This window comes from Thalassospira xianhensis MCCC 1A02616 (assembly GCF_003326475.1).
Classification (GTDB): domain Bacteria; phylum Pseudomonadota; class Alphaproteobacteria; order Rhodospirillales; family Thalassospiraceae; genus Thalassospira; species Thalassospira xianhensis.
On record NZ_JPWA01000012.1, the window covers coordinates 1 to 57671 of the forward strand.

The 57671-nt window shown below is 51.8% G+C and carries 57 protein-coding genes and 2 tRNA genes (1 of these 59 running past the window's edge); 40 read left to right on the forward strand and 19 right to left on the reverse strand.

Annotated elements, in window-relative coordinates:
- On the reverse strand, nt 1-251 hold a 251-nt coding region (locus TH5_RS11205), incomplete at its 3' end, for a MucR family transcriptional regulator (protein ID WP_167443530.1).
- Nucleotides 252-714: 463 nt separating this feature from the next.
- On the opposite strand from TH5_RS11205, the gene rpiB reads away from it, so the two are divergent.
- From rpiB to thiL, 9 genes are all read left to right on the forward strand, one after another.
- Nucleotides 715-1161, forward strand: a complete 447-nt coding sequence (rpiB, locus tag TH5_RS11210) for a ribose 5-phosphate isomerase B (RefSeq protein WP_114121944.1) — start codon at nt 715-717, stop codon at nt 1159-1161.
- 86 nt (nt 1162-1247) lie between these two features.
- Nucleotides 1248-2522 (forward strand): serine hydroxymethyltransferase, encoded by a 1275-nt coding sequence (gene glyA, locus TH5_RS11215; RefSeq protein ID WP_062958496.1) that lies wholly within the window; start codon nt 1248-1250, stop codon nt 2520-2522.
- Between the two features lie 24 nt (nt 2523-2546).
- Nucleotides 2547-3020, forward strand: a complete 474-nt coding sequence (nrdR, locus tag TH5_RS11220) for a transcriptional regulator NrdR (RefSeq protein WP_114121945.1) — start codon at nt 2547-2549, stop codon at nt 3018-3020.
- The gene (ribD, locus tag TH5_RS11225) at nt 3020-4144 is read left to right on the forward strand and encodes a bifunctional diaminohydroxyphosphoribosylaminopyrimidine deaminase/5-amino-6-(5-phosphoribosylamino)uracil reductase RibD (protein WP_114121946.1); all 1125 of its coding nucleotides are present in this window, start codon (nt 3020-3022) and stop codon (nt 4142-4144) included. The genes nrdR and ribD overlap by 1 nt, the downstream gene beginning before the upstream one ends.
- The gene (locus TH5_RS11230; protein ID WP_114121947.1) at nt 4145-4732 is read left to right on the forward strand and encodes a riboflavin synthase; all 588 of its coding nucleotides are present in this window, start codon (nt 4145-4147) and stop codon (nt 4730-4732) included.
- 6 nt (nt 4733-4738) lie between these two features.
- Entirely contained in the window at nt 4739-5893 is a 1155-nt protein-coding gene (gene ribB / locus TH5_RS11235; RefSeq protein WP_114121948.1) for a 3,4-dihydroxy-2-butanone-4-phosphate synthase, read from the forward strand.
- A gap of 4 nt (nt 5894-5897) precedes the next feature.
- Nucleotides 5898-6362, forward strand: coding sequence for a 6,7-dimethyl-8-ribityllumazine synthase (gene ribH, locus TH5_RS11240; protein WP_114121949.1), 465 nt, complete (start codon nt 5898-5900; stop codon nt 6360-6362).
- Nucleotides 6362-6859 carry a transcription antitermination factor NusB gene (nusB, locus tag TH5_RS11245; RefSeq protein WP_114121950.1) on the forward strand — a complete coding sequence of 166 codons (498 nt, stop codon included), beginning with the start codon at nt 6362-6364 and terminating at the stop codon, nt 6857-6859. Before ribH ends, nusB begins: the two co-directional genes overlap by 1 nt.
- 1 nt (nt 6860) lies before the next feature.
- Entirely contained in the window at nt 6861-7838 is a 978-nt protein-coding gene (gene thiL / locus TH5_RS11250) for a thiamine-phosphate kinase (protein WP_114121951.1), read from the forward strand.
- Between the two features lie 6 nt (nt 7839-7844).
- On the opposite strand, the gene TH5_RS11255 is transcribed toward thiL, so the two are convergent.
- Nucleotides 7845-8243, reverse strand: coding sequence for an outer membrane protein assembly factor BamE (locus TH5_RS11255; RefSeq protein ID WP_244204889.1), 399 nt, complete (start codon nt 8241-8243; stop codon nt 7845-7847).
- A 214-nt stretch (nt 8244-8457) separates the two neighbouring features.
- Between TH5_RS11255 and TH5_RS11260 the strand changes: the two genes are divergently transcribed.
- From TH5_RS11260 to TH5_RS11295, 7 genes are all read left to right on the forward strand, one after another.
- A complete protein-coding gene (locus tag TH5_RS11260) occupies nt 8458-9009 on the forward strand; it encodes a ubiquinol-cytochrome C chaperone family protein (RefSeq protein ID WP_114122044.1) in 552 nt (183 codons plus the stop codon).
- A gap of 12 nt (nt 9010-9021) precedes the next feature.
- A complete protein-coding gene (locus TH5_RS11265) occupies nt 9022-9597 on the forward strand; it encodes a YceD family protein (protein WP_062948793.1) in 576 nt (191 codons plus the stop codon).
- A 262-nt stretch (nt 9598-9859) separates the two neighbouring features.
- The gene (plsX, locus tag TH5_RS11275) at nt 9860-10936 is read left to right on the forward strand and encodes a phosphate acyltransferase PlsX (RefSeq protein WP_097050228.1); all 1077 of its coding nucleotides are present in this window, start codon (nt 9860-9862) and stop codon (nt 10934-10936) included.
- 44 nt (nt 10937-10980) lie between these two features.
- Complete coding sequence (locus TH5_RS11280) at nt 10981-11952, forward strand: beta-ketoacyl-ACP synthase III (protein WP_114121953.1); 972 nt, start codon at nt 10981-10983, stop codon at nt 11950-11952.
- A gap of 154 nt (nt 11953-12106) precedes the next feature.
- Entirely contained in the window at nt 12107-12397 is a 291-nt protein-coding gene (locus TH5_RS11285) for an integration host factor subunit alpha (protein ID WP_007089542.1), read from the forward strand.
- 11 nt (nt 12398-12408) lie between these two features.
- Nucleotides 12409-12888 carry a MerR family transcriptional regulator gene (locus TH5_RS11290; protein WP_114121954.1) on the forward strand — a complete coding sequence of 160 codons (480 nt, stop codon included), beginning with the start codon at nt 12409-12411 and terminating at the stop codon, nt 12886-12888.
- 66 nt (nt 12889-12954) lie between these two features.
- Nucleotides 12955-13031: transfer RNA gene (locus TH5_RS11295), tRNA-Pro, on the forward strand.
- 48 nt (nt 13032-13079) lie between these two features.
- Here the strand turns inward: TH5_RS11295 and TH5_RS11300 are convergent.
- Both TH5_RS11300 and TH5_RS11305 read right to left on the reverse strand, forming a co-directional pair.
- Complete coding sequence (locus tag TH5_RS11300; protein WP_114122045.1) at nt 13080-13526, reverse strand: histidine phosphatase family protein; 447 nt, start codon at nt 13524-13526, stop codon at nt 13080-13082.
- Between the two features lie 223 nt (nt 13527-13749).
- Complete coding sequence (locus tag TH5_RS11305) at nt 13750-13989, reverse strand: hypothetical protein (RefSeq protein WP_097050232.1); 240 nt, start codon at nt 13987-13989, stop codon at nt 13750-13752.
- 115 nt (nt 13990-14104) lie between these two features.
- Here TH5_RS11305 and cutA point away from each other — a divergent pair, with 115 nt between their 5' ends.
- A complete protein-coding gene (cutA, locus tag TH5_RS11310; RefSeq protein ID WP_231858137.1) occupies nt 14105-14464 on the forward strand; it encodes a divalent-cation tolerance protein CutA in 360 nt (119 codons plus the stop codon).
- Nucleotides 14465-14524: 60 nt separating this feature from the next.
- Nucleotides 14525-15088, forward strand: a complete 564-nt coding sequence (locus tag TH5_RS11315) for a septation protein A (protein ID WP_062948808.1) — start codon at nt 14525-14527, stop codon at nt 15086-15088.
- Nucleotides 15089-15159: 71 nt separating this feature from the next.
- On the opposite strand, the gene TH5_RS11320 is transcribed toward TH5_RS11315, so the two are convergent.
- The gene (locus tag TH5_RS11320) at nt 15160-16356 is read right to left on the reverse strand and encodes a bifunctional 2-C-methyl-D-erythritol 4-phosphate cytidylyltransferase/2-C-methyl-D-erythritol 2,4-cyclodiphosphate synthase (protein ID WP_114121955.1); all 1197 of its coding nucleotides are present in this window, start codon (nt 16354-16356) and stop codon (nt 15160-15162) included.
- 117 nt (nt 16357-16473) lie between these two features.
- Between TH5_RS11320 and TH5_RS11325 the strand changes: the two genes are divergently transcribed.
- From TH5_RS11325 to TH5_RS11375, 11 genes are all read left to right on the forward strand, one after another.
- Nucleotides 16474-17280: a cytochrome C assembly family protein gene (locus tag TH5_RS11325; protein WP_062948812.1), complete on the forward strand. Its 807-nt coding sequence runs from the start codon at nt 16474-16476 to the stop codon at nt 17278-17280.
- A 95-nt stretch (nt 17281-17375) separates the two neighbouring features.
- Entirely contained in the window at nt 17376-18380 is a 1005-nt protein-coding gene (gene dusB / locus TH5_RS11330) for a tRNA dihydrouridine synthase DusB (protein ID WP_114121956.1), read from the forward strand.
- 43 nt (nt 18381-18423) lie between these two features.
- Complete coding sequence (locus TH5_RS11335) at nt 18424-19569, forward strand: two-component system sensor histidine kinase NtrB (protein ID WP_062948816.1); 1146 nt, start codon at nt 18424-18426, stop codon at nt 19567-19569.
- The gene (ntrC, locus tag TH5_RS11340; protein ID WP_114121957.1) at nt 19566-21014 is read left to right on the forward strand and encodes a nitrogen regulation protein NR(I); all 1449 of its coding nucleotides are present in this window, start codon (nt 19566-19568) and stop codon (nt 21012-21014) included. Before TH5_RS11335 ends, ntrC begins: the two co-directional genes overlap by 4 nt.
- Nucleotides 21011-23284 (forward strand): sensor histidine kinase NtrY-like, encoded by a 2274-nt coding sequence (locus tag TH5_RS11345; RefSeq protein WP_208638440.1) that lies wholly within the window; start codon nt 21011-21013, stop codon nt 23282-23284. Before ntrC ends, TH5_RS11345 begins: the two co-directional genes overlap by 4 nt.
- Nucleotides 23285-23335: 51 nt before the next feature.
- Nucleotides 23336-24718 carry a nitrogen assimilation response regulator NtrX gene (gene ntrX, locus TH5_RS11350; RefSeq protein WP_062948820.1) on the forward strand — a complete coding sequence of 461 codons (1383 nt, stop codon included), beginning with the start codon at nt 23336-23338 and terminating at the stop codon, nt 24716-24718.
- Nucleotides 24719-24760: 42 nt separating this feature from the next.
- Nucleotides 24761-26140 carry a Trk system potassium transporter TrkA gene (gene trkA / locus TH5_RS11355; RefSeq protein ID WP_007089555.1) on the forward strand — a complete coding sequence of 460 codons (1380 nt, stop codon included), beginning with the start codon at nt 24761-24763 and terminating at the stop codon, nt 26138-26140.
- A 62-nt stretch (nt 26141-26202) separates the two neighbouring features.
- Complete coding sequence (locus tag TH5_RS11360; protein WP_114121958.1) at nt 26203-26889, forward strand: HAD family hydrolase; 687 nt, start codon at nt 26203-26205, stop codon at nt 26887-26889.
- 120 nt (nt 26890-27009) lie between these two features.
- The gene (gene hfq / locus TH5_RS11365) at nt 27010-27264 is read left to right on the forward strand and encodes an RNA chaperone Hfq (protein ID WP_062948826.1); all 255 of its coding nucleotides are present in this window, start codon (nt 27010-27012) and stop codon (nt 27262-27264) included.
- Nucleotides 27227-28603 (forward strand): GTPase HflX, encoded by a 1377-nt coding sequence (hflX, locus tag TH5_RS11370; protein WP_114121959.1) that lies wholly within the window; start codon nt 27227-27229, stop codon nt 28601-28603. The genes hfq and hflX overlap by 38 nt, the downstream gene beginning before the upstream one ends.
- A 41-nt stretch (nt 28604-28644) precedes the next feature.
- Nucleotides 28645-29466, forward strand: a complete 822-nt coding sequence (locus tag TH5_RS11375; RefSeq protein ID WP_244204890.1) for an inositol monophosphatase family protein — start codon at nt 28645-28647, stop codon at nt 29464-29466.
- 17 nt (nt 29467-29483) lie between these two features.
- On the opposite strand, the gene mazG is transcribed toward TH5_RS11375, so the two are convergent.
- The 5 genes from mazG to ectA all read right to left on the reverse strand — a co-directional run bounded on the left by mazG (nt 29484) and on the right by ectA (nt 34456).
- On the reverse strand, nt 29484-30308 hold the full coding sequence (mazG, locus tag TH5_RS11380; protein ID WP_114121960.1) for a nucleoside triphosphate pyrophosphohydrolase: 825 nt from the start codon (nt 30306-30308) through the stop codon (nt 29484-29486).
- Between the two features lie 147 nt (nt 30309-30455).
- Nucleotides 30456-31955 carry an aspartate kinase gene (locus TH5_RS11385; RefSeq protein ID WP_114121961.1) on the reverse strand — a complete coding sequence of 500 codons (1500 nt, stop codon included), beginning with the start codon at nt 31953-31955 and terminating at the stop codon, nt 30456-30458.
- An 86-nt stretch (nt 31956-32041) separates the two neighbouring features.
- Nucleotides 32042-32443, reverse strand: coding sequence for an ectoine synthase (locus tag TH5_RS11390; RefSeq protein WP_062948834.1), 402 nt, complete (start codon nt 32441-32443; stop codon nt 32042-32044).
- Between the two features lie 66 nt (nt 32444-32509).
- Nucleotides 32510-33793 (reverse strand): diaminobutyrate--2-oxoglutarate transaminase, encoded by a 1284-nt coding sequence (ectB, locus tag TH5_RS11395; protein WP_114121962.1) that lies wholly within the window; start codon nt 33791-33793, stop codon nt 32510-32512.
- A gap of 114 nt (nt 33794-33907) precedes the next feature.
- Complete coding sequence (ectA, locus tag TH5_RS11400) at nt 33908-34456, reverse strand: diaminobutyrate acetyltransferase (RefSeq protein ID WP_114121963.1); 549 nt, start codon at nt 34454-34456, stop codon at nt 33908-33910.
- 317 nt (nt 34457-34773) lie between these two features.
- Between ectA and TH5_RS11405 the strand changes: the two genes are divergently transcribed.
- Entirely contained in the window at nt 34774-35268 is a 495-nt protein-coding gene (locus TH5_RS11405; RefSeq protein ID WP_114121964.1) for a MarR family winged helix-turn-helix transcriptional regulator, read from the forward strand.
- Between the two features lie 728 nt (nt 35269-35996).
- Here the strand turns inward: TH5_RS11405 and TH5_RS11420 are convergent.
- From TH5_RS11420 to TH5_RS11455, 8 genes are all read right to left on the reverse strand, one after another.
- Nucleotides 35997-36770 (reverse strand): MBL fold metallo-hydrolase, encoded by a 774-nt coding sequence (locus TH5_RS11420; protein ID WP_114121967.1) that lies wholly within the window; start codon nt 36768-36770, stop codon nt 35997-35999.
- Entirely contained in the window at nt 36770-37585 is an 816-nt protein-coding gene (locus tag TH5_RS11425) for a TatD family hydrolase (RefSeq protein WP_114121968.1), read from the reverse strand. Before TH5_RS11425 ends, TH5_RS11420 begins: the two co-directional genes overlap by 1 nt.
- Nucleotides 37582-39147: a methionine--tRNA ligase gene (gene metG, locus TH5_RS11430; protein ID WP_114122048.1), complete on the reverse strand. Its 1566-nt coding sequence runs from the start codon at nt 39145-39147 to the stop codon at nt 37582-37584. Before metG ends, TH5_RS11425 begins: the two co-directional genes overlap by 4 nt.
- A gap of 86 nt (nt 39148-39233) precedes the next feature.
- On the reverse strand, nt 39234-40337 hold the full coding sequence (locus TH5_RS11435) for a DNA polymerase III subunit delta' (RefSeq protein ID WP_114121969.1): 1104 nt from the start codon (nt 40335-40337) through the stop codon (nt 39234-39236).
- A 4-nt stretch (nt 40338-40341) separates the two neighbouring features.
- A complete protein-coding gene (tmk, locus tag TH5_RS11440; RefSeq protein ID WP_114121970.1) occupies nt 40342-40998 on the reverse strand; it encodes a dTMP kinase in 657 nt (218 codons plus the stop codon).
- Nucleotides 40995-42167, reverse strand: coding sequence for a D-alanyl-D-alanine carboxypeptidase family protein (locus TH5_RS11445; RefSeq protein ID WP_114121971.1), 1173 nt, complete (start codon nt 42165-42167; stop codon nt 40995-40997). Before TH5_RS11445 ends, tmk begins: the two co-directional genes overlap by 4 nt.
- Before the next feature lie 147 nt (nt 42168-42314).
- On the reverse strand, nt 42315-43382 hold the full coding sequence (locus TH5_RS11450) for a septal ring lytic transglycosylase RlpA family protein (RefSeq protein ID WP_114121972.1): 1068 nt from the start codon (nt 43380-43382) through the stop codon (nt 42315-42317).
- A gap of 49 nt (nt 43383-43431) precedes the next feature.
- The gene (locus TH5_RS11455) at nt 43432-44439 is read right to left on the reverse strand and encodes a lytic murein transglycosylase (protein ID WP_244204891.1); all 1008 of its coding nucleotides are present in this window, start codon (nt 44437-44439) and stop codon (nt 43432-43434) included.
- Nucleotides 44440-44699: 260 nt separating this feature from the next.
- On the opposite strand from TH5_RS11455, the gene TH5_RS11460 reads away from it, so the two are divergent.
- The 10 genes from TH5_RS11460 to TH5_RS11505 all read left to right on the forward strand — a co-directional run bounded on the left by TH5_RS11460 (nt 44700) and on the right by TH5_RS11505 (nt 54666).
- A tRNA-Ser gene (locus TH5_RS11460) sits at nt 44700-44789 on the forward strand.
- 219 nt (nt 44790-45008) lie between these two features.
- On the forward strand, nt 45009-46952 hold the full coding sequence (locus tag TH5_RS11465) for a methyl-accepting chemotaxis protein (protein ID WP_114121974.1): 1944 nt from the start codon (nt 45009-45011) through the stop codon (nt 46950-46952).
- A gap of 366 nt (nt 46953-47318) precedes the next feature.
- Nucleotides 47319-48092, forward strand: coding sequence for an ABC transporter ATP-binding protein (locus TH5_RS11470; RefSeq protein WP_114121975.1), 774 nt, complete (start codon nt 47319-47321; stop codon nt 48090-48092).
- 84 nt (nt 48093-48176) lie between these two features.
- Nucleotides 48177-48974, forward strand: a complete 798-nt coding sequence (locus TH5_RS11475) for a transporter substrate-binding domain-containing protein (protein ID WP_114121976.1) — start codon at nt 48177-48179, stop codon at nt 48972-48974.
- 87 nt (nt 48975-49061) lie between these two features.
- Nucleotides 49062-49754, forward strand: a complete 693-nt coding sequence (locus tag TH5_RS11480; RefSeq protein ID WP_071240032.1) for an ABC transporter permease — start codon at nt 49062-49064, stop codon at nt 49752-49754.
- 3 nt (nt 49755-49757) lie between these two features.
- Complete coding sequence (locus TH5_RS11485) at nt 49758-50504, forward strand: ABC transporter permease (protein ID WP_208638441.1); 747 nt, start codon at nt 49758-49760, stop codon at nt 50502-50504.
- Nucleotides 50505-50633: 129 nt separating this feature from the next.
- A complete protein-coding gene (locus tag TH5_RS11490; protein ID WP_114121977.1) occupies nt 50634-51773 on the forward strand; it encodes a succinylglutamate desuccinylase/aspartoacylase family protein in 1140 nt (379 codons plus the stop codon).
- A gap of 88 nt (nt 51774-51861) precedes the next feature.
- The gene (deoC, locus tag TH5_RS11495; RefSeq protein WP_114121978.1) at nt 51862-52695 is read left to right on the forward strand and encodes a deoxyribose-phosphate aldolase; all 834 of its coding nucleotides are present in this window, start codon (nt 51862-51864) and stop codon (nt 52693-52695) included.
- A 57-nt stretch (nt 52696-52752) separates the two neighbouring features.
- Nucleotides 52753-53976, forward strand: coding sequence for a phosphopentomutase (locus tag TH5_RS11500; RefSeq protein WP_114121979.1), 1224 nt, complete (start codon nt 52753-52755; stop codon nt 53974-53976).
- Nucleotides 53977-53979: 3 nt separating this feature from the next.
- Entirely contained in the window at nt 53980-54666 is a 687-nt protein-coding gene (locus TH5_RS11505) for a DsbA family oxidoreductase (protein ID WP_114121980.1), read from the forward strand.
- Between the two features lie 58 nt (nt 54667-54724).
- Here the strand turns inward: TH5_RS11505 and mfd are convergent, their stop codons facing one another.
- A protein-coding gene (gene mfd, locus TH5_RS11510) for a transcription-repair coupling factor (protein ID WP_114121981.1) crosses the window boundary here: on the reverse strand, nt 54725-57671 show its 3' portion. It continues 551 nt past the right edge of the window; 2947 of the gene's 3498 nt are visible here — the last part of the coding sequence; its start codon lies off the right edge, out of view; the stop codon is at nt 54725-54727.

Below are 57671 nucleotides of genomic sequence, written 5' to 3' on the forward strand. Positions count from 1 at the left end.
TTGCCGTCTTCAAGGCAAATGATGTAATCATCGCCAATCGATTTGCGGATCGGAACAGCTGGTTTCAGCGGCTCTTCTTCTTCAACGGTTTCGACTTCACGTAAAACGTCAAGTGAATTGAAAATTGTCGAAATCAATTCGGGAATCTGTGCAGATGCAATTGCATTGTTGCTGACATAAGCAGAAACGATATCAACAGTCATCTGTAGCAATTCGTCGCGGTCCAGAACGCTGTTTTCAGCATCGGTCATCTTGAAATATTTCCTTCGTCATTACGAATAGACAATGCTTTTTGCATTATTTCGCAGATATAGTCAAACAAGACTGTTATTCAATATACCAATTCTACTTAAATTTTATGAGCCGGATAAAACTAGGGTGGATGGTAAAGAAGTCACATATGAGATCGAAAAATAGACAATTCGGTTTGATTTGCACGAAGAATGCATGCTTTGTTACATCGATTTAGTTCTGGAGAGTGTGGGGGATTATATATCAAAGTATATATATCATTATTTTTCTTTAATTGACGTATTCCTAACGTAACCGGTGAGAAAATCTCCCTTTAAGTGTAGTAGCCTTATTGAGTGAACACTCAAAAGTTGTCCATCTAAAACTTTAACCACAAAGGCCGCTGTCCGTTGGCAGTTACGAAGCTATGTGCTAAAAGGCGCTCCAAATTACCTGTTGCGCGTATTTATCAAGGGCTCGCATATGACAGCCAAGACCATTGCCATCGCTGCCGATCACGGTGGTGTTGAACTTAAATCCCAAATCATCAAATCGCTTGCCGATAATGGCTGGGAAGTGATTGATCTCGGTACTGACGGATCGGCATCGGTCGATTACCCAGATTACGCGCAGGCCGTTGCCAAATCGATTATCGATGGTAAGGCCGCGAGTGGTATTCTTGTTTGTGGCTCTGGGATTGGCATGAGCATTGCCGCCAACCGTTATCCGCAAATCCGTGCCGCTTTGGTGCATGACCGGCTGTCAGCCGAACTGTGTCGTCAACATAACAACGCCAACGTTTTGTGTCTTGGCGCTCGCCTGCTTGGTGATGCGACGGCACTTGATTGCGTCAATGCATTCGTAACGACTGAATTTGAAGGCGGTCGACACGAACGTCGTGTCGAAAAACTGTCGTCACTTCCTGATTGATTTCTTTCGCCACCTGGCAATAACCCGGTACGGGTTTCGAACTTTGCAGCGTTCGTTCCCGCCACATTGTATCGAGAGGCCCCATAATGTCGTTTAAAGGCTTTTTCTCTACCAGCTTGTCAGAAGCAGATCCGGCCCTGTTCAAATCGGTAACTGACGAACTGGATCGTCAGCAGAACCAGATCGAAATGATCGCCTCCGAGAACATTGTTTCTAAGGCCGTGATCGAGGCACAGGGTACTGTGCTGACCAACAAATATGCCGAAGGTTACCCTTCACGCCGTTACTATGGTGGCTGTGAGTTTGTTGACGTTGCCGAGGAACTCGCAATCAATCGAGCCAAAGAACTGTTTGGTTGCGAGTTTGTCAACGTCCAGCCACATTCGGGCGCACAGGCAAACGGTGCTGTCATGCTGGCGCTTTGCAAACCGGGTGATACCATTCTCGGCATGTCACTTGATGCAGGTGGCCATCTGACCCATGGCGCACGTCCTGCGCTTTCGGGGAAATGGTTCAATGCCATTCAGTATGGCGTACGTGAAGACGACCTGACCCTTGATTATGATCAGGTTGAAGCCCTTGCAGTCGAACATAAACCGACCCTGATCATCGCTGGTGGCTCGGCTATTCCGCGCCAAATTGATTTCAAGCGTTTCCGCGAAATTGCGGACAAGGTTGGTGCGCTTCTGATGGTTGATATGGCGCATTTTGCTGGCCTGGTTGCCGGTGGCGTTCATCCGAGCCCGCTTCCTTATGCAGACGTTGTCACCACCACCACGCATAAAACCCTTCGCGGTCCGCGCGGCGGCATGATCCTGTCGAACAATGTTGAAATCGGCAAAAAGATCAATTCGGCGGTCTTCCCCGGCCTGCAGGGTGGCCCGTTGATGCATGTCATCGCGGCCAAGGCAGTTGCTTTTGGCGAAGCATTGCGTCCGGAATTCAAGGAATATGCGCAGCAGGTTGTCGACAATGCCAAGGCCTTGGCCGAAGTTCTGGTAAAGCGCGGTTTCGATATCGTAACCGGCGGCACCGATACGCACCTGATGCTGGTCGACCTGCGTCCCAAGGGGCTTAAGGGCAACAACGCCGAAGTCGCACTTGAGCGTGCAGGGATCACCTGCAACAAGAACGGCATTCCGTTTGACACTGAAAAGCCGACCATTACCTCAGGCGTTCGTTTGGGTACGCCGGCCGGCACCACGCGTGGCTTTGGTGTAGAGGAATTCAAGCAGATCGGTGAATTGATCGGTGATGTGCTTGACGCTCTTGTCGATAATCCTGATGGCAATGCCCAGGTCGAGAATGCTGTTCGCACCAAGGTCGAAGACCTTTGCAAACGCTTCCCGATCTATGCCTGATCCTTTCAGGAGCGAGTAAAAACAATGCGTTGCCCGTTCTGTGGCCATACAGACACCCAGGTCAAGGACTCCCGTCCGACCGAGGAACATCACGCCATTCGCCGGCGCCGGTTTTGCCCAGCCTGTGGATCGCGTTTCACGACGTTTGAACGCGTTCAGCTCCGTGAATTGATGGTGGTGAAAAAGGACGGGCAACGCGAATTGTTTGATCGTGACAAGCTTGCGCGATCAATCTTTCTTGCCTGCCGCAAACGCCCAATTGAGGATGAACGCGTCGAAAAGGCGCTTAATGGTATTCAACGTCGCCTCGAAAGCAGCGGTGAAAGCGACATTTCAACCGACACAATCGGTGAAATGGTGATGGGGGCGTTGATCGCACTCGATCAGGTTGCTTATGTCCGTTATGCTTCGGTGTATAAAAACTTCCGTGAAGCCCGCGACTTCGAACAGTTCGTGGAAAATATGCATGATGGGGAAGAAGAGGCGGACGCAGAGTAATGACAATCCCCGCGTTTTCGGATGATGACCGGCATTTCATGCGGGTCGCTCTAAGCCTGTCAAAACGCGGTCTGGGAAATGTCTGGCCCAACCCGTCTGTCGGGTGTGTTCTGGTTTCACCCCAGGGAACGATTGTCGGGCGCGGTTTCACCAAGCCGGGTGGAAGGCCCCATGCCGAACGTGTTGCATTGGATGAGGCTGCAGAAATGGCCCGCAATGCGACGGCCTATGTCACACTTGAACCCTGCAGCCATTTCGGCGTATCGCCCCCCTGTGCCGCAGGCCTGATTGAGGCCGGTGTTAAACGCGTTGTCAGTGCGCTTGAAGACCCGGATGATCGTGTATCCGGGCGAGGCCACGATATGTTGCGGGATGCGGGCATTATTGTCGATGTCGGGCTTTGTAGCGACGAAGCGCGTCATATTAATTCCGGTTTTCTGTCGCGCATTCTGTCCGGGCGTCCAACGGTGACGCTGAAACTTGCATCGACGATGGATGGTCGATCGGCAACAAAATCTGGCGAAAGCAAATGGATAACCGGTAGTGCGGCGCGCGAGCAGGGGCATCTTTTGCGTGCTAATCATGACGCAATCCTTGTCGGTGCGAATACCGTATTGACGGATAACCCGACCCTGACATGCCGTATCGCCGGACGCTACGAACAATCACCTGTTCGCATCATCCTGGATCGCAAAGGCGAGGTGCCACTGTCGACTGACATGGTGACAAGTGCCCATAATGTTCCGACCTGGGTCGTGACAACGGATGCACTTTTGCGCGAAGTTTCTGAAAAATTTACAGAAACCGATGTGAAAGTACTTTCTGCCAGATGCGATAATGATCATTTCGACCTAAATGACGTGATGAAACGTTTGGGCGAACAGGGGCTGACCCGCGTGCTGGTCGAAAGTGGCGGTATTCTTGCTGCCGGTCTGGTGCGGGATAATCTCGTTGATTGCATTGTCCATTTCAGCGCACCGTCCATTATAGGGGCGGATGGAAAAGCAATGATCGCGGATCTTGGTTTTGATCGCCTGTCAGATATATCGCGGTTCCGACGCGTTTCTGTTCGAGCAGTTGGCGAGGATATCGTGACAACATACGAGAAAATAACGGATAGTTGAATGTTCACAGGCATCATCACAGATATCGGTACCGTTCGAAAAATTGAAAAGCGCGGCGATACACGTTTCGAATTCACGACAGGTTTCGATACTTCCAAAATCGTTCTGGGGGCGTCGATTTCCTGCAATGGCGCCTGTATGACCGTGATTGAAACCGGGGCAGACTGGTTTGCCATCGAAGCATCTGCCGAAAGTCTGAGCAAAACTACCATGGGTGACCTTGGCGTCGGATCACGGGTCAATCTGGAACAGGCAACCCGGGTTGGGGACGAGTTGGGCGGCCACATTGTTTCGGGTCATGTCGACGGCGTTGCAGTCCTTACGAAACGCCTTCCGGAAGGTGATTCCCTGCGTCTGACATTCGAAGTTTCCGAGGTTTTTGCGAAATATATTGCGTCAAAGGGCTCCGTAACGCTTGAAGGTGTTTCTTTGACGGTCAATGAGGTTGACGGAAACACTTTTGGTATCAATCTGATACCCCATACCCAGACACATACAACGCTGGGATCGAAGCAACCGGGAGACCGGATCAATTTCGAGATAGACATGCTGGCGCGTTATGTCGCGCGCATGCTGGGGAAGGATTGAATAGCCATGCCACATCGCCACCTTTCGCCGATTGAAGATGTTATTGAAGAAGCCCGTAACGGCCGGATGTTCATCCTTGTCGACGACGAGGATCGCGAGAACGAGGGCGATCTGGTTATTCCCGCGCAAATGGCGACACCCGATGCCGTGAACTTCATGGCAACGCATGGCCGTGGGCTTATTTGTCTGACGCTTGAATCCGAACGGTGCGATCATCTTGGCCTGCCTTTGATGAGCGCGCGAAACGGTACACGACATGAAACGGCATTCACCGTTTCGATAGAGGCGGCAACCGGCGTCACAACAGGGATATCCGCCCCGGACAGAGCCAGAACAATTTCTGTAGCGATCGATCCAAAATCAACGGCGGATGATATCGTTACCCCCGGGCACATCTTTCCGCTTCGTGCGCGTCCGGGCGGGGTTCTGGTCCGTGCCGGGCATACCGAGGCATCGGTTGATATTTCCCGGCTGGCGGGGCTTAATCCGTCTGGCGTTATTTGCGAGATCATGAGCGAAAGCGGCGAAATGGCGCGTTTGCCAGAACTCGTTGAATTTGCCCAAAAGCATAATTTGAAAATTGCGCAGATTGCCGATTTGATCCGCTATCGCCGGAAGCACGAAAAAGTCGTTCAGCGCAAGGCGACAACCAAAATCAATTCGCTGCATGGTGGCGAGTTTGAGCTTAATCTTTATGTAAACAATATCACCTACGCGGAACATATCGCGCTTGTTAAAGGCGATATTTCTGATGGTGCACCAGTCCTTACACGCGTCCATGCCCTGAATGTTCTTGAAGATGTACTTGGCGACCGTCAGGGAAGCCACGGCGGTGAATTGCAGGCCGCAATGCGCCAGATCGGTGAGGAGGGACGCGGTGTGATCGTTCTGATCCGTGAACCGCGACCCAATACGCTTTCGTCATCGATTGCAAAACTGATCGAACGGTACGGTGGCGACGGCGAGGCACTTCGTCAGGAAATCGCGAAAACCGCTGGCGAATCTGATTTGCGCGATTATGGTGTGGGGGCGCAAATCTTGCTGGATTTGGGCATTCACGACATGATTTTGCTTTCAAACACCAAAAGACACATCGTAGGACTTGACGGGTTCGGTCTAAATCTGGTTGATCAGCGTCCGCTTGTCGTATCGGAGGAATAAAAACATGAGTAACGGTCCGCACATCCTGATCGTTGATGCGCCTTATTACACCCATATCGTCGAAGATCTGGTCAAAGGGGCTGCGTCGACTCTGGAAGCTGGTGGTGCAACCTGGGACCGGCTTTCTGTTTCCGGTGCCTTCGAAGTTCCGATAGCAATCCGATATGCCGTACAGTCAATGGCTGACCTTGCAACGGGCCCTCGGTATGATGGCTACCTTGCTCTCGGCTGTGTTATCCGCGGCGAAACCACGCATTACGATCACATCTGCGAAGAAGCCAACCGTGCCTTGATGCAGCTTTGCCTTGATTATCGTCTGGCGATCGGCAATGGCATCCTGACTGTTGAAAATGAAGCCCAGGCACTTGCACGTGCCAAGGCCGATCAGAAGAATAAAGGGGGCGAGGCCGCCCGCGCCGTTTTTCGTATGATCGAAGTTCAAAACCACTTTGGAATACATCACAAGTAATGACCGATAAACCCAAGGCATCAGCCGCTCAACGACGCAGTGCCGCGCGTTTTGCTGCCATTCAGGCGCTTTACCAGGCCGAACTTTCGCAGCTTTCGGCAGGTGATGTTGTGCGTGAATACTCCGACTTCCGCCTTGACGGCGAAGGTATTCGCGACCTTGAAGAACCCAACGACAACCTGATTGATCCTGATCGCGGTTTTTTCGCCGATCTGGTTCAGGGCGTCACCGCACGTACCGTCGACCTTGACGGATTGATCGATTCAGCGTTGGAAAAGGGCTGGACGACCAAGCGTCTTGAAACCGTTTTGCGCAGTATTCTGCGCGCGGGCACCTACGAATTGATGATGCGTGAAGATGTTCCGATGCGTGTCGTCATCACCGAATACGTGGATGCGGCCCATTCGTTCTTTGACGAAACCGAGCCGAAGCTGGTGAATGCTGTTCTTGACCGGATCGGCAAAACGCTTCGTGCAGGTGAAACCGGGCAGAAATAATATGGCAGGGCGGTCAGGAGAGTTTGATCTGATCGCGCGCCATTTTGCGCCAATCGCGCAAAAGTCAAAAGCCGCGTTGTCTCTCTTGGACGATGCGGCTCTTTTGTCTGTGCCCGATGGACAGGAACTGGTGATAACGGTCGATGCTCTTGTCGCAGATGTCCATTTCCGAAGTCAGGATGACCCGGCCAATATTGCGCGCAAGGTAATGCGCGTTAATCTGTCGGACCTTGCTGCAATGGGGGCATCCCCGCTGGGTGTCGTATTGACGGCAGGATATAACCGAGATTTGTCCGAGGACTGGATCGCGGAATTTGCGAAAGGTTTGGGACAGGATTGTGATGCCTTCGACACGCCGCTTCTGGGAGGGGATACCGTTGGTACACCCGGTCCTACATTCTTCAGTCTAACAGCATTTGGCGCAGTCCCGCCGGGCAGAGCGCTCCGCCGTGATGCGGCCAAGCCAGGTGATCTGATTGCGGTCACTGGGACCCTGGGGGATGGCGCGCTTGGCTTGAAGGTTCTGCAGGGTGATTTAAACAGCCTTGATCACGAAGATACCGCGTTTTTGGCATCGCGATACTGGGTGCCTCAACCACGTTTGGAAATCGGTCAAAAATGTGTAGCTGCCATTCGCCGGTATGCTGCGATGGATATTTCAGACGGACTGGCGGGGGATTGCCGAAAAATTTGCGAGGCATCCAATGTCGGTATGATCTTTGATCAAGAACGAATTCCTCTTTCAAAGGCCGCCCGGCATGCGGTGCAGAATGATCCTGCATTTTGGAATTCTGTACTTGCTGGCGGTGATGATTACGAACTTTTGATTTGTGCTGGTCCCAATGAAATCAAAGCTCTGGGTAGTGATATTACGATTATTGGTGAGGTAACAGATCGAAGCGGGCAGGTTGATCTGATTGGTATTGATAAAAAAATGGCCGAACTCGCAAAGGGCGGGTTCGACCATTTTGGATCCTAAGCGGACTTATTTCGTTTCGCTGAAGCGGCCAAGGTTGCCAAACAACTGCTGCAGGATTGTGATTTCTTTGCCTGCTGTTGGCGTGATCCGGTCGGTAGGAATGACCGGCTTTCCGTCTTCCAGGTCATATTCGCTCAGAATATCAACACGATTTGCGGCATCAAAGCTGATCAAAACGACCTTTTGTTCAACGACATCGGGTTCCAGAAAAGCAATTGTTTCAGTTCTACGCGAAATATAAAGCCAGACATTTTCATCGAACGCAGCGATGCTTGAAGGTGATCCCAGTAGATCCGTCACATCACCCTTGGTCGATTCTCCGACGACTATTTGCTCGAGAGCTTCCGGTTCTGGAGCATTACCACGTGTTGCAATACGTGGGCTGCAGGCAGAAACAACTGCCATTGCCAATCCGGCCAGCATCAGAAGGGAAATGCGTCTTGTTCTTTTATGCATGGAACTCACCAGAGCGATCCGCTAGTTAAAATCAGTAAGGAATTGCCTTGAGTTTCAGCGCTGGGCGCATGATATTGCCGGGCAATGGTGGGGCAGTATCGCCCCGGGAAATTTACGGCATTCTGCGTGCCATGGCGGGAATGTCAACGAAGGAGTGTTTCTGTTGTTCGGCTGGTTAAAGAAAAAGGACCGCAAACAAAGTGCTGCCTTTGCGCTTTACACCAGGATGGTCGAGCAGGCGCGAGACCATGCATTCTATACACGTCTTGGTGTTGCCGACACGATGGAAGGCCGCTTTGACTTGATTCTGGTGCATGCTTTCGTTCTGTTTCGCCGTCTGAAAAAAGACAATGAAGGCCGGAAGCTGGCACAGGAAATCTTTGACGTGATGTTTTCCGACCTCGATCAGAACATGCGTGAGATGGGAATTGGTGACGTCGGCATCCTTAAGCGCATCCGGAAAATGTCGGAGTCCTATCATGGCCGCATCGTCGCCTATGAAGAAGGCGTGCAAACTGGCGCCATAGAACTTGCAGCCGCCCTTAACCGCAATCTGTACGCAGATAATGACGCAAGCGACGCACAATTGATGGCCATGGTTGGCTATATCAATGATGCCCTTGCAAATCTTGATCGTCAGAAAACCGAAGAATTACACAACGGCGTCATTCATTTTCCGGCCGTGCCGGAAATCTCCGTTGCACAAACCGAATAGAAAGAGGCCCAAATGCCTGAGCAAATCGCACCTGAGTTTTCCCGTATCGTCAACACTGACGAACAGGTCGGGAAAAAGAACAAGATCGAGATTGAAGCGAACGAAAAAGAGTGTGCTGCACTTGCTGAACGCTTCGAACTGATTGCGATCAACAGTTTGAAGGCGACCCTGACAATCACGACGGCAGGCAACGGCGAAGTCACCCTGCGTGGTCCAATGCATGCCGATATTATTCAGCGTTGTGTCGCAACCCTGGAACCGGTTCCCGAGATTGTAGAAGACGAGGTGGAAGTTCTGTTTTCGCCGCACATTTCCGAAGATGATCTTCCGTCGAATCCCGATGATCTGGATGATCTTTCCGAAGAAGAACTTATGGCTCTTCTTGATCAACCGGAACCATTGGTCGATGGCAAAATTGATGTTGGCGAAGTCGTTTCGCAGTTTCTTGCCGTGGCTATGGACCCTTACCCCCGCAAGGATGGTGCAAAAGTCGCCGACGTGGTCAAATCCGAGGATGACGAAGAAGAGCGTCCGAACCCGTTTGCCAAACTTGCGGGCCTTAAGGAACAGCTCGAGAAGAAAAACTAAATTACCATTCTGGTTGCGTGTTTCGTCATGTAAGATATCGCTGAAATGCCGGTCGTTACCGGCATTTCACGCTTTTGAGCGAAAATACGGACCGAAAGCAGAACGGGACTGGCTTTGGGCTGCATATCGGCTTTACCTTGTATCTGGCTGAGAATTCCGGTAATTACGGGCGTTCCGGCATGCCGAAGACAAGTTTCGCCGATTGGCAAGCCTGCCGGTAGATTCCGGTTCAGATGTTTTAGAACAACCATAAGAGAATACATTGCCTGAACAGGTCTGCATATCACTTGACGCGATGGGAGGAGACCACGCGCCCGAGATGGTCGTGGCGGGTGCGGAAATTGCCCTGAAACGTTTGCCCCATCTTAAATTTTTGATGTTTGGGGATGAAGCGCGGATCAAACCGCTGCTCGCCAAATATCCAGGTCTTGAGGCCGTCAGTGAAGTTCGTCACGCCTCGCAAGAGGTGACAATGGATGACAAGCCGTCAGTTGCCTTGCGGCAACGGCGGGATTCCAGTATGCGGCTCGCCATCAATGCCGTGAAAGAAGGCGATGCGCAGGGCGTCGTATCTGCCGGCAATACCGGTGCACTGATGGCAATGGCAAAATTTGTCCTTAAAACGGTTCGTGGCATCGATCGCCCGGCCATCGCGACCTATATGCCAACCCAGCGTGGCGAAACCGTCATGCTGGATCTTGGGGCCAACATCGAATGCGACGAAAACAACCTGGTGCAGTTCGCACTGATGGGAGAGGTTTTCGCACGTATCCTGTTCGGAATAGAAAAACCGTCGGTTGGCCTGCTAAATGTCGGGATCGAGGAACTCAAGGGTAACGAGTCTGTTAAGAAGGCAGCCGCTATCCTGCGGGAAATTGATCTTCCAATCCGTTTCGAAGGATTTGTGGAAGGTGATGACCTTGCCAAAGGTACGGTCGACGTGATTGTTACGGACGGCTTCACCGGCAACGTCGCACTTAAAACCGCCGAAGGTACAGCACGCCTACTTGTTCATTTTCTGCGCGAGACCTTCAAAAGTTCTTTCTGGGCAAAAGTCGGGTACTTGCTTGCTCGTCGTTCACTGCAGCGTTTTCGTGAACGGATGGACCCGCGTCGTTACAATGGCGCAATGCTGCTGGGCCTGAACGGGATTGCGGTGAAGAGCCACGGTGGCACCGATGCATTGGGTTTCTCGAATGCCATTGGCGTTTGTCACGACCTTATAGCCAACCGACTCAATGAAACGATCAAGGGCGAACTTGCTGCCTTTGAAGAAGCAATCTCCAAAGCGCCCATCGATGAGGAAACCATCGCCCTCGCAGCTGGCCAGGCCGACTGATACTGTCCCCAACTATTCCCACTAAAACTGGCGGTTCTTAAATCATGACTGTTCGTTCTCGCATTATTGGTTGCGGATCATATCTTCCTTCGAATGTTGTAACCAATGATGAGCTGGCAAAGCGCGTCGATACGTCTGATGAGTGGATCGTTGCCAGGACTGGAATACGCCAGCGCCACGTAGCTGCGGAGGGTGAAACCACCAGTGATCTGGCGGTTGCGGCTGCCACGCGCGCTATGGAGCATGCGGGTGTAACTGCAGCCGATATCGACATGATCATTGTTGCGACGGCAACACCCGATAATACTTTCCCGGCCACGGCCACAAAGGTTCAGCATCGTCTTGGTGTTGTCGGTTTTGCGTTTGATGTTCAGGCGGTCTGCTCGGGCTTTGTCTATGCACTGACCACCGCCGATATGTATATTCGCAACGGTCAGGCAAAAACTGTTCTTGTGATCGGGGCCGAGACATTTTCTCGCATTCTTGATTGGGAAGATCGCCGTACATGCGTTTTGTTCGGTGATGGGGCTGGCGCAGTTGTTCTTCAGGCCGTCGAAGGGCAGGGAACGATCAAGGATCAGGGTATTCTTGCAAGTCGGCTGCATTCGGATGGCAGCAAATACGAACTTCTTTATGTTAATGGCGGCCCGTCTTCGACGCAGACCGTGGGGTATCTTCAGATGGAAGGCAAAGAAGTCTTCCGTCATGCTGTGACCAATCTTGCCGGTGTTATTCGTGAAGTTCTTGCTGATACCGGGCTGGAAGCATCGGATATTGACTGGCTGGTCCCGCATCAGGCGAACCGTCGCATTCTGGATAGCACCGCCAAAAAGTTTGGTATTTCCGAAGATAAGGTGGTGATCACAGTTGATCGTCACGCAAACACATCAGCTGCATCGATTCCCCTGGCACTGGCAGAAGCGGTTCATGATGGACGTATTCAGCGCGGTGACATTGTTATTCTGGAAGCAATGGGCGGCGGCTTTACCTGGGGTGCGGCACTCGTACGATGGTAAAGCAGAAATTTCCCGCAATATCAGTGAAAAACAAAGCATTTGCTTAAAAAGCACAACATTCTGCCTTAAAGCAATGTATCCTGTTGATATTGACTGATTTCGCTACCAGATATAGCCTTGTGTATAAAGTCCCGTTTTAAGGAGGCGGCCAGTTATGTCGGAAGCTACGATTACCCGCGCGGATCTCGCCGAAGCCGTTTATCAGGAAGTCGGTTTGTCGCGTAACGAGTCCGCCCAGTTGCTGGAAACGGTACTCGATGAAATTTCTTCTGCACTGATCAAAGACGAAGTCGTCAAGATTTCCTCCTTTGGCAGTTTCTCTGTCCGTCAGAAAGGGCAGCGCATCGGTCGTAACCCCAAAACGGGCGAAGAAGTACCGATCCTGCCACGCAAGGTGCTTGTGTTCCGGCCGTCGCAGGTGCTGAAAGCACGCATTAACGCTTAAGAACCGAACTCATGAAAAATCACTTGGGGGCTGTGGCGGATAACCGCCGCACAGCAAAGTCTGACTCTGCGTTTCGTACAATTAGCGAAGCAGCAAAAGAACTGGGCCTGCAGCAGCATGTCCTGCGTTTTTGGGAATCCAAGTTTCCCCAGATCAAGCCGATGAAACGTGCGGGCGGGCGTCGTTACTACCGCCCGGAAGACTTGGTGTTACTGGCAGATATCCGTTCTTTGCTCCATGATCAGGGATATACGATCAAGGGCGTGCAAAAGCTGCTGGATCAGCACAAAGGCAAGTTGCCTTCCGAAATTGCAGTTGCTTCTTTGACGGAAACAGCTGATCTCGCTTCGGATCAAATACAACCTCCTGTCGCAGTGTCTGGCAACGTAACCGCATCCGATAAAATTGCTCTGACGAACCTTTTGGGTGAATTGGAAGACCTGCAGGGCATCCTTAAGTCGGCCTTGGGGCAGGCGGAAAAAAATACGTAAAAACCATTTGCGTCTTTGGGCTTGCGCGGCTATTTATCGAGCCGCGCCAAACGGCGCATTTACGGTCGGAGCGTGGCGCAGCCTGGTAGCGCACCTGCATGGGGTGCAGGGGGTCGGAGGTTCGAATCCTCTCGCTCCGACCAATTTAATCTCTCGCAAAATTTGATTTGAACCCTGTTGTCCTGTCGAGGCTACAGCGTCAATCGCGCAAGCATGTCCAAGACGTCATTATCACCAAATCGGAACAGAATTATTTCGCCTGAGCTTGGATAAACACCGGTCAATGCGGTAATGTTCACCTGATGGGTGATCAACAGGGCATTGCTGTGTTTGGGAAGTGCGCGAAGTCGGTCAATGATTTGATCTGTCTGTATTTTCTTGGTGCTACCATCGCGGAAAAACGAATTCAAAGCAGGTGTCTCAATCACGTTGCCAAGTCCGAGTAATTTGGCTGTTTCCAAACAGCGACACCACTGACTGCTGAGAACTACGTCCAGCAATATGCCCGCTTCACGCACGCGCGCGCCTATTGCACGCGCTTGATTGCGACCAGCCTCGTCAAGGTTTCGTTGGGTATTGCAATCGCCAATAACAAAGTTCTTGGGATCGCCAGTGCCCGGTGCGATGGCATGGCGCATCAGCGCGTGCACTCCGGGCTGGCGCCATATATCCAACGAATGGGGCACATCTGCTGCCTTGATGCTGTGGGGGACAAACGAGCAGACGAAAGTTAGAGCGACAATCGTATTTCTGATACATGAACGCATGATGCGGCACACTCATTGGCAAAAAGTTATTGAACTTGATACCCGAGAACGTACTGATCAGATCAGTTGAGCGGCAGCTGGGGGCTTGGATCTATTAGGCCCTGTTATCTGTAACGGAGGTAGCGACCCGACGGCCTTCATCTGTCAGTTTGCAGATCAGCCAATCCGGTTTTATCGGGTTATCGAACCATGGTGCAGCCCATCCGTGATCGATGCAGCTTTTGACCGTTTTTTCGCTAATCTGTTTGCCGTTGGTATCAAAAAGCGGCAGCTTTCCGCCAGGCTGGCTTAGGCCGCGGCGCAACCAATCGAGTTGTACCTGTGTCGGTTTCACCTGCTTTTCCCCGTCATAGCGCCTTCGGGCAGGATGTCGCGCCCGGTTGGCGTAATGTAATGACCAAGCTATATATTGCAGTTAAGTGTGACGGATAATCATCCGGGGAGCAATCATGATGACGAACGATCCCTTCGAGCAGAGCGATATGGTGTTTCTTTACGTGACGGTGCCAGATATGGAAGTCGCACGCGTGATCGCAGGTGGTGCCGTCCGAGAGCGATTTGCGGCCTGTGCAAACATTTTACCGCAAATGGTCGCGGTCTATGAATGGGACGACGACATTGAGGAAGAAAATGAAATGATCGTCATTTTGAAAACAAGGTCTTCGGTGGCGAAGGACCTTGCCGGCTGGATCGCCGACCACCATCCATACGAGGTTCCTTGTATCCTTGAGATTCCCCTTGGCAGAGGAAACGCCCCGTACGTGAATTGGTTGCGAAATCAGGTTAATAAAGCAAAAGCCCCGAAGTGATTGCATAGGGGACACTTGGCCCCTAGGATGGCCGAAATTTTACATATTACGAAGTGACCAATGAACCAGCTTGCAAAATTGGCCCTTGAAATGGGGCCGCTCATTCTCTTTTTCGCTGTAAATGCAACAACCAATCTAATGACTGCTACCGCAGTTTTTGTGGCTGCCACTGTTGTGTCGCTGATCACTTCGTTTCTGGTTGCCAGAACGATTCCCGTAATGCCGTTGATTGGCGGGGTTTTTGTGATCGTGTTTGGTGGATTGACCCTTTATCTAGACAACGATCTGTTCATTAAAATCAAACCGACCATCGTCAATTTGCTTTTTGCGGCAATTTTGTTTGGCGGTTTGATGGCAGGAAAATTGTTTTTGAAGCTGGTTCTGGAAAGCGCGTTCAAGGCGACTGACGAAGGTTGGCGCATCCTGACCTGGCGTTGGAGCATATTCTTTATTGTCCTCGCCGTGATCAATGAAATCGTCTGGCGTAATTTCTCGACCGATACCTGGGTTGCCTTCAAAGTCTGGGGCATCATGCCTTTGACGATGGTATTCGGCATGGCACAGGTCCCGATATTGATGAAACATCAGTTGCCGGAAGAAGAGGGCGGCTCACCTGCAGCGTAATCAGCTCAAGCTTAACGAACAAATATACGGCCGTGACACAAGTCCCGGCCTTTCATTTCATTGGTATTCGATTATTCGACTGGCAGAGCGATACTTACGACTGCCTGTGCCGCTATACCTTCCTCGCGACCAGTGAAGCCGAGACGCTCTGTCGTGGTCGCTTTGACATTGACCCGATCAACATCAATCCCCAGTATTTCCGAAACCTTTTCCCGCATGACCTTGGTATGAGGTCCGATCTTTGGGTGTTCGCAAATCAGCGTGATATCCGCGTTGATGATGCGGCCACCTCGTTCGCGGATAAGTTTGACCGCATGATAAACAAACTGGTCGGATGCCGCACCTTTCCATTTCATGTCGGATGGTGGGAAATGCTGACCGATATCACCGGCACCAATCGCCCCAAGCAATGCATCTGTAAGGGTGTGCAATCCGACATCTGCATCGGAATGACCATCAAGACGTGCGGTGTGAGGCACAGATACCCCACACAAAATACAATGATCGCCCGGCGCAAAGCGATGAACATCAAAACCTGTGCCAACCCGAAACTCTTCGCGGATCATTTTCTTATCTTCTTTCTTTAACTTGGAACCAGTGTACAACCGGTCATGCGCACGATCCATATCGTCAGGGCGCGTAACTTTATCGTTTGCAACATCACCCTCGACACAGATTACATCAAGGCCAAGCTGCTCGAGAAGGGCCGCATCGTCGGTGAACTCCAATCCCTCAAATTGCTTGTGCGCTTTAAGAATTGTTGCAAAATGGAAGCCCTGTGGTGTTTGGGCGCGATGAAGTTGTGCGCGCGGAATTGTCTTTTCAATAAAGCCGGAATGACCTGCTTGTTTTATGGTATCCATAACGGGCAGGGTCGGAATTGCACCGGAATGTTCTGACAGCGCATTAACGACACGCAAGATAACGTCGTCGGAAATCCCGGGTCTTGCCGCATCATGTATGAGAACATAGTCCGGGTTTTCATCTTCCAGCGATCGCAATCCGTTCAGAACGGACTGTTGTCTTGTCAGGCCTCCGGCGATCGGTTCCGGCAGTGATAAACCGTTCATGGCGTCATCATAGCGATCCCGATGGTCCGGATTATAAATCACCCGGATCATTTCGAGCGGCACAAGCTTTGCGAAACTCTCGATACAGTGCCGCAACAATGGCTTTCCACCAAGCAAATGATATTGTTTTGGTATCGGGTCGCCAAATCTGCTACCGCTGCCTGCAGCAACGATGACAACTGCGATTTTTTTGGTCATAAACGTTCATGCCGTGACTTGTCTGAATTGCGCCGCAGGCTATCTTTCTGCGACGCCTTTGCCAAGTCGCCATTTGTCCGACCTTATGACGTAAACAGCTTCAGTCCGGATCCGAACATGCTCGCTGCCGTTCTTCACATTTTGTGCCTGTTGCCGTTGACCACGCAAATCATGCGGCGTGATCCTCAACGTGATGTCTGGCTGTTTACCTCGATTTGCATAGCGGCTTTGGGCACCGTTGTGGTTCTTGGATTAACCGGCGAAGAAGTGCAATCGCGCGGCTTTACAGCGGCTTTGCATTGGTCCGAGCTCTCGGTAATCCTGATTTTTGGCGGGCTTGTTATTTGCAAAGGGCCGAAACAGATATGGCGCCTTGCCGGTTATATCGGGGGATATCTTTTACTGTTTGGTGGAATTGCCGGGTTTTTCAATGTGTTCGAGCCGGTTTTCGATCCATCAGTATCAGAGCCGGTTCTTTATTCCGGTTGGCTATGGGTGCATATCGGAACGTCTCTGGTGACCTATGCACTCGTTACTTTGGCGGCAATAGCGGCAATGGCATACATCGTTCAGGAAAATGCCCTGAAGAACAGGCGGCCCAATCGCTGGAGCCGCCGCCTGCCGCCTTTGCGTGACAGTGAATATATGCTGGTTGGTTTTCTTAAATGGTCTGCTTGGGTTCTTGTTGTTGGCATTTTCACCGGTTTTGCACTACGTCAGGTCGAAGATCAGTCGCTTTTCTATCTTGATCACAAAATGCTTTTGACCCTGCTTGGCTTCGCTGTGATTTGTGCTCTGATCTTCATTCATGAAAAATCCACCTTGCGGGGCCGAATGGCAGTGCGATTTGTTCTTGGGGCGTGGCTTCTGCTTACGCTGGCATTCCCTGGGGTGCGATTTGTCAGTGGATATCTGATCGGTTGATCCGGGCCTATATATTCGACAATTCGCTTAGAGTTGTTGCAACGCGGCGCCAGTTTTATTAATCTGCCCAAGTTTTAGGCAATCGGATTTTCTTCATGTCTTTGCAGATCGGTTCTGTAACCGTGCCAGAGAATGTCATTCTGGCACCGATGTCAGGTGTGACTGACCTTCCTTTCCGGCAACAGGTGCGCCAGTTTGGCGGCCACCTTGTTGTATCGGAAATGATTGCATCTGATGCCATGACACGCATTCAGCGCCATCAGAAAGAAGTGCGCAAGATGCACGGTGATTGTGCAGCCGAGAGCCCGCTTTCCGTTCAGCTTGCCGGGACCGAACCCGATGAAATGGCTTTGGCCGCAAAGATGAATGAAGATCGCGGTGCGATGATCATCGATATTAATATGGGCTGTCCGGCAAAAAAAGTCACAAAGGGTTATGCCGGTTCGGCCCTGATGCGCGATGAAAAGCTTGCTGCGGATATCATAAAGGCAACCGTTGACGCTGTTTCCGTGCCTGTGACGCTCAAGATGCGTTTGGGGTGGGACGACGATAATCGTAATGCGCCGCGGCTGGCGAAAATTGCCGAGGAACTCGGCATTGCGATGTTGACCATTCACGGGCGGACGCGTTGTCAGTTTTACAAGGGTGATGCTGATTGGGGTGCAATTGGGCTGGTTAAACAGGCGGTATCGATCCCGGTTATTGGCAATGGCGATGTCAACAGAGAAGAAGACGCAGCAGAACTTCTGAAACGTTCTGCTGCTGACGGTGTCATGGTCGGACGCGGCGCACAAGGTCGACCGTGGTTTTTGGCGCAGGTTTCACATTACCTGAAAACAGGCACCAAACTGGCTGCACCGTCGCTTGATGTGCAGCTGGAAACCATTCTGCGTCACTATGATGCGATGATTGATCATCACGGGCTGCAAGGTGTGCGGATCGCCAGAAAGCATCTGGCTTGGTACTGCAACAGCTTGCGCAATGCGACGGAATTTCGCCGTGTTGTTAATGAGTTAAGTGATCCATCTGAAGTCAGGAGTCAAATCAGGGCTTTCTATGAGCCACTGATTGAGAATACCGAAAACCAGGCTGCTGCCTGAGAATAACAAGAACCAAATAGCTATTTTATCGGGGAAACTTTGAATGAGACTTGGATTTGGCAAAGGGAACGGGGTAGATCCGACTGGCGTGCTTAATGCAATTGCCAGTGCGGTTATCGTTTCTGATCGGGATGGCAAGATCCGCTTCGTCAATCAGGCGACGGAACAGCTGTTCAACACCAGCGCCGCCGTCCTCTGCCGCAGCAATCTCAAGGATTTCATTCCAGGTGACAGCCCGGTTTTCTCTCTTATCACTCAGGCAATTGACGAAGCGACATTGGTGGCTGATCATAATCTACTGATCGAGAGCCCGAAAATTGGCAAACATACTGTAAACCTGACCGTGGGTTCGATGCCAGATGAACCCGACTGTGCCGTTTTGACGTTCGAGCCGCGCTCTATCGCCCAAAAGATTGACAATCAGCTGTTGAGCCGGAACTCAGCCCGCTCGGTAAGTGCAATGGCGGCAATCCTTGCGCACGAGATCAAAAACCCGCTTTCGGGTATCCGTGGTGCAGCTCAATTGCTTGAGCAGACCTCAAACGAGGACGACAGGGTCCTGACGCGTCTGATCTGTGACGAGGCAGACCGTATTGTCGACCTTGTTGATCGTATGGAAATCTTTTCTGATAAACCGATGGAACGCGGTGCAGTCAATATCCATACCGTGCTTGAACATGTCCGCAGGCTTGCAGAAAACGGCTTTGGCAAACATCTGGCATTCGAAGAAATCTATGACCCGTCGCTGCCACCGGTTTTCGGGAATAGGGACCAGCTTATTCAGGTATTTTTGAACCTTTTGAAGAATGCGGGCGAAGCGGTTGATCATGATAGCGGTCATATTGTGATATCGACCCGCTATCAGCACGGTGTTCGCCTTGCTGTTGCGGGCGGTGATGCGCGTGTGCATTTGCCGTTGGTCGTGTCTGTACGTGACAATGGACCAGGTATTGCACCCGACATGCGCGAAAGCCTGTTTGACCCGTTCGTAACAACAAAACCAACCGGCTCAGGATTGGGGCTGGCCTTGGTGGCCAAGATTATCAATGACCACGGTGGTGTGATTGAGGTTAAAGATGCACCGGGGGGCGGTGCCGAATTCCAGATCATGCTGCCAATCTATAACCGCACGCTGGCTGAAGATGTCGGTGCGGGCAATATAATTAAGAACAAGGAAGAAACCGTATGAGCCCGAGCCCGGCCAGAATTCTTGTTGCTGACGACGACCGTGCAATCCGTACCGTTCTGACACAGGCTTTGTCGCGTCAGGGTCATGAGGTGCGAAGCACCGGTCACGGACGGACCTTGTGGGACTGGATCGCTGACGGGGATGGCGATCTGGTAATCACAGACGTGATGATGCCGGACGAAAACGGGCTCGACATGGTTCCGCGTATCCGCAAACTGCGTCCGGACTTGCGTGTGATCGTCATGAGCGCGCAAAACACACTGATGACAGCGGTAAAAGCAGCCCAGAGAGGGGCTTTTGAATATCTGCCAAAACCGTTTGATTTGAATGAGCTGATAAGCATTGTTGATCGGGCACTCGAAACGCCACAGGCTGACGAGAATGCCAAATCCCCTGATGATGAAGGGGATGATCGTCTGCCTCTGATCGGTCGGTCATCGGCGATGCAGGAAATTTACCGTGCTCTCGCCCGTCTGATGAACACCGACCTTACCGTCATGGTGACAGGAGAAAGTGGCACCGGTAAAGAGTTGGTGGCCCGTGCGCTGCACGAATATGGCGGACGTCGCCACGGCCCGTTCGTTGCCATCAACATGGCGGCAATTCCGCGTGAGCTTATCGAAAGTGAGCTTTTCGGCCATGAAAAAGGGGCCTTTACCGGAGCTAACGAGCGCAAGGTAGGCCGGTTTGAGCAGGCTGAGGGCGGAACGCTATTTCTTGATGAAATAGGTGACATGCCGCTGGAGGCACAGACCCGATTACTGCGTGTTTTGCAGGAAGGTGAATATACCCGTGTTGGCGGGCGAACACCGATCCGTGTGAATGTCCGCATCGTTGCTGCAACCCACAGGGATCTGCGCAAGCTGATCCGCGAAGGCACCTTCCGCGAAGATTTGTTCTATCGTCTTAATGTCGTTCCAATCCGGCTACCGTCATTGCGTGAACGGCTGGAAGACATTCCCGAACTGGTCAATCACTTCCTCATGCAGGCCAGTGAAGAGGGGTTGCCTCGCAAGACACTTTCAGCCGAGGCCATGGCACGCTTAAAAGCCCATCGATGGCCTGGAAATATACGCGAACTGGAAAATATGGTTCGCCGTTTGACTGCGCTCTATTCGCATGACGTGATTGGCGTCGATGTTATCGAAACCGAGTTTTCGGAAAACAGCATCAGTGAAGCCGCACCGGTCGGGGAACCGCAATCACTAGCGGAATCGATCGAACGTCATGTTCGTGAATACTATGATGCCCATGACGAAGACCTTCCTTCAAGCGGCCTGTATGATCGTATATTGCGCGAAATGGAACGTCCGTTGCTGACTGTTACACTGGAAGCTACCCGTGGTAATCAGGTGAAGGCGGCCGAGGTTCTGGGACTTAACCGGAATACATTGCGCAAGAAAATCCGCGATCTGGGACTGGAAGTCGTCAGGGGCGCAAAATGACCGAAGCCGGACGACCCGTCACCAGTCGTCTGATGCGTTTAGGGTTTGTCAGATTTCTGGGTCGATTAAGCCAGTCGCGCAAGTTTGCGATTGGTCTGGTCTGTGCCGGGCTTATATCGGTTCTGGCGACCTATCTTGCCATGACCGGTACTGCTCCACTGCGGCCGGAACCACGTCTGATCATCCTGCTGTTAAACATTGATCTTATTCTTGTTTTGGCTCTTGCCACATTGGTTGCGCGCAAGCTCGTTCAGATTTGGGCGGAACGACGGCGTGGCACGGCCGGTGCCAAGCTTCACACAAGAATGGTTCTACTGTTCTCGCTGGTGGCGGTGACCCCGGCCATTATCGTTGCTATTTTTTCCGCATTGTTTCTGCATTTCGGTATTCAGGGATGGTTCAGTGATCGTATCAGAACTGCCGTCGAAGAAAGCATGGTCATTGCAGAGGCATACCTGAAAGAACATCAGGAGCTTATCCGGGCCGATGTTCTGGCAACGGCCAATGACCTTCAACGTCTTGGCGTCAATTTTGCAACAGACAGAGAGCGCATCAACCGGATACTGACGGCTCAGGCCGATGCCCGTGGATTGCCGGAAGCCGTGATAATTGACGGAAGCGGCGCCGTACTTGCGCAGTCCGACTACAGTTTTTCCTATGATCCGGTCCTGTCACCAATTCCACAGGAAGTCTATGATCGGGCGCGAAACAACGATGTTGTTCTGCTTTTGGGGAATACGGACAACCGTATTCGCGCCATGGCGCATCTCGACAGTTTCATTGACGGGTATCTTCTGGTCGGCCGGTTTGTTGATCCCAATGTTCTTGAGCGTATCGACAAGGCCAGAAAGGCAGTAACTGCCTACGAAAACCTTGAAGGTGAACGGTCCGGGATTGTCATCACCTTCGTGATGATTTTCGTGCTGATTGCCGTTGTCTTGCTTCTGGCCGCAGTGACTTTGGGTCTTATGGTTGCAACACGCTTGGTCGAACCGATTTCCCAATTGATTGTGGGGGCAGAAAAGGTCCGTGACGGAGATTTGACCTTCCGTGTTCCGCTTGCAGGGCAGGAAGACGAGCTTGAAGCACTAACCCGTGCTTTCAACCGCATGACATCCCAGCTTGATACGCAGCGTACCGAACTGGTAGCGGCCAATCGTCTGAATGACGAGCGCCGTCGGTTTACAGAGGCAATTCTGGGTGGTGTGACTGCCGGGGTGATCGGGCTTGATGCAGAATGCCACATCAATCTGCCAAACCGCAGTGCTTCCGACCTTATGGGGATTGATCTTGACGGGGCTATCGGGCAGTCCATCTGCGAGGTCATCCCGGAATTCTCCGAACTTTTCGACGATCTACACAAGGAAGGTGATCGAAGCAAATCGCGGCAGATTGAAATCCGACGGGATGGTTTGGCCCTGATGCTTTTGGCCCGGGTAACGGTCGAGCGTGCGGAAGATCGGTCTATTTTTGGCTATGTCGTAACCTTTGACGATGTAACGGAACTTCAAACCGCGCAGCGTATGGCTGCCTGGGCCGACGTTGCGCGTCGAATTGCGCACGAAATCAAAAACCCGCTGACACCGATACAATTATCGGCAGAGCGTCTAAAACGTCGATATCTCAAGGAAATTCAAAGCGATACCGAAGTGTTTAAAACCTGTACCGACACGATTATTCGTCAAGTCGGAGACATAGGACGTATGGTCGACGAATTCTCAAGTTTTGCGAGAATGCCGTCACCGAAGATGAAATCTGAAAAGATTGTTGATCTGGTCAAAGGTGCGGTATTCCTTCAAAAACAGGCCTACAATAAAATAACGTATGACTTCGATCCGAAAGCAGGCCGTGATATTGAAGTTTCATGCGATGCCCGACAGGTCAATCAGTGCCTGACCAATACCCTTAAAAATGCAGCTGAGGCGATTGACGGAAGGGAAGGCGACGAAAGCGAATTGCCGCCGGGCCGTATAGAAATTTCTGTGACACGCTCTGATGAACATCAACGCATCTACGTTACAGTCTCGGATAATGGCAAAGGTTTGCCGGTTGAAAATCGTGAACGACTAACCGAACCCTACGTAACAACCCGGTCAAAAGGTACTGGTCTGGGTCTTGCAATCGTCAAGAAAATCATGGAAGACCATGGCGGAGAGCTTATACTCGCTGACGGTGTTGAGAGCGGAGCAACGGTTACACTGGCCTTTCCAGTCGCAGGTAAACATATAACTGCAGAAGAAACTGCAGATAGCACCTCTTTGAACAACTGATCCTGTTGTTTCATCAGCAATAATTTTAGATACGGGCATATTGGTCACGACATGGCGCACGATATTCTGATCGTCGATGATGAAGAAGATATCCGGGCACTGATCGCCGGAATCCTCGAAGACGAAGGACACAAAACCCGCCAGGCAGGTTCAAGCCAGGAAGCATTGTCAGAGGTTGCCGCGCGGCGACCAAGTCTGGTGATTCTTGATATCTGGATGGACGAGAGCGATCACGACGGTATCGAGACTCTCAAACTGATCAAGCGTGAGCATAGTGAAGTGCCTGTCGTCATGATTTCGGGACATGGCAACATCGAAACAGCGCTGGAAGCGTCACGTAACGGTGCGTACGATTTCATTGAGAAGCCGTTCAATACGGATCGACTGTTGCTGGTTGTCGAACGCGCAATCGACGATGCCCGCCTGCGTCGCGAGAACCGCGAGCTGACCATGCGGGCAGGGGGAGACACCGAACTAGTTGGTTGTTCCTCTGTCATTAATGGTTTACGCCAAGCGATTGACCGTGTTGCTCGTACCGGAAGCCGAATTTTGATTTCCGGCCCGGCCGGTTCGGGAAAAGAAGTCGTCGCGCGTCTTATCCACAAAAATTCCGCCCGTGCCGAAGCGCCTTTTGTTGTTTTGAATTGCGCGAATATTTCACCCGACACAATGGAAGAGTCACTGTTTGGCGCCGTCGCGGCGGCCAATCGCGAAGCACGTACCGGTGTGCTGGAACTGGCGCATGGTGGAACCTTACTGCTTGATGAAGTGGCAGATATGCCGTTGGAAACGCAGGGGAAAATTGTTCGCGTTCTGCAGGAGCAGACATTCGAGCGTGTCGGTGGCTCTGTGCCTGTCAGCGTGGATGTGCGCGTTATTGCAACAACCGCGCGAGATCTGGAAGAACGGATTGCGGAGCAGCGGTTTCGTCAGGACTTGTACTATCGCCTGAATGTCGTGCCGTTGCAGGTTCCGTCCCTGCAGCAGCGCCGTGATGATATCCCTGACCTCGCAGAATGGTTTCTTGTACGCTATGCAGAGGCAACCGGACTGCCCAAACGCAAGCTTTCCGCCGAAGCACTCGCCGCGTTGCATTCATACGACTGGCCCGGGAATGTTCGGCAATTGCGCAACGTCATCGAGCGCCTGATGATCATGGCACCAGATGACAGTACGGATGTCATCAGTGGCAAAATGCTGCCATCAGAGTTGTTTGAAGATGTGCCGGTATCTTTGAATTTTGATAAAACCAGTGAAATCATGGCATTGCCTCTGCGCGAAGCCCGCGAGATGTTCGAAAAGGAATATCTTCAAACGCAGGTGGAACGTTTCGGCGGGAATATTTCCAAAACTGCAAGCTTTGTCGGTATGGAACGTTCTGCCTTGCATCGAAAACTCAAAAGTCTGGGCGTGAATGGGGAGCGTGCGGAATAATCCGCCAGCGCGATCCGGAGCTTTTGAACGGGAGACGAAACAATGAAGGTCATCATTTGCGGCGCCGGGCAGGTGGGCTTCCACATTGCCAAATATCTTGCTGCCGAAAACAATGATGTGACGGTTATAGACCAGTCGGAAGAATTGGTTCGCAAGATTTCCGATACACTGGAAGTCAAGGGTATCATTGGTTTCGGGTCACATCCCGATGTCTTACAGCAGGCAGGTGCCGACGAAGCCGACATGCTGATTGCGGTAACCTTTGCCGATGAAGTCAACATGACAGCTTGTCAGGTTGCGCATTCCCTGTTCAATGTACCGACAAAAATTGCCCGTATTCGCAGTCAGACCTATCTGCAACCGGAATGGGCCAGTTTGTTCGGCCGTGAAAAACTGCCGATTGATGTGGTCATTTCGCCGGAAATGGAAGTGGCCCGAGCTGTTGCACGTCGTTTGCGCGCGCCAGGCGCCTTTGACATGATCCCGTTTGCCGATGACAAGGTCAAAATCCTTGGTCTGAGGTGCAATGAAGATTGCCCGGTAATCAATACGCCGCTTCGGCAATTACATCAGCTTTTCCCTGATCTGAATATTTCGATCCTCGGCATGATCCGCAATGACAAGCCGGTTTATCCCAAGGGGGATGATCAGATGCTGGCCGGCGACCTGGTCTATCTGGCGGTTTCCAGTGATCAGGTGGATCGGGCTATGTCGGCCTTTGGTCACGAGGACCCTGAAGCACGACGCATCGTTATTTTTGGGGGCGGTAACATTGCCCTGTTCTTGGCAGAAGAAATCAATCAGAACTTCCCGGGGGTAACCACCCGCCTGATCGAGGCAGACCCGGAGCGAGCCCGTTTCGTTGCGCAGAAATTACCGAAGAAAAGCGTGGTTCTGCGAGGGGATGTGCTCGATCCAGAATTGCTTGAAGAGGCCAATGTCGGTAATGCCGAGGCCGTTGTTGCTCTGACAAACGATGATGAAACGAACATTCTGTCATCACTCCTGGCGAAACGGTATGGCTGCCCGCGCGCACTGACCCTGATTAATAAAAGCACCTATACATCCTTGGTCTCCGAGCTTGGCATTGATGTGGTCATCAGTCCGCGCATGACGACGGTTTCGACAATTCTTCACCATGTTCGCCGGGGCCGAATTCGTGCGGTGCATAGTCTTTCAGAAGGATTTGGCGAGGTCCTGGAAGCCGAAGCACTTGAGACGGCACCAATTGTTGGCAAGGCGATCAAGGATATCGCCATGCCAGCAGGCGTCGTGTTTGGTGCAATCCTGCGCGACGGTGAAGTCGTGATGCCACGCGCCAATACGGTGATCGAAGCCAATGACCGGATTGTGGTCTTCGCGGGCTCCGAGCAAATCAAAAAGGTCGAGAAGATGTTTGCCGTCCGGCTGGAATATTTCTAGGTATTTAAAGGTTTGCAGCATTCTTCTTGTAAATCAGATTCACGTGCGTTCCGGATATATTCATGTCAGAAAAAATGCCATTGCCGCCAAAAGCCGTTATTTTCGACTGGGACAATACGCTGGTCGATAGCTGGGAAACCATTCAGGTGGCTCTTAATCTGACATTTGATGATTTCGGCAAAGACCGCTGGGATCTTGTCGAGACAAAAACACGGGTTGCACGTTCATTGCGGGACAGCTTCCCGACCCTGTTTGGCGAAGATCGCTGGGAAGAAGCCAAAAATCGTTTCTATGCTCATTTCAAGGCTATCCACTTGGAAACGCTTACACCACTCACAGGGGCGCATGATCTTTTGTGTGCACTTCGTGATACTGGTGCCTATATGGGCGTGGTCAGTAACAAGAACGGCAACTTCCTGCGCTCGGAAGTTGCCCACCTCGGCTGGGGCCATTTTTTTGGTGGCGTTGTCGGTGCGACGGATGCCCAAAATGACAAACCTGCAGCTGATCCAGTACATCTGGCCATGGGCGACTCTGCTGCGGCGCAATATGAGAATCTGTGGTTTGTGGGTGATAGTGTGGTCGATATTCAGTGTGCACGGAATGTCGGTGCGACGGCGATATTGATCGGAGACGAAATTACCGGTCACGGGGATGCCACGAATTCCGCGACTCTCAGCCCAGATTGGCATTTCCCCGATTGCGAAGCGCTTGTAAGGCTTGTAAAAAGCTTTGCGAAAGTCTTATAGTTCAATCAGGTCATAAAAATGGGGCCGGAGCCGTAACAGACAGAAAAGTCATCGGTTCTGCATTTTCCTTGACCACCCGAAACGATAAAAACGCTCATAAAAGAAGGCTAGGTCTAACCAATGGCGGAAAAATCACAAAATGTTCAGGACGTATTCCTGAATTATTGCCGTAAAAACAAAACGCCGGTTACCGTGTTTCTGGTCAACGGAGTCAAATTGCAGGGCATCATTACCTGGTTTGACAATTTCTCAGTTTTGCTGCGGCGCGATGCTCACACCCAGCTCGTTTACAAACATGCGATTTCGACAGTAATGCCGACGACGCCGATTAAACTGTTTGATCCGAGCCAGCCTGCGGACGAAGAAAATAGCTGACGAATCTCTGACTGCGGGGGCTAACGGCGAAGATGACAGCCCCCGGGTCCTCGTTTTCCATCCGGAACTTAAACGTGCGGATCAGGCTGGATCCTGGCGCGACGCGTCGTCGCGACTGGAAGAAGCCGTCAGCCTGACCGGCGCACTGGATTTTGAAGTAGTGGGCGCAGATGTTGTGCCCATTGCGAAAACACGACCGGCAACCCTGTTCGGAACCGGCGTGGTCGAGCGTCTTGGCAATCAGATTAAAGCCGAAGAAGCCGACATTGTTATGATCAATGGCCAGCTTTCCCCGATCCAGCAGCGTAATCTGGAACGTGAATGGAAGTGCAAGGTCATCGACCGAACCGGCCTTATTCTCGAAATCTTTGCCGACCGTGCACGCACCCGCGAGGGGCGTTTGCAGGTTCAACTGGCATTGCTGAGCTATCAGAAGTCTCGTCTGGTTCGGACATGGACACACCTTGAACGTCAGCGCGGCGGCCGTGGCTTCCTCGCCGGACCGGGTGAACGCCAAATCGAGATTGACCGTCGGTTGATTGGAGACAAGCTCGCAAAGCTCCGTCGGGAACTGGAAGAAGTCAAAAGGACACGTGAACTTCACCGTGAGGCGCGCCGTCGGGTCCCTTATCCGATTGTGGCACTTGTCGGTTATACCAACGCAGGAAAATCAACACTATTCAATCAACTAACGGTGTCTGATGTTTTTGCTGAAGACATGTTGTTTGCGACGCTTGATCCGACCATGCGTGGATTGGAGTTGCCAAGCGGCAGGAAGGTTATCCTGTCTGATACCGTCGGGTTCGTTTCGGACCTGCCTCATGATCTTGTGGCCGCATTCCGGGCAACACTTGAAGAAGTTCTTGAAGCCGATCTGATCGTGCATGTTCGAGATGCGTCGTCGCATGAGACAGAGGCCCAAAAGCTTGATGTTCTTGAAGTTCTTAAAGCATTGGGACTGCAAAAAGCGATTGATGGTGAAGAGCTGGTAGAAGCGCTGAATAAATGCGATCAGCTTGAAGGTGAAGACCTGACAGCGGTACAGGAATATTCATCGCGGAACGCCAACACAATCGCGATTTCCGCGATCAAAGGTACGAACTGCGATGCCTTGCTGACATTGATCGAGGATCGGCTAACCGAGGATATGCCGATTTTCGAAGTGCTTGTTCCCTATTCGGATGGTAAGGCGCTGGCACGGTTGTATGAGCAAGGGGAAGTCCTGAAGCGTCTGGATGGCGAGGATGGTATTTCAGTGCAGGTTCGCATTGATGATAGTCGCGTCGGGCGTTTTGAAGACTGGTGTGCAAAATCGGGGTTCGATCCTCACCTCGTATAGGCAGGATCGAACCCCAAATTAAAACTGGAAAGGAACAAAGTGTGTTAAGCGTCGATATGGATAAGATTACCGAAATTATCCGCGAAGTATCGGCCGAGGAAATAGCGCCACGCTTTGGTCAGTTGGAAGAAAGCGATATCGATACCAAGAGCCATGCCATGGACTTGGTGACAATCGCTGATACGGAGGCAGAGCGGGTTCTGACAAGACGTTTCTGCGACCTTTTGCCAGGCAGTGTTGCGCTGGGTGAGGAGGCAGCCCACGCCGATCCGAAGTTGCCGGAACGTGTGTTTAGCAATGATGCTCCGGTCTGGATCATCGACCCTGTTGACGGGACCAAGAATTTTGCTCATCATCGTCAGCCGTTCCGGTGTATGGTTGCCCTTTATCATGGTGATGAAACCGTTGCTGCTTGGATCATTGATCCGATTGAAGGTTCAGCAACGGTAGCAGAGAAAGGGGCAGGGACTCTCCATAACGGCTCCCCCGTGCATGTTCGCTCAAACATTCAGGTTACAAAAGATGCCAAGGGTTTCCTGATCTCGTTTGCCCGTGACCGTATCCTCAAACATTACGGACATCTCGATTTCTTTGACGAGGTCGCCCATTATTCCTGTTGTGGGGCCGAATATCAGGAAATTGCCCAAGGGCTTTTTGACTTCTGTGCCTATCGCAACCTGAAACCGTGGGATCATGCCCCTGGAACCTTGCTGGTGCGCGAGGCAGGTGGTGTTGCCAAATATATCACCGCAACAGGATCGGATGAATATCACGCCAATGGTAATGCACCGGGATTACTATGTGCATCCTCGCCAGAACTTTGGGCAGAAATGAGCGAGATACTGCTGCCTTTGTTCGGATAGTGTCGGCTTTTTATCCTTCAGCCGTTAGTGTGCTCGGCCTTTTTGGCGTCATTCCATAGCGCATCCATTTCTTCCAGATCGGATTGGCTTGCACTTCGCCCATCACGGGCCAATTCGTTTTCGATGAAATGAAAGCGGCGCGTAAATTTGTGGTTTGCGCGACGCAACGCGACTTCCGGGTCAACGTCCAGCTTGCGTGCCAGATTGGCCATAACAAACAGCATGTCACCAAGTTCGTCTTCAATTCGGTCCTGATTGGGATTTTGGGTCAGTTCGGCCTGCAGCTCGCCGATTTCTTCGTGCAGCTTGTCAAAAACCTCGTCCGTAGACGGCCAGTCAAATCCTACGCGCGCGGCCCGTTTTGTCAGTTTTTCGGCCCGCATCAGTGCGGGCAGGGCGCTTGCTACACCATCAAGGGCACTATGGCGTTCATGCCCTCTCGTCTCGGCCTTTTCTGCTCGCTCTGCGGCCTTAATCTTTTCCCAGGTCTGGTTGACACCATCTGTGGTTTTTACGTCACCGTCACCAAACACATGCGGATGCCGAACAATCATCTTTGATACAATGCTGTTTGCGACATCTTCAAAAGTGAAATGGCCTTCTTCAGATGCCATTTGCGAATGAAAGACGACTTGCAGCAAAAGGTCTCCGAGTTCTTCGCGTAATTCGTTCATATCATTCTGGGCTATCGCATCAGCGACTTCATATGCTTCCTCAATAGTGTAAGGAGCAATGGTCGCAAAGTTTTGCTCCAGATCCCAGGGACAACCTCCATCTGGGTCACGCAACCTTGCCATGACATCCAGTAATGCATTGATTGCCTTGCTATTATGATCGGTCATATTTCTTTTGCCCCGGTGTCATTGGCATGTACTTGGTGTTCTGTCCTAACGTGCCTTATCCTGTCTGGCAAGCAGCCCGATACAACAAAGCAAAACCCGCCAACAGATTGCTGGCGGGTTTTGCTCTTTGATAGAGAATAAACATAATCAGGCAGCAGCAAGCTCTTCGGCTTTGTCGGAGCTTTTATCGTCAGCTTTGCTTTTCTTACCTTCGACAAGGCCGCGATGCAGTGCCTTGATTGCCTTGCTGAAGTCGCCTTCGGCAACAACGAACTGTAGGTCGACCCGGCGGCTGGGATAGTGGCTAGCGACCAGTTCAATGCCGTCGGCGTCAAGAATGCCAACCGCGCGGGCAAACAGGCCCGGCTGATCAATATTGGCACCGATCACGGAAACGATCGCCACCTTGCGGGTCTTCACACTTGCTTCGGGTTGTTTTGCTTCGATCTCGTCGACACAGCGGCGAATCTGCTTAAGCGGTGCTGATACATAATGCGTGATCGTGTTAGCATTCAGATTCTTGGTGACGGTTGGAACCTTGAAGCGTTTCAGAACACTCAGAATTGTTTCTTCACCACCGGCAACACCAACCATGTCCTGATTGAACACTTCGATCTCGAATGCTGTCGGAACGCCAGTCACGATCTCGACACGGCTGTCATCCGGATCCCAATGATCGTCAATAACGGTCCCCGGGTGTTCCGGTTCAAACGTGTTGGCGATCCGCAGCGGGATGTCATTCTGACGCAGCCCCTTGGCCGCACGCGGATGAATGGCTTCCATCCCCATATTCGACAGCTGATCGGCGACGTCATAGCTGGTACGACCAATCGGACGCACGGCATCCTCCCCGACGATTCGCGGATCCGCACTCGACAGATGGAATTCCTTGTGAATGATCGCTTCACGCGCCTGCGTCAGGCAGGCGATACGCGAAAATGTCACTTCACTGTAGCCACGGCCATAAATGCTCATCAGACCTTCGCTGCACTGGGCATATCCCGTGGCAATCGGAAGCTGTTTCGAGATATCGATATCGGAAAATACCTTTTCGATACGACCGTCAAGAGTTGATGCTTCCGGCTCGCGCCAGCCCGAAAGGTCGGCAAACACCGCGTTCACCCCCTTGGCGCGGAGCAGTAGCATTGTATTGTGCGCGCTGTGTGACTCACCGATCGCGCTCAGCATCTCACGTACCGTCAGCAAGTGCTTTTCAAGCTTGAAATGCCCAAAACTGCAGAGGCGGTGCAAATCCATCAGGCAACTGCGTGTGCCCTCGATACGCTCCTGAACAAAGGCGTTGGCCAGCTTGAGTTCAGGCGCATCACCAAAGATTTCTTCATTAATCGCACACATCTTCTCAGAAACCTTGGTCAGGGCATCACCCCATGCCCAATCGGTTTCAGAGCCCGCATAAAGCTGATAAACACCAGCTTCGCCGGTTTTCTTGTTTTCCAGCAACATGTCGGTAAAACCGCCATAAGCCGAAACCACAAAAACGCGGTTATAAAGTTCGCTGTCGCTGCGATTACCGACAAGGATGTTATCCATAACGGCAGTGACCTGCGACATCGACGTTCCGCCGATCTTGTGAACGCTATGCCCAGCGTCCGTTTTTGCGGCAGTCTTTTTCTGGGCTGAAAGCATGGTGCCTCCTTTGGGGGCGTTTCCTTGAAAAGTCTAAGTCGTCAGAGCTTGGGGCGAACCGTTATGGCCGCCCCAAGTTCAAAGTCCTAGCTGGCAAGTGCATCACCATCCAGCGGGTAGACACCGTTCTCATCATGCGTCTCACGCCCGTTGAGTGGCGGATTGAAAGCGCAGGCCACAACCATATCCTCGGTGCCGCCGCGCAAATAATGGCGGTCGTGTTTATCAAGAATGTAAACAGTGCCCGGTACAATCTTGTATTTCTTGCCATCTGCTATGGTTTCGACTTCACCATTGCCCGAAATGCAATAGACCGTCTCGAAATGATTTGCATAGCAAATCTCGGTTTCTGTGCCGGCATAAATTGTGGTGATATGGAACGAGAAACCCATACCATCATCGGCAAGTGACAGGCGGGTGCTCTCCCAGTTTTCGGCAACAACCCGACGACCTGATGCTTCACATTCTTTCAGTGTACGAACAATCATATTTAACTCTTTGATTTAATGTCAGTTATGCGGTAGGGCAACGCCAACGCGTTGCCCCTGCCAAAATCATTCGGCAGCAGCTTTTGCCGAGGAAATTTCCTTGCCCATTGCTTTGGCTGTCGCCATTTCAAGAATGTCCAGACCATGGGCCAGATCGTCCTTCGAAATGATCAGCGGCACAAGGCATTTGACAACCTCGTCTTCCGGGCCACTGGTTTCAATGACCAGATTGTGCGTGAAGCATTCCTTGGTAACTTTGGATGCGAGTTCACCGCTTTCAAAGCAGATACCCTGCATCAATCCACGACCTTTGCGATAGATTTTGCCATCGCCATAACGCTCTGCAATTTGTTCAAGACGCTTGCCGAGGAAATCAGCCTTGTCGCGCACATCAGTAGCGAACTTGTCGTCCGACCAGAAATGGTCAAGTGCTGCGGTCGCCGTTACGAAAGCATGGTTATTGCCGCGGAACGTGCCGTTATGTTCACCAGGATGCCATACATCATATTCAGGCTTGATCAGAACGACAGCCAGCGGCAAGCCATAAGCCGAGAGAGATTTTGACAACGTCACCATGTCCGGCTTTATCCCGGCTGGTTCAAAGCTGAAGAAAGTTCCAGTGCGACCGCATCCAGCCTGAATGTCATCAACGATCAGCAGAATGTCGTGTTTGCGACAAACCTGTTCCAGTTTCTGCAACCAACCGAAATCGGCCGCATTCAAACCGCCTTCACCCTGAACGGTTTCAACGATGATGGCAGCGGGCAGGGCGATGCCACTGGAATTGTCACCAAGTACGCGATCCAGATACTCGGTCGTGTCGGCACCGTCGCCCATGTAACCGTCGAACGGTACGGCAACGGCATTATCAAGTGACACGCCGGCTGCGCCACGGTGGTGTTCATTGCCGGTAATAGCCAATGCACCAAGTGTCACACCGTGGAAACCATTGGTGAACGAAATGACGGTTTCACGTCCTTTCACCCGGCGGGCAAGCTTAAGAGCCGCTTCAACCGCATTGGTACCTGTTGGCCCAGTGAACTGGATTTTGTAATCCATATTTCTCGGCTTCAGCACTTTGCTTTCCATTGCTTCAAGGAACGCTGCCTTGGCCTTGGTGTGCATATCCAATCCATGGGTAATGCCGTTCGACTTGATATAGTCGATCAATTTTTCCTGCAGTACAGGATGGTTGTGACCATAATTCAGACTGCCGGCACCAGCCAGAAAATCGAGATAACGCTTGCCGTCAGTATCAGTCAGCCAAGTACCTTCGGCCTTTTCAAAGGTTACGGGGAAGGAGCGGGCATAGCTCTGAACTTCCGATTCAAGACGATCAAATACAGTCATAATTCCCTCTTTTTGATTGGGAAAATAAAAAATGGTTCTGTCATGCCAAACGTCCGGTCAAGCCGGTTGTTCCAATTAAATGGCATCAGAATTCAGGAAAATGCGGGCAGGCAATCAGGCTGCGACACGTGCAACATCTGCGCGTTCGAACGGGCCGATCTGCCACAGTATTTCACTGGCAGCAGCACCGTCGAAATGCGTTTCACGCTCGAAAAGGACTTTGCGCCTGACCTCGGTTTCGAGTTCACGCGCGACTGAACGGAAAACACCCTGTGACGGCGCATTGGACGATGTGATTGTCGTCTGCAGCTCGGTCACATTATGACAGATCGGGCGGTCCAGAATTTCGAGGATCATGGATTTCGCCAATTTTAAACCACGCGCTTTGGGCGATACAGCAACCTGCCAAATAAACAGACGTTCGGGATTTTCCGGTACAATGTAGCCGGAAACGAAGCCCGCAGGTTGACCGTCAAGTTCGGCGATCACGCAGGTGTCGGCAAAGTGCGAACACTGCAGGAGATTGCAATAAACGGAATTTTCGTCGAGTGGCTTGCATTCCGCGATCAACTCATTGACTGCGGCACCGTCTACGGCCTTGGGTTTCCGGATCGTAAGATTGGCTTTGTGGCCGCGATTGCCGCTTGTGGTGGCAATTTTCATCGGTCTATCTGCCTCGTTATTTCGATACGCGATCTTTCATGTCGCGATAAATATATAGAAGATCGATGGAAAAACGTCAACATCTCAACCGTGACGAAAACATTAAACGATATAAGTGATTGGCTTAATTATAAAAATTTTGATTCTAACTCTCCACATTTAATCCACAATTCAAAACATAATCAGTTTTCATTTAGCGAAACACGATTGAATTATACTTAGAATATCTATGGAAATAGGATGGAAAACGTTGCAGGCCACCGGTTTGACGGTTATTACTTCAGTGAAATCAAAACAACAAATATCGGAACTGCAGCATGGACAAGTTGCACGAAGCGCTCATTTCAATTCGCCGGATTCTACGTGCCAGCGACATTCACGCAAAAAAGCTGAGTAAGGTCACGGGGCTCAAGACATCGCAACTGATCGTCCTGCAATCCCTGGATGAATTCGGAGAGATGACCGTTGGGGAAATCGCCGGAAAAGTCAATCTTGCCCAAGCATCTGCTACGGCATTGGTTGACAAGATTCAGGCCATGAATTTGGTGAGGCGCGCGCGGGGGGACACGGACAAGCGCAAGGTATTTGTTCAACTGACTGACCATGGTCGGAATGTACTTGATCGCGCGCCTATGGCACTGCATGACCGGTTTTCTGATAAATTCAAGGCGCTGGAAGAGTGGGAGCAAAGCTTTCTGATCGCGGCACTCCAGCGCGTTTCCGGGATGATGGATGCCAGCGATTATGATGCAGCACCTTTGCTGGATCATGAGGTGATTGTAGAGAAGGGGCCCGAGCCCCCAAGGCCCTGAAACTTCTCATTAGAAACTTGATATTCCTGCTTCAAGATCATGAAATATCGAAAAAATTTTTCATTATACAAGTAATTTGATCTGGTGTTACCACAGGACAGGTGCCCACAGCGTGTTAATGTTACAAGGTGGGCATGCGTATACCTGGCGCCATTTCTTCCTCATGATCCTATGGTGCAAGTTTAATGTCGGTCGACGACTGTCCAACCGACTTATCAAGGCTTCCTTTTGCGAGGCAAAGGCTTCGGGACCGGTTTCATATGCCATCTGATCGATAATCCGACCCAGATCAGAATTCATTAGCCGACTGTTATCGACATATAACGGAAACATCTGGTCATTCACCTGATCCATGTGGGGCCGGCCGCAGCCAGTTTCGCCAAGAAACGACGGCTTGCTGGACGCTCCGGCGCATCCGGTTTCTGAACTGGCGAGGCGACACGATGATTGGCAACATAGATCTCAACACAATCGGCAAGGGCACCAAGTTGCGCTTGATGAAGTCTGTCAGTGCAATTTAGTTCTGGAACAAGAAGAGTAGCATCAGCCAGATACCGGCTCATTATGAGGCACAATGAGCATTTGGATGAATTGTTTGGAAGAAATCTTGGGTAAGATATTGAAATCAAAAACTAAATAATTTGTCATAATATATATTATAGAACTTATTCGTATATGAATTACCGGTCCCTACGAGGTCAGATTGCCTGTGTAAAATTATCTTCCCCTCATTCCAAATTGATAATGAGACCATCATATGCTGGCGCGACATGATCCGGCGTATCATCCATGGCTTCGTCATAATCAAACAAAATGCTCATGTGGGTAAAGTAAGTCTGTTTGGGTTTAAATTCTGCGACCCAGTCCAGCACTTTCTCCAGATGAGCATGCGTGGCATGTGGTTTATGACGCAGGCAATCAACAACCCAAACATCGAGCCCGTAAAGATGTTCACGTGATTCTTCCGGAAAATCGACGACATCCGTTGAATAGGCAAAATTGCCAACTTTGAAACCCAGCGTCTCGCCATAACCGTGATCCTGACGAAAAACGGTTATCGGGACCCCTGCTGCCTCGAATGCCCCAGATATCACATGCGGGACCAAGACTGGCTTGTAATAGAAGTCAATACCGTCGGCCAAAGGTTCAAACACATAGGCAAAGCGATGGTCAATGTCTGAAATGGTTTCGGGTGCCGCATAGATATCCAGTGGACTATGCATCGCGACATTGATCCAGCGAAGTTCGTCTATGCCATGCACGTGATCTGCATGCGCATGGGTGAACAGCACAGCATCAATATGATTGATATCATAACGCAATGCCTGCTCGCGAAAATCCGGCGTCACATCGACAAGTATCTTTTTGCCCGCCTGCTCGATCAGGATCGAGCTTCTGAGCCTCCGATTTTTCGGGTTTCCCGGATTGCACTTTCCCCAACCCAAGCCAACGGATGGGACACCGTTTGATGATCCGCAGCCCAGAATGGTGATTTTCGTCACTATACGCCTGCCTCCGGCGACAGAAGATGCTTCCGATCCGCCTTGATGAACAGGGCAAAGAAATTATTCGTGGTCGCACGAGCTATTTCATCGGGACTGACACCCTTGATTTGCGCCAGTTTTGCGGCCGTATGGGCAACATAAGCTGGCTCGTTCGGTTTGCCGCGTTTCGGAACCGGGGCCAGATAAGGTGCATCGGTTTCCACCAGCAGGCGATCAAGTGGCACGTCGGCAACGGCAGCTTGGATTTCCCGAGCCGAGTTGAAGGTGATAATGCCCGAGCAGGAAATATAGAAACCGATCTTCAGCGCCCTCTGTGCCAGTGCCGCCGAGCTTGAGAAACAGTGAATGACACCGGTAAACGGCCCCTTTTCATATTCCTCCTCGAGGATGTCCATCGTGTCGTCATCTGCGTTGCGCGTATGAACGATCAATGGCAGACCGGTTTCACGGCAGGCTGCAATATGTGCACGAAAGCTCTCTCGCTGCGCTTCTCGCGGGGCATTGTCGTAGTAATAGTCCAGACCACTTTCACCAATGCCGATGATTTTGGGATCAGACGCCATTTCGATCAGGCGATCAGGTGATGAAAGTCCCTCCTCGCCCGCTTCATGCGGATGAACGCCGATCGTGCAATAAATATGGTCCGCTTTGGCGGCTACGGCACGGACATTTTCAAATGTCGACAGTTTTACGCCGATACTGACCATCATGCCAACGCCGGCATTTCGGGCACGCGCGATCGTGCCCGAAAGGTCTTCTGAAAACTGGGGATAGTCCAGATGGCAGTGGCTGTCGACCAGTGCGACATTCATGCCTTCTCTCCTTCATCTTCGGTCTCGACATAACGCGGGAAGATTCCTTCGGGTTTCGGCAGTTCGGTACCGGAGGCCAAAGCATGATCCGGTCCCAGTTTCTCAAAACCACGCTGATCGGCTGCCAACACAAGCTGATCAAGAATTTTCGCAGCTGATGCAGGCATCAGCGGCTGTACCAGAATGCCGACATGACGAATGACTTCTGCCAGAACATAAAGAACCGTTTCCATGCGTGCCGGGTCTGTCTTTTTCAGCCCCCAAGGGGCCATTTCGTCAACATACCGGTTCGCATCGCCAACCAGTTCCCAGATCGCTTCAATGCCTTTGTGGAACGCCTGAGCGTCAAATAGCGGGCGCACCGTGTCGAGCATGCCATATGCCTTGCCAAGAATGACCTGATCGGCATCGGTGAACGCGCCAGCGGTGGGAACCGAAGCGTCACAATTTTTGTGGATCATCGACAGAACGCGCTGGCACATATTGCCAAGATCGTTGGCCAGTTCGCTATTCATGCGATTGACCATCGAACGATGCGAGAAGTCGCCATCATTGCCAAACGGGACTTCACGCAGCAGGAAATAACGTGTCTGGTCTAGGCCATAACGATCCGTCAGATCATAGGGATCAATCACATTGCCCAGTGATTTCGAGATTTTCTGCCCTTCATTGGTCCACCAACCATGTGCAAAAACACGTTTGGGCGGTGCAATGTCGGCCGCCAAAAGGAATGCAGGCCAGTAAACAGCGTGGAAACGCAGGATATCCTTGCCAACCATGTGCAGATCCGCAGGCCAGAACTTTTCAAGCTTGGCCGGGTCCGCATCCGGATAACCGATCGCGGTCAGATAGTTGGTCAGCGCATCAAGCCAGACATACATGACATGGTCTTCGTCGCCCGGTACCGGCACACCCCACTTGAAGCTGGTACGCGATACGGACAAATCACGCATGCCGCCCTTTACAAAACTTATCACCTCGTTGCGACGTGATTGCGGCGCAATGAAATCGGGATTGTCGTCATAGAATTTCAGCAGACGATCTCCCCAGGTAGACAACTTGAAGAAGTAGCTCGGCTCGGAAACCCATTCGACGGGCGCACCGGTCGGGGCAACCTTCTCTCCGTCCTTTTCAATCAATTCCTTTTCGCCGTAGAACGCCTCATCGCGAACGGAATACCAGCCATCATAGGAGCCAAGATAAATCTCGCCCTTTTCAAGCAGTTTGTTCCAAAGTGCCTGACAGGCTTTCTTGTGGCGTTCTTCAGTCGTACGAATGAAATCGTCATTCGAGTAATTCATATGCACGGCAAGATCGCGGAAATTCTGCGAAACCTGATCGGTAAAGCTTTGCGGATCAATGCCTTTGGTCGCGGCCGATTTATCGACCTTCTGACCATGTTCATCAGTTCCGGTCAGAAACATCACGTCATAACCGTCCAGGCGCTTGAAGCGGGCCAGCACGTCGCATGCAAGCGTGGTATAGGCATGACCTATATGCGGCTTGTCATTGACGTAATAGATCGGTGTTGTGATGTAATAGGGCTGTTTGTGCCCGGTCATGATCGCAAATCCTTCGCGCAAGTCGTGAAACAAAACGGCCCGAAATGGGCCGTTATGGTCATAATTCCGGTTGATTGGTGCTTTTTTCAGTTTCGCATGGTTTCTTCAAGCATGAAGAATGCATTCAGCAAAGCCTGTTTGCGATCAAGATGCAACCCACGCGTGGCACTCATCAATTCGCTGATCTTTTCCCACACCTCAATCCATTGATCAAGCGGTTGCACAGCTGCCATACGCTGCATTGCTGGCAATTCACCTTCAATGACCTCGCGTGGTGCCTGCCCCGTTGCGGCAAAGCGGATGAGACGCCCAAGCCACCAGTGCAGAAGGCCCGTTACCGTTGCAAAAGCGGCATCACGATCCGCCGGGGAAAATCGCTCGGCGAATTTATGTTGTGCCAGCACGTCTGCATCGGGCAATGCGGCTAGAAGACGAACCATCTCGGTATAAAATTCAAGTCCGCCAACATCATGCAGTTGTAGAGCCCGGCCGATACTACCTTCCGCAAGGCCCGACAAGGCATCGCGGTCATCAAGATCAAGGTCCGGGCAATAGCGCCCCAAAAGACCGACTACCTGATGATCTTCAAGTACACCGAGATTGAGACGACGGCACCGTGACCGGATGGTTGGTAGAAGTTTTCCCGGCTGATGAGCGATCAGAATCATCATCGCGTTTGCTGGCGGTTCTTCGAGAACCTTCAGGATGGCGTTGGCAGCATTTCGGTTAAGCTCGTCGGCAGCATCAACAATCACGATGCGCCAGCCTCCCTCTGCTGCTGTCTTTGACATGAAGTTTCCGACCGTGCGAACGCTATCGACGGTAATTTCACCCTGCAGACGTTTTTTCTTTTCGTCATATTGGCGTTCGATAACCTTGAGATCACCATGACCGCCACCGGCAATACGCCTGAAAACCGGGTTGTCGGCATCAATATGCAGACCTTCGGGACAGTCGCCAAACAGACCGGCCCCTTGATCCCCACCACCAGAAAGCACGAAACGCGCAATCCGATAGGCTAATGTTGCCTTCCCGACACCGCGCGGCCCGCATAGCAACCACGCATGATGCATGCGCTGGCTGTTCCATGCGTCTAGCACGGTCTTTTCCGCCTCCGTATGGCCTATGAAGTGGTCATTGCGCCGTGGCTGGGGGAATGCCCCATCGTCTTCCTGTTCTTCGATGGCCATGGATCTAAAGTCCCCGCCCGGATAATCTGGTTGAAACAACCGAAATCATCCGGTCGTAAACCAACTGGATGTCACCATTTGCATCAACAATTTCGCAACGTTCCGGGTTATTTCGGGCAATTTCGATAAAACCGTTTCGAAGGCGTTGGTGGAATTCTGTTCCCATACGCTCGAAACGGTCTTCTGCTGCACTGATATTGGCAAACCGCGCCCCTGCCCGTTCCAAACCAACTTCTACCGGAAGATCGAAAATCAGGGTCAGATCAGGTTTGAAACCGCCAATCGCGATTTGCCAAAGATTGCGGATAAAATCCGCGCCAAGACCATGACCGAACCCCTGGTAGGCAACCGAAGAATCAGCAAAGCGGTCACACAAAACAACCTTACCCTCTGCAAGAGCCGGGCGGATGGTCCGTTCCACGTGATCGCGGCGCGATGCAAACATCAAAAGGGATTCAGTTACGGCGTCCCAGCGCCCGGGATCGCCGGTCAATAACAGGTTTCTGATTTCCTCCGCACCAGGGGAACCACCTGGTTCACGCGTCACGATTACGTCGCGACCACGCAGCCGAAACCAGGCTTCAAGCCGACGTATCTGGGTTGTCTTGCCGCTGCCTTCACCGCCTTCAAAGCTGATGAATAAACCTGGCACCGCGCTCAACCGTTCGCTCCCCACAGCAGATATTTGATCGCAGCCCCTATGCGCCCGATGAAACCAAGACGATCAACTTCGGTTGCGGCGTAAAGCGGGAATTCATGCGGTTCGTTACCGGGAAGTTCAACCTTCAGCGTAGCAACCTGCTGTCCCGCGGTAATCGGTGCCGGTATCGGGCCTTCATAAACGACCGAGACTTTCATATCATCACGGTTCGTGCGGGGCAGCGTCAAAAGGATGTCCTGGTCGGTGACCAGATCGACTTTGGTTTCTGATCCCAGCCAGACATTCGCGCTGCTGACGACTTCTCCTTCATCAAACAGGTCATAATTGTCAAACTCTCGGAATCCCCAATCCAACAGTTTTTGTGACTCTGTTCTGCGCTCACGCACAGAACCAAGACCGTTAACGACAAGAATAAGACGACGCCCATCGCGTTCCGCGGTTGCAGTCAATCCATAGCCTGCTGTTTCCGTATGACCGGTTTTCATGCCATCAACGCCGGCACTGGTGCCCAGCAACGGGTTTCTGTTCGGTTGACGTATCCCGTTATAGGTGAATTCCTTCACCGCATAGAGTTTATAAAGTTCGGGATAGTTCTTAATGGTATCACGCGCGAGGATTGCCAGATCATGGACCGTAACAAGATGCCCTTCGTCCGGCCAGCCAGTCGCATTTTTGAAAACAGACTTGGTCATGCCGATCCTGCGCGCTTCGGCGGTCATTTCCTCGGCAAATGCTTCTTCGGTACCTGCAAGCCCTTCGGCAACAACGATAGCAGAATCATTACCAGACTGAACAATAATACCATGCAGCAAGTCATTGACCGAAACGTCGGAATTCACTTCGACGAACATTTTCGATCCACCTTTGCGCCATGCTTTTTCACTGACGTGGAATGTGTCGTCAAGCGAGACGCTGCCGCTTTTGATCCGCTCAAACAGCAAGTGGACCGTCATCATTTTGGTCATCGATGCGGGTTCAGTTAAAACATCACCGTTTTTGTCGAGCAAAACAGTGCCGGTGTCGTAATCCATCAAATAAGCTTCGCGCGCGGTTGTCTCAAGCGCATGCACGCTGGTCAGGGATATCGCCATGGCAGAACCAAATATCGCGGCCCCGGCCACTACCCGGTTCAGTTTCGTTTTGAACGGAATTGGCGGCATCAAACTCATAACGTCCTAACCTTGTTCTTTAAATTAACTGTCATACCGCCCTGTGTTCCGGCGGAATAAGATCGGTCTCTATGTCGTAAATCCGGCAAAATTGTGCAACCGCTTCAACTTTTCTGCAAAATCCGAACTATCGTGACCAGATAAACCCTAGCAACCGGAAACACTGTTTTGCAAAGCACCATCAGCACATTCCACAACGACTTTTGCGCCATTCTGTCCTGTCGCGATTACACGTTCGAGCAGAATGTCCGCTTCGGGAACGGTGTTTAATGGTCCAAGTCGAACGCGATAAAAGGTTGTCCCCTTGACATCGACCGGCTCTATCTTGCTTGGGGCTATGTCATATAACCGGTTCCGAAGGTTAAGCGCATTGTCGTAAACCGAAAATGAGCCTGCCTGCACATAGATCGAAGACGGCGAAACCGGCTCCACACGAACCACTGCACTTTCTTCCACTGTACCATCAAGAGGCGTTTGCGAGACAGCCTGTGATGCCCCACCATCTGTCGGCGGGGTAAGCTTGATGGTTGATTTCGTGGGTTCGCCGCTGTCAGTAATCGGCCCGTCATTATCCAGACGAACGGTTTCGACCGTATCACGCGGTGCCGCGGAAACCGTTTGCTGCTCGGCAACGGTTACGGCCGGAGCAGCTTTCCCCTGGGCTATGGCCGCGATCTGGCGGCTTTCATCTTCAATGACTTCAACCAGAACTTTGGCTGTGCCTTTTTGCTCAAAACCAAGCAACTGAGCGGCACGACGGGACATATCAATGATGCGGCTATGCGCAAACGGACCGCGATCGTTGATGCGCACCTTAAGCGAGCGTCCATTTTCAAGATTGGTCACACGCACCACACTTGGCATTGGAAGCGTACGGTGGGCTGCAGATACCTCGTACTGGTCGAAGATTTCGCCATTCGCGGTCTTCTTGCCATGAAATTTCGGACCGTACCATGAAGCAATACCGGTTTCCTTGTATTCATAGTCAGCAGCGGGATAATACCACTGCCCGGCAATCTCGTAGGGATTGCCGACCTTATAGGTACCGACCTGTACCGGCTGCTGCTGTTGTGCACCACCAATACGTTTAACCCCATGAACAGCAAGCTGCGTTTCGGCGCAACCGGCCAATAAAACGGTAATGGCAAGTGCACCAGCAGCCCAACGCCCTTTGTTCCAGCCCTGCATAAGCGCCTTGCGCACGTTTTTCGGCATTCAGTTGTTCCCGTCCAGATAGTGAACCGCGTATGATCGGCTAAAGCAATTAACGACCGGCGATCGCATCAGCAAGTGTACCAACTGCAATTGCAAAATAGGTTGACCGGTTCCAATGCATTATGGTGTGGAAATTGTTATAAACCATATAAGCAGGTCCGGCACCGTCATTTACAATGACAATTGACGCATCCATGTCGGCAGCAGGAAGATTGGAACCATCCGGCATGCGAACACCAAGTTTCTGCCATTCATTGATCGGTTTGCGAATTTCGCGTCCGGTAACTGATTTATCAAGGTCAGAAGGAATATTGACTTTGCGGCCCCAGCGTTCGTCGGTTTTCCAGCCAACCGTCGATAGATAGTTCGCGGCAGATGCGAAAACATCTTCTTTGGCTCCCCAAAGGTCAATCTTTCCGTCTTCGTTCCCGTCACGGGCATAGTTCAGGAAAGTGGAAGGCATAAATTGCGCCTGTCCCATGGCCCCGGCCCAAGAGCCTTCCATTTTTTCGGGAGCGATATGCCCTGCGTCAATAATCTTGAGCGCATTGATCAACTCCGTGCGGAAATACTCTGCCCGACGGCCTTCAAATGCAAGGGTTGCAAGCGAATCAACGACAGAATATCCGCCAGTATGACGCCCAAAACCGGTTTCAATTCCCCAGAACGCCGTCAGGTAATGTCCTGGAACGCCGTATTTTTTGGCCGCGGCATCAATGATGGCACGGTTCTCGGCATATTTACGCCGCCCCTCATCTATACGTGACTGCGGCACAACCCGTTGCAGATACTGCTCGAATGTCAGTTTGAACTCTGGCTGGCTGCGATCATACTCAATCACTTTCGGAATTGGTTGCGTGTTGGCAAAGGCAACATCCAGTGTTGACTGGGAAATGCCCTTTGACGCCGCATCTTTTTTGAAATCAGCCAGCCAGGCATCAAAGCCTTCTGTCGTAAAGGCAGGCAACTCGTCCGTATTAGTCTGGGCGAAAGCTGGTGAAACCGTCACTAGGATGCCGATAATTGAAGCCACAGTCCCGATGGTCCGATAATTCATTTTGCTCGCCTCGTGCCGGTTTGGTTTGATGTTCCCGGTTAATGCTTTACCAGGACCCTGTATTCTTTGCTGACATACTCGTTTTTAGTTCTGCATATTGCTGATACCGCCCCACACGTTAAGACTTGTTAAATGTCTGGCACGGACCTCCGCTTAATTTGAATGCGCGAGAAACTTTGCAAAGCAGAAACTGACATATTGACAGGTGCAGCCCAGCAATTTATTGAGGGCGCGCAGGGCGATAAACGCCACCACAATGCGGAGAGATGGCAGAGTGGTTGAATGCACCGGTCTTGAAAACCGGCGTGCCTTTACGGGTACCCAGGGTTCGAATCCCTGTCTCTCCGCCACCTCCCTTATGAATTAGTCGAATTTTGAACCGCGCCAAGACAAGCGATTGTCATTACGGTTATTCGCACGCCGAAACCGGTTCAGCTCAATCACGCAACTCAGCTAGATAAATTTACACGACTTTTACCAATATTTCTGGTGCTTAAGCGCTCTTGTAACCGGATTACATGATGCCAACCTGATGTAAACAGGGCGAGCGTATCACCGGAGAAAACCTGATGTCACTGAACATTGGCAGCCGTATTCTTTTGGCAGCGGCACTCATTGTTGTGACCACATTTGTGGCATTCATTCTGTATTTCGACCTTCAGCAAAGATCTGCGATCCAGGCTTCACTTCAATCCAAACTGACTGAAACGGGTTCTCTGGCAACAACCGGAATCGCAAATTGGATTGATGGCCGGAAGTTGCTGGTCGAAAGCCTTGGACAAAATATTGCGCAGAAAAGCGACAGTGACAGTGTGAAGGATCTGGTCAGTCGCCCTGCTCTCACTGATACATTCATGTTCTCGTATTTTGGCAGTGCATCGGGCGAGATGATGATGTTTCCGCCGGATGAATTGCCTGCCGACTACGATCCACGCAAACGACCATGGTATGCGGACGCGGTTGCCGCTGGTGGCAGCACGCTAACAGAGCCATACACCGATGCATCAACCGGAAAACTGATTGTTACGGCGACCACACCGGTGTCCGATGGCGGAGAAACTCTGGGCGTTGTCGGTGGAGACCTTGACATCACAACTTTGGGAGAATTGGTGCGCAGTGTTGATCTGGGCGGAATCGGATACGGGTTTCTTGTCAATGATCAGGGAACTATCCTGATCCATCCGGACAAGAACCTTACATTGAAACCGATGGCAGAAGCCTATCCTGAGAGCACCCCAAACGTTCGCGAAGGTATGGATGACGTCCTGAATGGCACTGGTGATCAAGTTTTCACTTTCTTCAAGGTCGAAGGTCTGCCTGCTGTAAGCTGGTATCTTGGTTTTGCCATTGATCGCGACCTTGCCTACGCATCACTTACAAATTTCCGACAGACATCGATTATCACAGCTATTGTTGCGGTTCTTGCGATAATGGGACTTATGGGCGTTCTGGTACGCCAATGGGTATCCAGGCCCGTTCTGAGCATGACAGATGCCATGACGCGTCTTGCAAGTGGGGATCGAAGTGTTGAAGTGCCTGGAACTGAACTTAAGGATGAAATCGGTTCAATGGCTGCTGCCGTCGTCGTGTTCAAGGATAATGCAATCGAGATGGAGCGCCTCGCCAAAGAGAACGAGGAATCAACAAAGAGATTGGCGGAGGAACGTAGGCGTGCACTCAATCAAATGGCGGACAGCTTTGAAAAAAATGTCCTTTCTATTGTTGAAACTGTCGCACATGCGTCCGAGCAAACCCAGCATGTAGCCAAACAGCTGACGGCGAGCGCAGAAGAATCCAATGCGCGCGCATCCGCTGTTTCCGAGGCCGCAGCCCAGACTACCGAAAGCGTTCAAACAGTTGCAGCCGCGACCGAAGAGCTATCAGCCGCGATCAGAGAAATAGGTGCGCAAGTTACGCAGTCCATCCAGGTTGCAAGCATGGCGGTTGAAGGCGTGAATAACACCAGCCAGACCGTTACGGAGCTTGCCGATGCAGCAGAAAGGATTGGAAAGGTTGTCGGCTTAATTCAGGATATTGCTGGGCAGACAAACCTCTTGGCTTTGAACGCCACCATCGAAGCTGCGCGCGCCGGAGATGCAGGCAAAGGATTTGCCGTGGTAGCAGGCGAAGTGAAATCCCTTGCCAATCAGACAGACAAAGCAACCGGCGACATTCAGACACAGGTCGATGGCATTCAATCTTCGTCTACCCGCTCCGTAACGGAAATCAGCGATATCACCACAACAATCGAACGGATTAACGAGTTCTGCAATGCGATAGCAGCCGCTGTCGAGCAACAGGGAGCTGCAACGCAGGAAATTGCGGATAGCGTGCAACGCGCCGCTTCAGGAACGCAGGATGTTTCGCGAAACGTATCAGCTGTTTCGAATGCCTCGACCATGGTTAGTGACGAGGCGCGTGCCCTTTTACAATCTTCAAATGAAATGCAGGCTTTGGCCGGCAAGTTGCGTCAGGAAGTGCTCGGTTTCCTTAAAACGGTTCGGTCTAACTGACTTATTACAAAATTGGCACCGGATCACCCCCTGTACGGACTGCGGCACTTTGATTTGCCATTTAACTGCCGTAAAAATGGTCCAAAATCTAAAGGTTGTCAGATATGCTGGGATTTTTTATTGCGTAAAAACACTTAGAACAGCAGTATATTTGCCAAGCTTTCCAAAGCCTGACCAAATATAATGCGGACAGGGCCGTTTTCTTCATATAACTGCAAAAAATCAGTAGAATTACGGTTCCCAGACAGGCAATTATTCAGGGAAGAATGTGATTCGGATTGTCCAAAGGGGTGAAGCATCGATTTGGTGCGGATCGGACAGGCTCAAAACAACAAGAACTTTCAACAGGGGACTCTTTATCTCGATATGAGCACAAACATACCCGCCCTAAAGGTCGAAGGGATGTTCAAAAGCTTTGGGGAGCATGAAGTCCTCAAAGGTATTGATCTGACCGCGAACACCGGTGACGTGATTTCGATCATCGGCTCATCCGGTTCTGGCAAAAGTACCTTTTTGCGTTGCATCAACCTTCTTGAAACACCGAATTCCGGCACAGTGCATGTTCATGGCGAACTGATCAAGATGCGCAGCCTAAAAGATGGAAGTCAGGAACCGGCCGATAAAAAACAGCTTCAACGCATTCGCACCAAGTTGGCCATGGTCTTTCAAAGCTTCAATCTCTGGAGCCATCTGACCATTCTGGAAAATGTGATCGAAGCGCCGGTGCATGTTCTTGGTATTCCGAAAAAAGAAGCCATCGAACGTGCCGATGCCCTGCTTCACAAAGTCGGTATGTATGAACGCCGCGACTATTATCCCGGCCACATTTCCGGTGGGCAGCAGCAACGCGCTGCAATTGCCCGTGCTTTGGCAATTGAGCCAGAAGTTCTGCTGTTTGACGAACCGACGTCCGCGCTTGACCCTGAGCTTGTAGGGGAAGTTCTACGAGTCATGACTGACCTTGCCGAAGAAGGCCGTACGATGCTGGTCGTTACCCATGAAATGGGTTTTGCCAAAGGCGTGTCGAGCCACGTCATGTTCCTCCATCAGGGACTGGTAGAAGAGTTTGGAAACCCGAAAGAGGTATTCGAAAATCCAAAATCAGAACGCATGAAGCAATTCCTTCAGCGTGATTTCTGATCTGGAAGGGCTGGTTCCGCGAAAGAACCGACCGACAAGGACAGTGTCGATACGGCCTGTTCTCAACAACAAGGGAGACTATGAATGAAAAACTGGATCAAGGTTGCAACTGCAGCAGCCGTAGGTGTCGCACTGAGTGCATCGGCAGCAAGTGCAGCTTGGGAAAAGGTCGTCATTGCGACCGAGGGTGCCTACCCTCCGTTCAACTATGTTGATAAGGATGGCAAACTGCAGGGCTTCGATGTCGATTTCGCTGTAAAACTCTGCGAAACTGCTGGCATCGAATGCGAGATCGTTGCTCAGGATTGGGACGGGATCATTCCTGGGCTGCTGGCGAAAAAATACGATGCAATTATCGCCCAGATGTCGATCACCGAAGAGCGTAAACGCTCCATCGACTTCACCAACTACTACAGCACCACACCGGCAGTATTTGTTGGTAAAGAAGGAATGTCTGTGGAAGCCTGGAAGGATGGCGCTGTTGTCGAAGACGCGCTTGATGGTCTCGTAATTGGCGTTCAGCGTTCGACAACTCACTCTGCCTTCCTTGAAGACAATTTCCCGAACGCCGAAATTCGTATGTATGACACGCAGGACAATGCCCTGCTTGATCTTACGGCTGGCCGCATTGATGCAACACTGGCCGATTCCGGTGTTCTCGTTGAATGGGTCAAATCCGATGAAGGCAAAGGCTATGCTTTCGTGTCGGATACTTTTGCTCCCAAAGAATTCTTTGGCGAGGGTGCCGGTATCGGCATTCGCAAAGAAGATCAGGACCTGAAGGAAATCCTGAACAAGGCACTGGCTGAGATGCTTGCCAATGGTTCCTATCAGGAAATCAACAAAAAATATTTCGAAGAAATCAACCTGCACCCGAATTGATCGGAAAGCAGTTTAGGGCGGCACCTCTGTGCCGCCCTTCCCTTATTGCCCGACGTTGATGTGGCATGAAGGTTTGCAGGAGATACCATGTTTGATTTATACGGCCGCGGTTGGCAGATGCTTGAAGGGGGACTGGTTACAGTTCAACTTTGCCTCACCGTTTTGCCATTCATGATTATTCTTGGTTTGCTGGGCGCTTCGGCAAAATTATCGCGTTATCGGAGCTTGAGGATAATCGGGGAAAGCTACACCGTTATTATTCGCGGTATTCCCGAACTTTTGGTTATTTTATTGATCTATTTTGGCGGCACGATTGCCGTGCAGAACCTTGCTGAGCTTATTGGCGGTGAAGCTGTTCGTGTTGATATCCCGGCATTCTGGTCGGGCGTGGCGGCACTTGCTCTTGTTCAGGGTGCATTCGCCTCCGAAGTGTTTCGCGCAGCCATGCAATCCATTCCGGTTGGCCAGATTGAAGCCGCAACGGCGTGCGGCATGACACCAGCGCAAATATTCCTTCGAATCAAGTTACCGCAACTCTGGCGGTTCGCCCTGCCCGGTCTGAATAACCTGTTTCAGGTTCTGATCAAGGATACGGCCCTGATTTCAGTCGTCGGTGTCGAGGAAATCCTGCGAAAAGCGGCGGTTGGTGCGGGGACAGAAAAAGCGCCATTCACGTTCTATCTGGTTGCAATGGCGATGTTCCTGGCTTTTACCACTGTATCCCTGTTCGTTTTCAGCCGACTTGAAAAGCGGGCTTCCCGTGGCATTGCGAGGGCGTAATCGATGTTTGAAGATCTGATATACGTCCTGACCAAATATGATACCTGGCTGTGGCAGGGGTTCCTTCTGACACTACAGTTGTTGGCAGTTTCTGTCGTATTTGGCACCCTGATTGCCATCCCGCTTGCCGTGGCCCGTGTTTCAAAGCTGGTTTGGGTTCAGGCCCTGCCCTTTGCGTTTATCTATGTGTTTCGCGGTACGCCGCTGATCGCGCAGCTGTTCATGATGTATTACGGTTGCGGGCAGCTTATCGCCAACATTGAAGGCATACAGGATCACTGGTCCTGGACCTATCTGCGTGATCCCTACTGGTACTGCCTGCTGACATTCGTCCTGAATACGGCAGCCTACATGGCCGAAATCATGCGTGGCGGGATCCAGAACGTTCCGAATGGTGAAATTGAAGCTGCCCGTGCGTGCGGCATGCGCCCCGCCACCATTTATCGCCGGATCATCTTCCCGCGTATGTGGCAGATCATCTGGCCTGCCTATACCAACGATGTGATTTTTACGCTTAAGGCAACGTCACTGGCATCAACGGTGACAATGATGGAATTGACTGGTGCCGCGCGCAAAATCGTTGCGCGTACCGCATTGCCATATGAGGCCTTCATCTCGGCTGGTGTGATCTATCTGATCATTGTTTATGTTCTCACCTTTGGCTTCAAGGGGATCGAGAAATACCTTCGCCGAAACGAAAACCGGAAAGAAAACAAATCCGTCCTGGCCAAAGCTGGCGGACACATTTGATCCGACGTTTATGCACGACCTCGAGCGGCGATTACCATCGCTCGAGGTCCATGCGCCCCATAGAGCCAAGCAACCCAGTTGTTTGCAAAGGCTGCCTGTAACGCCACCACCAACCCCCACAGGAATATCATGCAACAGGAACGCATTGAACTGCTTCGCCCCCAAATGGGCACTGCCCGCGCGCTTACCGTCCGTCGCTATGGCATCTCCGGTAAAGGACCCAAAGCTTATCTGCAGGCCGCCCTTCATGCTGACGAACTCCCCGGTGTGATCGCCCTGCACCATTTGGAAATTCTGCTGAAAACGGCCGAGGAAAATGACCAGATCAAGGGTGAAATCGTTGTTGTGCCGTTCGCCAATCCGATCGGTTTCACCCAGTATGTCGATATGAAGCCGCTTGGACGTTTTGAAATGCGTACAGGCCAAAACTTCAACCGACATTATCCGGACCTGTGCAAAGAACTGATTACTGCTGTCGATGGAAAACTTGGTCAGGATGCAGAAAACAATGTGGAAGTCATCCGCACAGAACTACGTCGCCTGATCAAAGAACATCGCATAAATGCAGGACCTTTGACCGATCTTGAGGATCTGCGTCTGACGCTGGCGGAACTCGCAATTGATGCCGATTATGTTCTTGATCTGCATTGCGACTGGGAAGCTGCAATGCACCTTTACACGAGCGATTCTAGCTGGCCGGACGCGGCAGATCTTTCCGCCCAAATCGGTGCGGAAGCCTGCCTGATTGCCGAAGAAAGCGGTGCGAACCCGTTCGACGAAGCTTTCAGCCGCCCATGGGTCGAACTGCGCCGTGTCTATGGCGACAAGTTTCCGATCCCGATGGCAACGCTTTCAACGACAATTGAATTGCGTGGCGAACAGGATGTTTATGATCATCTTGCCAGCCAGGATGCGAAGAACCTTTTTGCATTTCTGCAACGTCGGGGCGTTATCGGGGGCGATCCCGGCCCCTTGCCAGAGGCAAAATGCACCGCGACCCCTCTTGCCGGTGTTGATCGTGTAACGGCAACCCATGGCGGGATGATCGTGTTTTCCATTGATGCCGGCGTAACCGTAAAGGCTGGTCAGGAACTGGGCTATGTTCTTGATTGCGAAACCGGTGACAAAACGCCGTTTTCCAGCCGTACGGATGGTTTCCTGTATGCGCGCGTTGGTGGACGCCTTGTGGTCCCGGGTGGTTTGCTGTGCTCGGTGGCCGGTGCAGACGTTCTGCCGGGCCGTGAAGGACTTCTATTGACCGCCCGTTGACCTTCTTTACGGGACGCGATAGCAAGAGTTCGGTATAATCGCTGCCGAATTCATCGCTTCGCGTACCGCGCGTTTTAAGGATATCGAGATGTTCGACCCGAGTTCTGTTTCCGAAGTCATTACAGCGGCCAAAGCCGCAGCAAAAAGCGATGCGGATACCGCACGTCTGGCCATTTCCGTTCTTGATCTGACCAGTCTGAATGACGATGACACGGTCGAGAAGATCGAAGCATTATGTGACCGCGCTCAGAGCCCGGCAGGCAATACCGCCGCCGTTTGCGTTTACGCCCCCTTCGTTGAGACCGCATGGCGGGCACTGGGGCAAAGCGGTGTCAAAACGGCGACCGTGGTCAATTTCCCGGCCGGTGGTACCAATGCACAGCGTGTGGGCGACGAAACGGCCGACGCCGTTGCCAAGGGTGCGGACGAGGTTGATCTGGTTTTGCCTTACAAGGCTTTTCTGGCCGGGGAAATCCAGACCGTAATTGATGTTATTGAGGCAACCCGCATGGCTTGCGGCCCGATGACGACGATGAAGGTTATCCTTGAGAGTGGCGAGTTTGAAGATCTTTCCAAGGTCTATGACGCAGCCCGCCTTGCGATCAAGCATGGTGCGAATTTCGTTAAAACCTCGACCGGAAAGGTGCCGGTTGGTGCAACACCCGATGCCGCGGTGGCAATGATCACAGCCATCCGAGACGCCCGCGAGGAAGATGGCCTTGCCTGTGGCTTCAAGGCATCTGGCGGCGTCAAAACGACCGATGACGCAGCACTCTTTCTTGCTATTGCTGACGAGATCATGGGTGAAGGCTGGGCGGAGCCTGACACGTTCCGCTTTGGGGCCAGCGGCGTCCTGACAGCCTTGTTGGAAACTTGCGGTATTGATCCGTCATCGGTCCCCAGGACGACTGGCAACTACTGAGAATAATGACTATCTGCCAATCAGCACGAATGGCAAATACAGCTGAAGGAAGACGGAATGGCGCGCGCCATCATCATTGTTGCAGACAGTTTCGGTATCGGTGCCGCCCCGGATGCGGCCAAGTTCGGTGATCAGGGATCGGACACCTTGGGCCATATTGCAGAAAGCTGCGCCAAGGGCTTGGCAGACAATGATATTCGCAAGGGTACCCTGAACATTCCGAATATGACGGCACTGGGCCTTGGTGAAGCCGCTAGGGACGCAACCGGGCGTGTTCCGCCGGGGCTTGAGCATGGTGGGGCGATCATCGGGGCCTACGGCCACGCCAAAGAACTGTCACGTGGCAAGGATACGCCAAGCGGACATTGGGAAATAGCCGGTGTACCTGTTGATTTTGACTGGGGCTACTTCCCGCTTGAAGTTCCGACATTCCCCAAGGAACTGACCGATGCCCTGATCGAACAGGCAAAGCTGCCCGGCATTCTGGGCAATTGTCATGCGTCTGGCACCACGATTATTGCCGAGCTTGGTGAAGAACACATCAAAACCGGCATGCCGATTTGCTATACGTCGGCCGATAGCGTGTTTCAGATTGCCGCCCACGAAGAGCATTTTGGTCTGGATCGGTTGTACGAGGTTTGCGATATCGCCTTTAAACTGGTTGAGCCATATAATATTGGCCGTGTCATCGCCCGCCCGTTTGTCGGCAGCAGTCCGGCTGATTTCAAGCGAACGGCAAATCGTCGCGATATAGCGATCCCGCCGCATAGACCGACCTTACTGGATAAGTTTAGCGAGGCTGGCGGCACGGTCATCTCGGTGGGCAAAATTGCCGATATCTATGCACAGCGCGGCATTTCAAAGAAGGTAAAGGCATCGGGTAATATGGCCCTTTTTGATGCCATGATGACTGAAATTGATCAGGCTCCTGATAGCAGCATCGTTTTTACCAATCTGGTCGATTTCGATATGGAATTCGGACATCGTCGTGATGTACCCGGCTATGCCAACGCACTGGAAGAATTCGATGCCCGTATTCCCGAACTGCGTGCGGCACTGAAACCCGGTGATCTGGTCATAGTTACTGCCGATCACGGCTGTGACCCGACATGGCGCGGCAATGACCACACACGTGAATTCGTACCGATTATGGCGTTCGGTCCTGCCATTCAACCTGGCCCGATTGGTTTGCGCGACAGTTTTGCAGATATCGGGCAAACCGTTGCAGACCACCTTGGTATTGCGCCACTTGCGGCGGGTACCTCTTTCCTGAATGGATAAAACATGAACTGGCAACTTGGACATAGCGAAGCATCGATGGCGGCGATCCGAATTGAGGCGATCATCGATACGGTATGTCCTTGGTGCTATATCGGTAAAAAACGGCTGGAAAAGGCGCTTGCGCGCGAGCAGCTGGACCACATGCCGATCACTTGGCGTCCGTTCCTGTTAAACCCCGACATGCCGAGCGGCGGAATTGACCGGAAATTGTATCTTTCGGCCAAATTCGGAGGCACTGAAAGTGCAACCCGCGTTTACAAGGCAATCGAAGCTGCCGGTGCAGCCGTCGGAATCGATTTCAATTTCGATGCCATTCGTCTGACACCGGACTCGACGGATTCCCATCGTCTGATCTACAAGGTCTGCACAGAAAAGCCTGCTGTTGGAAATGATCTGGTAGAAGATCTGTTTACAGCTTATTTCCTTGATGGTCGCGATATTGGTGATCTTGATGTTCTGGTGGAGATTGCCGTTACCCACGGAGAAGACAGAAACGAAATCCTTGATTATCTTGGTGGTGATATGGATCGTGAATTCGTGTCGCAGGAAAACCGTGTTGCCCATCAAATGGGGGTAACCGGTGTGCCCTGCTTCCTGTTTAATGGCCGCCATGCTCTTTCCGGGGCACAGGAACCCGATATCCTGCAACGTATGATCCGTCTGGCGCGTCAGGAAGAAACACCTATCTGACATGTATCCTGTCCGGAACAAAAAAATGCAGGTCCTGAAATGGAACCTGCATTTTTTGTTATGCCTTTGCTGCAATGTCGGCCAAGCGACGCATAAGACGCTTTAAACCTTCCAATCGATCTGTCGGACCATCCCAGCCCGCCGCATAGACGATCTTGTGATCCGGGCGCAAACGGGCTACGCCAACCTGTTGCTGGATAAAACCAACCAGACCTGCCGGGTTCGGGAATTCATTATTCCGAAGCGTGATAAGCGCTCCCTTGGGACCGGCATCAAGTTTTTCAACATTGGATGTACGGCACCATTGTTTGATCGTGACCACGTCCAGAAGGTTCTCAACCTCTTTTGGCAGCTTGCCAAAGCGGTCAATCATCTCGGCGGCAAATTGGTCGACTTCCTCGCGGGAACGCAGTTCCGAAATCCGTCGGTACAGGCCAAGCCGCACGCCAAGATCGGGCACGTAACGATCCGGTATCAGAACCGGCATACCGACATTGATCTGCGGGACGAAGGATGCCACGTCATCGGCCTCTATCTCGCCCTTGGCTTCCGCCACGGCTTCTTCGATCATCTGCTGATAAAGTTCGATCCCTACTTCCTTGATATGGCCGGATTGTTCCTCGCCAAGCAGGTTCCCTGCGCCACGAATATCAAGGTCATGGCTGGCAAGGTTGAAACCCGCACCAAGACTATCAAGGGTCTGCATGACCTCAAGACGTTTCAGTGCGGTTGCCGTCAGTTTCTTGCCATTTGGCAGTGTCAGATAGGCATAGGCACGCTGTTTTGATCGCCCAATGCGCCCGCGCAATTGATAAAGCTGTGCCAAACCAAACATGTCCGCACGATGGATAATCATTGTATTAGCGTTAGGAACGTCGATACCTGACTCGATAATATTAGTCGCAAGCAACAAATCAAATTTGCGATCGGTGAAATCAGTCATCACCTGTTCAAGGTCGCGTGCGCCCATCTGACCATGTGCAACGTCAAACTTGATTTCAGGTACCAATGTTTCAAGTTCCTTGGCAACTCGCCCAAGTTCGTTGACCCGCGGACACACATAGAAAATTTGCCCACCACGGTGACGCTCACGCAGGATCGCTTCGCGTACGACAACCGGATCGTAAGGGGTGATATAGGTCCGAACAGCCAGGCGATCGACCGGCGGTGTCGCAATAATCGAAAGTTCTTTCACCCCGGTCAGTGCAAGCTGCAAGGTTCTGGGGATCGGCGTTGCCGTTAGCGTTAAAACGTGGACATCGGTTTTAAGCTCTTTCAGGCGTTCCTTGTGTTTCACCCCAAAATGCTGCTCTTCATCGATGATCAGCAGTCCAAGATCCTTGAACTTTACACCATTCCCCAAAAGCGCGTGCGTGCCACACACAATGTCGACATGCCCGCTTTCAAGGTTGTCCTTGACCAGTTTAGCGTTCTTGCCCGTTACCAGACGTGATAGCTGCTCTACCCGCACAGGAAGCCCGTCAAAGCGCTGTTTGAAGGTCAGGTAATGTTGCCTGCACAACAACGTGGTCGGGGCGACAATCGCAACCTGCTTGCCCGACATGACTGCTGCAAAGGCGGCACGCAATGCGACCTCTGTCTTGCCAAAACCAACGTCACCGCACACAAGACGATCCATAGGTTTGCCCGCTGCCAGATCGTCCAGCGTATCACGAATGGCACGTGCCTGATCCTCGGTTTCGGCAAACGGGAAGCTTGCACAGAACTCGTCATAACTGCCTTCTGGGGCGGTCAGGGCTGCTCCTTTGCGCAAATGACGTTCGGCTGCAACCTTGATCAGCTTGCCTGCCATATCGCGGATGCGTTCGCGCAATTTGGCTTTGCGCGCCTGCCAGGCAACGCCACCAAGCTTGTCAAGGATCGACACCCCTTCGTCCGAGCCATAGCGCGATAGAACTTCGATATTCTCGACCGGAACAAAAAGCTTGTCCCCTCCGTCATACTCCAGTTCCAGACAATCGTGTGGCGCACCACCCGCGGTAACGGTCCGAAGACCAAGATAGCGTCCGATCCCGTGATCAAGATGAACAACAAGATCACCCTCTGAAATTTCGGATGCTTCGCGCAGGAAGTTTTCGGCTTTACGGCGGCGTCCGCCCGGGCGGCTCATGCGGTCGCCCAGAATATCCTGTTCCGATAGAACCCAAAGGCCTTCGCGCCTGAAACCGTGCTCAAGATCGAGAATGACGACGGCAAGCTGTTCCGGTGTCAGATCATCGGTAATGTCTTCCCAGCATTCAGCGGTTACAACCTTGGCAACACCGTGTTCGCGCAGGACAGAAACCATGCGGTCACGTGACCCATCCGAATAGGCTGCAATTACAACCTGCTGGTTTTTCTCGCGCTGGGCCGAAATGAAATCGCGTAACTCGTCATAAAGGTTGGTATCGGCGCGTGCCCGCACATCGCCAAAATCACGTCCCGGTCGTGCGCCCATATCAAAAACGGCACGCTCAGCACTTTCTTCCTCGTAATAGGGTGAAAGCTCCAGAACCGTGCGTTCATTCAGCATCCGGTCAAATTCGGCCTGATCCAGATAAAGCCGTTCAGGTGGAACAGGTTTGTAAACATTGTCCCCCGAAAGCCCGCCACCCTTTATGTTCAGGCGCGCCTGATAATAATCGTCAATCATCTCAAGGCGGTTTTCGATGACCTCGCCATATTGATGATCAAAACTGACCGTTACATCCGGCAGATAGGCAAAAACAGTATCCATACCGTCGTGAAACAGCGGCAGCCAATGCTCCATGCCACCATATTTCAAGCCGTTGCTAATCGATTCATAGAGTGGATCGGTTTGCGAGACGACGCCAAAAAGTTCGCGATATCCGCTGCGGAATCGGGAAATGCTCTCCTGATCGAGGAACACTTCACCAACTGGCAAAAGTGCAATTTCATTGATCCGTCCGACGGTGCGTTGGGTTTCAACATCAAATCGACGGATGCTTTCGATCTCGTCCCCAAAGAAATCAAGCCGCACGGGC

What these genes read in the sequence shown, in the direction of transcription:
- rpiB (WP_114121944.1), top strand. Translation starts at nt 715, where the DNA reads ATGACAGCCAAGACCATTGCCATCGCTGCCGATCACGGTGGTGTTGAA.
- glyA (WP_062958496.1), top strand. Translation starts at nt 1,248, where the DNA reads ATGTCGTTTAAAGGCTTTTTCTCTACCAGCTTGTCAGAAGCAGATCCG.
- nrdR (WP_114121945.1), top strand. Translation starts at nt 2,547, where the DNA reads ATGCGTTGCCCGTTCTGTGGCCATACAGACACCCAGGTCAAGGACTCC.
- ribD (WP_114121946.1), top strand. Translation starts at nt 3,020, where the DNA reads ATGACAATCCCCGCGTTTTCGGATGATGACCGGCATTTCATGCGGGTC.
- TH5_RS11230 (WP_114121947.1), top strand. Translation starts at nt 4,145, where the DNA reads ATGTTCACAGGCATCATCACAGATATCGGTACCGTTCGAAAAATTGAA.
- ribB (WP_114121948.1), top strand. Translation starts at nt 4,739, where the DNA reads ATGCCACATCGCCACCTTTCGCCGATTGAAGATGTTATTGAAGAAGCC.
- ribH (WP_114121949.1), top strand. Translation starts at nt 5,898, where the DNA reads ATGAGTAACGGTCCGCACATCCTGATCGTTGATGCGCCTTATTACACC.
- nusB (WP_114121950.1), top strand. Translation starts at nt 6,362, where the DNA reads ATGACCGATAAACCCAAGGCATCAGCCGCTCAACGACGCAGTGCCGCG.
- thiL (WP_114121951.1), top strand. Translation starts at nt 6,861, where the DNA reads ATGGCAGGGCGGTCAGGAGAGTTTGATCTGATCGCGCGCCATTTTGCG.
- TH5_RS11255 (WP_244204889.1), bottom strand. Translation starts at nt 8,243, where the DNA reads ATGGCAGTTGTTTCTGCCTGCAGCCCACGTATTGCAACACGTGGTAAT.
- TH5_RS11265 (WP_062948793.1), top strand. Translation starts at nt 9,022, where the DNA reads ATGCCTGAGCAAATCGCACCTGAGTTTTCCCGTATCGTCAACACTGAC.
- TH5_RS11280 (WP_114121953.1), top strand. Translation starts at nt 10,981, where the DNA reads ATGACTGTTCGTTCTCGCATTATTGGTTGCGGATCATATCTTCCTTCG.
- TH5_RS11285 (WP_007089542.1), top strand. Translation starts at nt 12,107, where the DNA reads ATGTCGGAAGCTACGATTACCCGCGCGGATCTCGCCGAAGCCGTTTAT.
- TH5_RS11290 (WP_114121954.1), top strand. Translation starts at nt 12,409, where the DNA reads ATGAAAAATCACTTGGGGGCTGTGGCGGATAACCGCCGCACAGCAAAG.
- TH5_RS11300 (WP_114122045.1), bottom strand. Translation starts at nt 13,526, where the DNA reads ATGCGCCATGCCATCGCACCGGGCACTGGCGATCCCAAGAACTTTGTT.
- cutA (WP_231858137.1), top strand. Translation starts at nt 14,105, where the DNA reads ATGATGACGAACGATCCCTTCGAGCAGAGCGATATGGTGTTTCTTTAC.
- TH5_RS11315 (WP_062948808.1), top strand. Translation starts at nt 14,525, where the DNA reads ATGAACCAGCTTGCAAAATTGGCCCTTGAAATGGGGCCGCTCATTCTC.
- TH5_RS11320 (WP_114121955.1), bottom strand. Translation starts at nt 16,356, where the DNA reads ATGACCAAAAAAATCGCAGTTGTCATCGTTGCTGCAGGCAGCGGTAGC.
- TH5_RS11325 (WP_062948812.1), top strand. Translation starts at nt 16,474, where the DNA reads ATGCTCGCTGCCGTTCTTCACATTTTGTGCCTGTTGCCGTTGACCACG.
- dusB (WP_114121956.1), top strand. Translation starts at nt 17,376, where the DNA reads ATGTCTTTGCAGATCGGTTCTGTAACCGTGCCAGAGAATGTCATTCTG.
- TH5_RS11335 (WP_062948816.1), top strand. Translation starts at nt 18,424, where the DNA reads ATGAGACTTGGATTTGGCAAAGGGAACGGGGTAGATCCGACTGGCGTG.
- ntrC (WP_114121957.1), top strand. Translation starts at nt 19,566, where the DNA reads ATGAGCCCGAGCCCGGCCAGAATTCTTGTTGCTGACGACGACCGTGCA.
- TH5_RS11345 (WP_208638440.1), top strand. Translation starts at nt 21,011, where the DNA reads ATGACCGAAGCCGGACGACCCGTCACCAGTCGTCTGATGCGTTTAGGG.
- ntrX (WP_062948820.1), top strand. Translation starts at nt 23,336, where the DNA reads ATGGCGCACGATATTCTGATCGTCGATGATGAAGAAGATATCCGGGCA.
- trkA (WP_007089555.1), top strand. Translation starts at nt 24,761, where the DNA reads ATGAAGGTCATCATTTGCGGCGCCGGGCAGGTGGGCTTCCACATTGCC.
- TH5_RS11360 (WP_114121958.1), top strand. Translation starts at nt 26,203, where the DNA reads ATGTCAGAAAAAATGCCATTGCCGCCAAAAGCCGTTATTTTCGACTGG.
- hfq (WP_062948826.1), top strand. Translation starts at nt 27,010, where the DNA reads ATGGCGGAAAAATCACAAAATGTTCAGGACGTATTCCTGAATTATTGC.
- mazG (WP_114121960.1), bottom strand. Translation starts at nt 30,308, where the DNA reads ATGACCGATCATAATAGCAAGGCAATCAATGCATTACTGGATGTCATG.
- TH5_RS11385 (WP_114121961.1), bottom strand. Translation starts at nt 31,955, where the DNA reads ATGCTTTCAGCCCAGAAAAAGACTGCCGCAAAAACGGACGCTGGGCAT.
- TH5_RS11390 (WP_062948834.1), bottom strand. Translation starts at nt 32,443, where the DNA reads ATGATTGTTCGTACACTGAAAGAATGTGAAGCATCAGGTCGTCGGGTT.
- ectB (WP_114121962.1), bottom strand. Translation starts at nt 33,793, where the DNA reads ATGACTGTATTTGATCGTCTTGAATCGGAAGTTCAGAGCTATGCCCGC.
- ectA (WP_114121963.1), bottom strand. Translation starts at nt 34,456, where the DNA reads ATGAAAATTGCCACCACAAGCGGCAATCGCGGCCACAAAGCCAATCTT.
- TH5_RS11405 (WP_114121964.1), top strand. Translation starts at nt 34,774, where the DNA reads ATGGACAAGTTGCACGAAGCGCTCATTTCAATTCGCCGGATTCTACGT.
- TH5_RS11425 (WP_114121968.1), bottom strand. Translation starts at nt 37,585, where the DNA reads ATGAATGTCGCACTGGTCGACAGCCACTGCCATCTGGACTATCCCCAG.
- metG (WP_114122048.1), bottom strand. Translation starts at nt 39,147, where the DNA reads ATGACCGGGCACAAACAGCCCTATTACATCACAACACCGATCTATTAC.
- TH5_RS11435 (WP_114121969.1), bottom strand. Translation starts at nt 40,337, where the DNA reads ATGGCCATCGAAGAACAGGAAGACGATGGGGCATTCCCCCAGCCACGG.
- TH5_RS11445 (WP_114121971.1), bottom strand. Translation starts at nt 42,167, where the DNA reads ATGAGTTTGATGCCGCCAATTCCGTTCAAAACGAAACTGAACCGGGTA.
- TH5_RS11450 (WP_114121972.1), bottom strand. Translation starts at nt 43,382, where the DNA reads ATGCCGAAAAACGTGCGCAAGGCGCTTATGCAGGGCTGGAACAAAGGG.
- TH5_RS11455 (WP_244204891.1), bottom strand. Translation starts at nt 44,439, where the DNA reads ATGAATTATCGGACCATCGGGACTGTGGCTTCAATTATCGGCATCCTA.
- TH5_RS11465 (WP_114121974.1), top strand. Translation starts at nt 45,009, where the DNA reads ATGTCACTGAACATTGGCAGCCGTATTCTTTTGGCAGCGGCACTCATT.
- TH5_RS11470 (WP_114121975.1), top strand. Translation starts at nt 47,319, where the DNA reads ATGAGCACAAACATACCCGCCCTAAAGGTCGAAGGGATGTTCAAAAGC.
- TH5_RS11475 (WP_114121976.1), top strand. Translation starts at nt 48,177, where the DNA reads ATGAAAAACTGGATCAAGGTTGCAACTGCAGCAGCCGTAGGTGTCGCA.
- TH5_RS11480 (WP_071240032.1), top strand. Translation starts at nt 49,062, where the DNA reads ATGTTTGATTTATACGGCCGCGGTTGGCAGATGCTTGAAGGGGGACTG.
- TH5_RS11485 (WP_208638441.1), top strand. Translation starts at nt 49,758, where the DNA reads ATGTTTGAAGATCTGATATACGTCCTGACCAAATATGATACCTGGCTG.
- TH5_RS11490 (WP_114121977.1), top strand. Translation starts at nt 50,634, where the DNA reads ATGCAACAGGAACGCATTGAACTGCTTCGCCCCCAAATGGGCACTGCC.
- deoC (WP_114121978.1), top strand. Translation starts at nt 51,862, where the DNA reads ATGTTCGACCCGAGTTCTGTTTCCGAAGTCATTACAGCGGCCAAAGCC.
- TH5_RS11500 (WP_114121979.1), top strand. Translation starts at nt 52,753, where the DNA reads ATGGCGCGCGCCATCATCATTGTTGCAGACAGTTTCGGTATCGGTGCC.
- TH5_RS11505 (WP_114121980.1), top strand. Translation starts at nt 53,980, where the DNA reads ATGAACTGGCAACTTGGACATAGCGAAGCATCGATGGCGGCGATCCGA.